This window comes from Pectobacterium artocarpous (genome assembly GCF_046159765.1).
In the GTDB taxonomy this organism is placed as follows: Bacteria; Pseudomonadota; Gammaproteobacteria; order Enterobacterales; family Enterobacteriaceae; genus Pectobacterium.
In genome coordinates this window covers 1-57,671 of sequence record NZ_JBJXVK010000022.1, presented here as the reverse complement: position 1 = coordinate 57,671, position 57,671 = coordinate 1, and the positions used below count along the sequence as shown (strand labels likewise).

The window sequence follows — 57,671 nt, the reverse complement described above, 5'->3', positions numbered from 1 at the left end:
GATTTTATGTCTTCTTCACCCAAAAAATCCGGGCCATTGTTCCATACTAAAATAGTTATATCTATTTGCTCTTTTTGGCATGCTAATAAGGAGGTTAACGTATCTGATTTTATTAGTGTAGAGTTATAAATTACGACAACAGAGGAAATTCTCATTACATTTATTCCAAAACATATCTCTATATAATATATATCAAGAAAAATTATAATTCACTAAATAGTGAATTATGTGAGTTAATTAGGCATGTTTATATCATTTTTAACTTCTTGATATGACCATAACTCGGTATACTTATTAAATGTATACTGAGCGTTGACTATAGCTAATAGTAATCCCTGTTTTCCGTCTAAAAATCCGGCTCTTAGTATTAATGTTTTAATAAAGGAGAACATTGTATGAGAAAAAATAGAAATATAGCTACAATGCTTACCCTTGGCATGGTGCTCTTTTGCCCAGTCAGACGCATAACGCAATTGTTTTTTTTGAAATTCTAAAAAATCACGACAGGTTAAATGTAGTAGGTCACCAGTTAATGATTTAACAGCAGCGTTGCCATAATTTAATGATTCATGAACTTGATTATCGTTATAATAATAATGTTGGTTAGCATAGAAACGAATAACTTTATCTGGATACCAACCGCTATGCTTCATAAAACGACCGAGGAAAAGATTTCGTCTTGCACATGCATATACAGTATCGGTAATTATATCTGGCGTTTTTAGTACTGTTTCAACAGCAGTGCGTAATTCTTTTGTCATTCTTTCATCGGCATCAATGAAAAAAATATAATCACCACTAGCATGAGTCTGAGCCCTTTGCCTTTGTTTGCCATACCCTAGCCAGTCATCGTAGTGATAAATTTTTGCTCCATATTTCTTTGCAATTTCAATTGTATTGTCGCTACTGCCAGAGTCGACGACTATTATTTCATCTGCCCATGATATAGATTCTAAACATTCTTGAATGAGTTTTTCTTCATTTTTTGTTATAATAAGGACTGATAGTTTTTTTCGCATACCTATTTTTCCATTTGGTTTCTACTAGTTTATATATCAGATTGCATTTTAAAATAATGCACCATATCTATGGTAAGAATAGGATGGGAAAAATATTTTATTGGTTATTTTTTAAATGTTTTTTTATACTGTATTTAAAGGCACACAGTATCCCAGAGAAATATTTCCCTTTTTTCAACAAATGCTTATATCTTTTCTTCATTTCTACGAATGTCTCAGCATCTTTTAAATCCTCAATTGACCAGGGAGAGACCAATAGGGCGCGTTGAAAGTATGATGTTGATGGGTAGTTTCCCCATTTGTGCCAAGGCTTGGTTACACCCGTGTAGTGTATGAGGATAGTATTTTTTTTTATGGTTTCTTTATATTTCTGATGGCTTGAATCTTTTAACTCATTTTTTATGGAGTAAATAGTATTATATTCTCTGGGGAGAAAGGTTACGTTATCATGTAATAACAAATTAATCACGTCTTGATCTGGATATTGAATTGATTCTTCACCGGCTCTTAATTTATCAAAAATCTTCTGCGTTAAATTTAATTCATTCCAGATAGTTAAATTTACAAATAAAACGCCAGAGTTAAAATATTTTCCTTCTAAAGCAGCCATCTTTAATCGACTTGCCGATTTTTTTTGCGTTTCAGGCAAATCACGAATTACTGCTGCAACATGTGGTGCTGTATTCAGTTTCTGAAGTTGCGCTAAGGAGCCCTTACACATCACATCCGCATCAAGATAGAGGAGATTTGATATTTTTTCTGAGAGGTGGGAAAAAGCTAATAATCTGAAATACATAGCGTGCGACCAAATATCGGTACAAGGCAACGTTTTTAACATTTCAGAATCTATTCTATATAAGACGATTTTAGTTTTAAATTTTTCAGAAATAATATTTAATTTTTTAATAAACTTATCATCAAAATCATCAGAAAAAACATGGAATGTAAAATCGATGTCATTATTGATAAGAATTGATACTATTGATATTCCACAACCCATGGCGTAGTTTTTATCTATGCCATAAGCAACGTTTAGCGTGTTATTATCGGCGATTGGCTGATGCCTCTTTTCGAAAACTGTAAGAACATCAATATGCGATGAAAAGACCATTGAATCACCTTAAAAGAAAAATTTGGTGTGTAGATCGTAATGTTCGTTTTTAAAATGCTTTTTTATAAAGATATTTAAGGAAGCTCAGTGTCCCATGAAAAATTTCACCGTTATGAAACTGATGCTTAGCACAGTATCGCATATTACTTGCTGTCACAGCATCTAAGAGAGGCTCATTTCTCCATGGCGAACTGTTTTTTGCTTTCAAAAAATATTTTGTACAATTGTAATTGGCGGCCCATTTATGCCAAGGTTTAGTTGGGCCTATGTAATGAATAAATATAGTCTCAGTAGATATCGGTATGGGGGCAGACTTACCACGACTATATTTTAATTCATAGTTTATACTAAACTGGGTGTTGTATTTATTATCCAGTTGGTAAAATTTTCCTGCCAAAAGTATATTTAAAACATCCTGATCAGGATGGGTAATGACTTTTTTCATCTCTGGATCGATCAAAAAACGCATGCTGTTTTCTGTTACAGATGCCCGATGCCAGTTATTGATTTCAATTAACAAAACGCCGGAGTTAAAGTAACCATCGTTGAGTTCAGGCTGCTGAAATTTTTGTGCCCGCTCTTTCCACCAGCTGCTATCACCATCTAAAACAACGGCAGCGATATGACTACTAACATCTAGTTTTATTAATTCTTGCAGTGAACCATTACATATAATGTCTGCATCAAGGTAGAGAACTTTATCAAGTATCTGATGGAAGTAGTCGGCAATAATAAAACGAAAATAAATGGCATAGCTCCAGAGTTTTGTTTCTGGTAACGTTTTTAACCATGAGCAATCAACGATATAGATGTTAATGGTTGTATTGTATTGCTCTGCCATTTCTTGAAATTTTGCTTTATCACTATCACTGAGTTTATCGGTAAATACGTGAAAAGATAAAGAATGTTCTTGATTTTTTAATAGGGTAGAGGCTATAGCGATGGCGCAGCCATAAATGAATTTTTCATCCGTGCCAAAGGCTATGTTTAACTCGGCACATTTTTCAGAATAGGAAAATGAGTATACAGTTTTTATGACTTTTTCTTTGTCAAAGTACATGCGCTTACCGTGTTGGATAAATAGCGGAAAGAATAACGTGTTGTAAGAAACAAGTCAGAATATGTCTCCATTTATCATTATGACTCGATAATCAACTGTGCCGCTTTTTCTGGCAGACTATAAATATCTTCGGTATCGGCAAAATAGCGGGCATTTTCTGCCCACTGTTTCAGCGTTTCTGGCTGACTGAGTGCGTGTGACAACGCGTGGTTCAGTGCTGCCTGGCTAAAGGGTTCTGGGATGACTTGTCCGGCCTGCGAGCGCTCAATGTAAAATGCATAACCACATGCATCGGTGACGAGTATGGGTAATCCGGCAGCGATAGCCTCAAGTAAAACGATGCCAGCGGCCTCCTGATGAGCCGGATGAAGTAACAAGTCTGCGGCTGCCATAAAGTCAGGAATGTCGTCTCGGCCAGAGAAGAAGTCTATTTGTTTACCGATACCGAGTTGTTCCGCTTGTTGTTGAAACGGTTTTGGATCGTCCTGACCGACAACCAGAAAGGTAACACGATTGCGTATTTCCTCTGGCAGGGTGGCGATCGCGGTCAGACTACGGCCAACCCCTTTGCGTTTGAAGTCGGAACCGACTTGTAACAGAACAAATTGGTTTTCATCCAGATGCTGCTGTTGACGGAAGCGGGAGCGCATATCTGGAGAGCGTGTGCTGTACTTTCTGTCCAGTGAAATACCCGGCGGTAGCATAAAAAAGCGTTCATCTTGTGTGCCGTAATGCTTCTGAAAATGGGCAATTTGCCGTGGCGTTAGCATCAGCATACGCGTGTGGCTGTTTTTATCGAACACGTCTCGTTCAAGTGCCGCGTAGCCGCGGTAGCGGGGTGTTAGTCGATAAAAGAAGCCTTTTTCCTGAACCGCCTTTTCTGCCGTACAGCCTTCTGCGGCATAGTAGAAGTCCAGCCCTGGCATTTTGCTAAATCCGACAACGCGATCGACAGGGTGCTGTTGTAAATGGCGTTGTATCCAGTCGGAAAAGTGGCGATGACGAGTATGGTTACCTAGTCCAGAGATAGGTACGAGAACAATGTCGAACCCTTCAGGTTGGTCGCCTTGCCATTCGCTTGTGTAAACACGAATATCGTGGCCTCGTTTTTGGCAATTTTGTGCGATGCTCAGAAAGTCCCGCTGTAACCCGCCGAAAGGAAAGTATTTATAGACGCAAAATGCGATTTTCATTTGCTGTGCTCTGTCTGTGCTTCTTGTAGCATGTGTTCCGACGCCTCAATGACCGCTTGTGCAGGAATACAGGACAAATATTTAACCGTCTGATCGTAATTATGTTGAGCTGGCATAGGCTGATATTCCCCTGCCCAAATTTGTTTATAGCGGTCACACCACGGGCGCCATAATTTGTAGTCTGTTGGGCCAAATAAGCTTACGAGTGGTGTGTTTAATGCGGCTGCCATGTGCATCGGCGCTGAATCTACGCCAATATATAGCACGGCGTTGTCGATTAATGCTGCCAGTTCCAGAAAGCTCGTTTTGCCTGCAAAGGTCATATCTGGTTTATGCGTGCACTGTGAGTGAATGTCGCGCACCACGTTTAAATCATCTTCTGAAGGACCGCAGGTCAAAACGACTTCGAGATCTTTTTCTTTGAGATGGTCAATAACCTGAGCGAATTTGTCGTTGTCCCAGTATTTGTAGTATTGACGTGTTGTCGGTTGGATAACGACATACTTTTTCGTTAAAAGGTCTGGTTGTTTATTAAATACATTTTGGGCATCTTCTTGACGATAATGTAGTGACAACTGAGAACGTCTATTGGATGTTGACAGTTTAAGCGGTGTTAGAAGATGGAGGTTTTGTTCAACGATATGCTCACCTATCGGTGGAACGCAATGATCAAAAAATAAACGCCAGATTTTGCCTTTCAGCGTATTACCGCGATCAAGCGCAATGCTATACCCTCCTAGCGATTTTACTAACAACGCAATCGGCCACTGGTCAGCCAGATTGACGATCAGATCGTAATTATTTTTCTTCAGTGCGTGTCTGACTTCCGTGACATTACGAATTTTCTCTGCAAGCGTCCCTGTTTTTCTCTTAAGCCCATAAAGCTGATATATCTCTGGGTTTGCTGACAGAATCGGCATCGTGTCCTGATATAGCAATACGTCGATTTTAGCCTCAGGATAATTTGCCTTCAGCGTGCTGATGAGCGGAGTGGTCAGCAGCATATCGCCATGATATCTAAGCTTCACCACAAGAATCCGGCGATAAGAGATGATGCGTTGACTCACTCGTTTTCCTTCATGTAATCAAAAGTTATGATTTTTACAGGCACGCTACCGCCTTTGGCTCAACAGCTACCAAAAGACTGATCCCATCCATGTAGCGCGACAGCATGAATAGCTAATTTTGCGCTATGGTACTAAAACCCATCCCCCTCTCACAGAGGTAAATACGACTGCCATACGCTAATTATAACAGGGCTACTTTTTTAGCCATTTCCCTGTCAGCGTTGTGCCAAGGCAAAACGCCATCAGCCACGCAATCAGCATGTCTCGTGAATAGAGAATGACATCGCTAAGTCCATACATCAGCAGGGCAAAAAGCAGTGCGGCAGAGAGGTGGCTACGTAGAACAAAAAATGAAAAATAAAATAAAGAGACATAGAGCAATATCAGCAATATTGTGCCCGGTAGCCCCTTAAGGGAGAAGGCATCAATCACTTCGTTATGCAGATGGATATCCAAATATCCTACTGCACCAGATAGCTCAGACTCTTGTTTTGCTTGTGTAATGATATGTTCTGCACGCTGTTCGGCCGATTGCCCGAGTAAGGCTTCTTCCCCTGCTTCTATACCAGATTGATACATTGCGATGCGCGCCCCCACCGATGTCATACTGTTATTCAGTCTATAGCTGTGTACATCGTTAATTAGATCGTTGACACGTTGATGAAGCGTATCTTGGAAGAGGAATAAACACAGGAGAATAGTGGCTGATGAGCCAATGAATGCTTTGATAAACAGGTGCTTATTGTGTCTGACTTCTGATAATAAAATGGTCGCGCCAACAATAGGATAAACGAATATTGCTGCCCGGGTTTCTGTTAGCAGAATAGCGATAGTCACTAACAGAAAATGTCCTAAATAGAGATAATACTTATAGGCTGAATCAAGCTTAAGCAGCGCCTGCGCGCTTAGCGCCCCAATAAAGGTAAGAAAATAGGCTGCGCTAGTGGCTGTACCAAATGCTAGCCCAATGCGGTGCATTCCACTGAAGCATGCCTGATAGAACGCGTAGCCCAGTGCTAACACACAGATTGCAATGATATAGAAGAGCGGCTGCTTTTGCTTTTTTTGCGAAATATGCAGGGTTGTCAACAGGATAAATGCGCCCAGAATACCGGCATGCGCGGATGTCCTGTAAGCGTTATAGACATAAGGGAAAAGGCTATCAGGTTGATAATAGTGGTGATACCAGATGAGATTGCTCAAGCCGATAGCCAGCAGGCAAAGTGGAATCAGTAACAGTCGTTTGGCCGTTATTACGGTTTTTAGGTGTGTCGCCACATAGAAAACGGAGAGTGAACCCGTGAGATAAAAAATCCACCCGGCAAGAATGCTGCTAAATGGCATGATGGCTAACGTGAGTAAACAGCCGGGAAAGACGGCTTTCAGTGCGAAAGCCGAACCTATACTGGGCGTTTTGCTCAGTTCATATCTTAATTCATTAAGCATGTATTTGTTCACAGTCGGGAGCGATATCACTCGCCTGATGCAGGTAATTCTATCAGCTTCTCTAATTTTTGATGGACGAGGCTAGCGGGAATTGTCTCCATTTTCTGTCTTTCAGACATTTCCACCACCTGATTCATCCCGTAACCGCCAATCAGCCCTGGATCGGTTGGTCCGTACAAGGTGATATTCGGACGATCCAGTGCCGCCGTCAGGTGGCTAAGCCCGGTATCGACGGAAACGACGGCTTTGGCACCAACTAATACCTCGGCGACCTGTTGCAGCGTAAGGCGTGGCAGAACCTCAACGTGAGGGAACCCTTCCGCCAGCCGTAATGCGCGCTGATGCTCATGTTCCGCTCCCCAAGGGAGTTTGATGCATAGTCCGCTCGGCGCCAATAGGGCAATCAGTTCACGCCAGTGCGCTTCCGGCCAGTGTTTTTCATCGCGCGTTGTGGCGTGGAGAAACACCAGATAGCGGTTGGCGTCGGCGGGCGGCTGGGAGAGGAAGCGCGAGGCAATCGCATAATCACCGCGTTCGACAGGCTTCTTATAACCCAGACTGGCGGCAAACAGTGCCCGTACGCGCTCGACGGCATGTTGTTGACGGCTTATCGGATGACGATAGTTATAAAACCAGCTTGCCAGTGGCTCACGCGCGCTCTTGCAGTCCAGCCCGTGTTTCTTTCCGTTGGCAAGCCGCGTAACCAGCAGTGCGCTTTTGATCAGCCCTTGCGCATCAATCACGGCATCATAACGGTACTGGCGTAGTTGGCGCGTAAATTCAGCCCGTTCCTGACGTATTGAGGCGCTGAACCAGCTTTTTCGCCAGCGGCGTATCGCCACCGGAATCACGCGTGAAACCGCCGGGTGCCAACTGGGGAGCTGCGCAAAACCCTCTTCAACCACCCAATCAAACTGGATATTAGGAATCGCTTGCATCGCGTCAGTTAAGGCGGGCAACGTGTGCAGCACGTCGCCCATCGACGACGTTTTTACGATCAGCACTCTCATGCGTCTGCTCCCGGCTCCTGGTTTTCTTGCGAAACGAGATACTTATCCAGTGCGCTGAGTACGCGTTCGGGCTGAATGTCGATCAAACTCTGGTGATAGCCTTGATCGGCATCGCCTTTACGCACCCGATGATAGCCGGTGATCAGCCGAATCACCTCGGCTTGATGAGAGAGTGGCGGGGTAAAGTCAGGGCTACTTGGGCCATAAAGTGCGACAAGCGGGCGATGAAGCGCCGCGGCAACATGCATGAGTCCAGAGTCGTTACTGACAACGGCGTGGCACGCGGCGATCAGCACCACCGCCTGTTCCAACGAGGTTTTCCCCGCCAGATTGGTACAATGCTGTCGTGCGTCTTCTGTTAATCCTTGAAGAATGTCGTCACAGGCTGAACGGTCATTGGCAGAACCGAACAGCGCGATCTGGTAGCCGCGTTCGGTCAACGTCTGTGCCAATGCGGCATAGTGATAATGCGGCCAGCGTTTGGCGGGGCCGAATTCGGCACCGGGGCAAAAACCGATGATGGGGCGCGCATCGCTGAGATCGAAGGCCCGCATCATGTCTGTAATTTCGGCCTGATTGACCTGCAACTGTGGCCACAATAACGGCTGCGGTAGATCGTCGGCACGACGAATACGGCGACGATCGTAGGCTAATGCGGCGTAACGCTGAACCATCAGCGGAAATGCAGCCTTATCCAGCACGCGTAAATCATTCAGCAGCCCGTAACGCATTTCGCCGCGCCAGCCTGTACGCTGCGGAATGTTGGCAAAGAACGGGACCAGTGCGGATTTAAAAGAGTTGGGCAGCACGTAAGCGCGATCGTAGCCTGTATCACGCAGCGAAACGCCAAGACGGCGACGTTCGCCTAGCTCCAGTGCGCCGTGACCGAGCGGCATGGCTAATGCCTGATTGACTTCCGGCATGCGTGCCAGTAGCGGACGGCACCAGGCCGGTGCCATCACGTCAATGACCGCTTCCGGGTGTTCAGCCTTCAACGTACGATAAAGGCTGTGCGACATCATCATATCGCCGACCCAGGAAGGGCCGATGACCAAAATTTTCATACCGCTTATGAATCCTTATCCGATTAAACGGTACGGTTCAGCCAGGCCATGTATTCTGTCACACCTTCGGCGACGGTTTTGAACGGCTTATCATAGCCCGCGGCACGCAGGTTGGTGAGGTCAGCCTGCGTATAGGCCTGATAGCGACCTTTCAATTTTTCGGGGAACTCAATGTATTCCACGCTGCCTTTTTTATGGAAAGCGAGTGTGGCGTCGGCAACGGCCTGGAAGGATTCGGCGCGCCCTGTGCCGCAGTTGAAGATGCCGGACACACCGTTTTGCCAGAACCACAGGTTGACGGCGGCGACATCACCCACGTAGATGAAGTCGCGTTTGAAGTTCTCGCTACCGGAGAACAGCTTCGGATTTTCACCCTGATTAATCTGGTTGTTCAGATGAAAGGCGACGCTCGCCATGCTGCCTTTGTGGCCTTCGCGTGGTCCGTAGACGTTGAAATAGCGGAAGCCGCAGATCTGCGATTCCGCTTCTGGGAGAATTTCACGCACGTACTGATCGAACAGGAATTTGGAATAGCCGTAGACGTTCAGCGGCTGCTCGTACTGACGTTCTTCGATGAAGTTATTGTTGCGGCCACCGTAGGTTGCGGCAGAAGAAGCATACAGGAAGGGAATGCTGCGATCGAGGCAGTAGTGCAGCACGTCTTTAGAATACTGATAGTTATTATCCATCATGTATTTGCCGTCCCACTCGGTGGTGGAAGAGCAGGCGCCTTCATGGAATACGGCATCGATATCGCCCAGATCGTCACCGGCAACGATACTGGCGATGAAGTCTTCCTTATCCATATAATCGGCGATGTCCAGATCGGCCAGATTGGCGAACTTGGTGCCGTCTTTCAGGTTATCGACAACCAGGATGTCCCGATAGCCGATGTCATTCAGAGATTTTACGATATTGCTGCCGATAAAACCGGCACCGCCAGTAACGATAATCATGGGCGCGACCTTTGTTCATCTTGCCGGTGAGGCACCGCGCCCCACACTGTTTATGACCGCTATAATAGCATTTCATTTTATCGCAAGCAGCCAGAGCTTAATTTATCCCGTGTTGCCCCCGTTTTTTTAAGATGATTCAGGCCGTGATGAAGCCAGCATTTTCAGACTGTTTACCCCGCATTTCTGCCCATATCCGCTAGCTTAAAAACCATAAAGCGATCTTTTTATGGGAGAGTCACGCCATGCCATCCTCTTTTTATCAACAACTTACGACACAAATCATGGCAGCACGCACCGAAGGCGTGTTCAAGGAGGAACGTATCATTACCTCTGCGCAGCAGGCTGAAATCGAGGTGATGGACAGCGCTCGATTGCTGAACTTCTGTGCCAACAATTATCTTGGTCTGGCAGACAGCCCTGAGCTGATTGCCGCCGCCAAAGCTGGATTGGACAGCCACGGTTTTGGTATGGCATCGGTGCGTTTCATCTGCGGAACGCAGGATATCCATAAGCAGCTAGAGCGTAAGCTGGCGGATTTTCTGGGAATGGATGACGCGATTCTCTATTCCTCCTGTTTTGATGCCAACGGCGGGCTGTTTGAAACGCTGATGGGGCCGGAGGATGCGATTATTTCCGATGCGCTCAACCATGCCTCGATCATTGACGGTATTCGGCTCTCGAAGGCGCGGCGTTACCGTTATGCCAATAACGATATGGGCCAGTTAGAAGCGCAGCTACAGTTGGCCAAAGCGGAAGGGGCAAGGCACGTCATGATCGCCACTGACGGCGTGTTTTCGATGGATGGCGTCATTGCCGATTTGCAGGGGATTTGCGATTTGGCGGATCGCTACGATGCGCTTGTTATGGTTGATGATTCCCATGCAGTGGGATTGTTGGGGGAACAGGGGCGCGGAACGCATGAACACTGCGGAGTGATGGATCGCATCGACATCATTACCGGAACGTTAGGCAAAGCGCTGGGTGGCGCATCGGGCGGTTATACGGCGGGCAAACGTGAGGTGATCGACTGGCTGCGCCAGCGCTCTCGACCCTATCTGTTTTCCAACGCGCTTGCGCCAGCGATTGTCACCGCATCGCTCAGGGTACTGGATTTGCTGGAACAGAGTGGCGAACGGCGTGAGCGCCTGTGGGCAAACGCACGCCTGTTCCGTGAAAAGATGGCTGCCGCAGGGTTTACGCTAGCGGGGGCCGATCACGCCATCATTCCCGTCATGCTGGGCGAGGCGCAGTTGGCGCAGGATTTTGCGCAGGCGCTACAGCGGGAAGGCGTGTACGTCGCAGGCTTTTTCTATCCCGTTGTTCCCCTCGGTCAGGCGCGTATTCGCACCCAAATGTCGGCTGCCCATACGCCACAGCAAATCCAATTCGCCGTCGAGGCTTTTGTTCGTGTGGGTAAACGTCTGGGTGTCATCGACTAAGGAAACCGTCATGAAAGCATTGGCAAAACTGCGGCCAGAAGAAGGTATCTGGATGGTAGACTCCCCCATGCCAGCACTCGGGCATAACGACATTATGATTAAAATCCGCAAAAGCGCGATCTGCGGAACAGATGTGCATATCTATAACTGGGACGAATGGTCGCAGAAGACTATTCCCGTTCCGATGGTCGTCGGGCATGAGTACGTTGGTGAAATTGTCGCCATTGGTCAGGAAGTTAACGGTTTTCATATTGGCGACAGGGTGTCTGGAGAAGGCCATATTACCTGCGGCTATTGCCGCAACTGTCGTGCCGGGCGGCGTCATTTATGCCGCAATGCCATTGGCGTCGGGGTCAATCGTCCCGGTTCGTTCGCGGAATATCTGGTGATTCCTGCCTACAACGCGTTTCGCATTCCCGACAATATTTCTGACGAGTTGGCGGCCATCTTCGATCCTTTCGGCAACGCGGTGCATACCGTACTTTCCTTTGATTTAGTGGGGGAAGATGTCTTGATTGCCGGCGCAGGGCCGATAGGCATGATGGCGGCGGCGGTGTGCCGTCACGTGGGCGCAAGGAATGTCGTCATTACCGATGTAAATGCGTACCGGCTGGAACTGGCCAGCAAAATGGGAGCAACGCGTGTCGTCAATGTATCGCAGGAAAATCTGGCTGACGTGATGATCGAATTAGGTATGACTGAGGGGTTTGATATTGGCCTGGAGATGTCGGGGGCGCCATCGGCCTTTCGCGCCATGCTGAAAGCGATGAATCACGGTGGGCGCATCGCCATGTTGGGTATTCCGCACGAACCGATGTCGATTGACTGGGGAGAGGTGATTTTTAAAGGGCTGTTTATCAAAGGCATTTACGGACGGGAAATGTTTGAAACCTGGTACAAAATGTCGGCGTTGATTCAGTCTGGGTTGGATTTGTCACCGATTATCACCCACCGCTTTCACATTGATGCGTTTCAGAAAGGCTTTGATGCCATGCGTTCGGGTCAGTCGGGTAAGGTTATTCTCAATTGGGATGAGACGTAACCTTACCGTGGCGAGTTAGCGCGATGCAAAAGAAAACGCGCGCCCGGCGTTACGGCTGCGCGTGCGTTTCGGTGTCGGCTGGAGCTACCCAGGTCTGCCAGCGGTGCTTGATAAACATCACTGGGGCGCTTTCCCGAATGCTGCTGCTCACCAGTCTGAAGAACACATCGTTCTTCACCGGTTCCAGTGGCTGCTTGGCTCGACATTGCGGTATACCATGGAACGGCTTACGCGGTTTTACCGGCGGTTGTGGCTGAGGATCATACTGTCGCGTCGGTTCATTTAGCAACTGGCTGGGCCGCACCAAGATAATATCGGCATCCAGCGTGGGTAACATCTGCTGTAAGACGCGGATGGTTGAAGGATGCGGGTGCCCGATAGCGATGGCGGAACCGCTGCGGCGGGCAATTTGCACCGCGCGGGTAAACTGCTTACGAATCTCGGCTTCGTTTTGCGAATCATCCAGAAAGACTTTGCGTTTGATGACTTTGACGCCCGTTCCCGCCGCAGCCTGACTTGATTGGCTGCTGCCGATGGTCATGCTATCGAGGAAATAGAGTGGGTAAGCGCTAAGCGCCTGCATGACTTTTTGCATACCGGGGAGGCTGGCGGTCATCGCGCTGCCCATATGGTTATTCAACCCCACGGCATAAGGCACGTTATTGACTGATTGGCGGATGATGCGCTGGATTTCGTCAATGCTCATGTCCGGGCGTAACGTGTCACGCTCCAGCGGCTGCTTGCTCATCGGCGCCATTGGAAGATGGATCAAGACCTCTCGCCCTTGCTGGTGGGCTTTGGTCGCCATTTCACGGGCATAGGGCGCATTGGGCAATACCGCGACGGAAATCGCCGTTGGCATTGCCAGAATCTGGTTCTCATTATGTGGACGATAGCCGAAATCATCGATGACGATGGAAAGTTTTCCGGCGAGCGCCACAGGAGACAGCGCGAGCAGGCCCAATGCCAATAACGGTGTTTTGGTGAAATATGACAAGACTATCTTCCCAGCCAAGGTTGTGGATTGACCGCCTGACCCTGACGACGGATTTCGAAGTACAGTCCGGGCTGACTCTGCCCGCCGCTGGTGCCAACCAGCGCAATAGGTTGACCGGCTTTGACCTGAGCGCCAACGGAGACCAGCGCGCTCTGGTTATAGCCGTACAGGCTCATATCGCCTTTACCATGCTGAACGACAACGACCAACCCATAGCCCTGTAGCCAGTCGGCCATCAGTACGGTACCGTCGGCGATAGCTTTCACTTCCGTTCCTTCCGGCGCGGCAATCACCAGACCTTTCCAGCGTAGTTCGCCCTGTAGCGGTTCGCCGAAACGGTGCTCGATGCGGCCGTTAACTGGCCAGATAGCCTGACCTGAAGGTCGCCCTAAACCGCCAGTTCTGGCCATAAGTGAGCGTTCACCTTCAGTGGGTTTGTAGCTGCTGCCGCTGCGTTTGGCCTGCTCTTCTTTCGCGCGAATTTTGGCGGCTTCACGCGCTTCCCGTTCGGCGCGGGCTTTCGCTTCTCGCTCGGCGCGAGCGATCTGGTTGCGCAACCGGGTTTCATTCTGGCGCAACTCCGTCAACTGTTGCCGATCTTTTTCGAGCGAACTTTCCAGCGTCGACAGCGTTTTTTTCCGAACGGACTGCGCCTGCTCCAGCGTCTGCTGTTGCTGTTGTTGGTCACTCAGCAAGGTTTTTTGCTGTGTCTGCTTTTGTTCCAACTGACGTTTTTGGTCAGCCAGTTCCACGCGGGTTTGCTGCAATTCGTGGATGGATTTCTGTCGTGCTTCATTCAGGTAGCCGAAGTAGGCGAGGATGCGCTCGTTGCGCTGGCTTTCTTCTCCGCTCAGCATTAATTGCAGCGCGCTGTGCTGGCCTTGCCGGAAGGCGGCGTCAAGCTGACGGGAGAGCAGCGTTTGCTGCTTATCCTGCTGAGATTGCAGCTTGGCGATAGAGGCGCTGAGGTTGGTTAATTCTTTATTTAGCGTGGACAGCGTATTGCGCGTTTCATGCAGTTGACGACTGAACTGGGAGATAGACTGCTCCTGCTTTTTCAACTGCTGGACTAACGCACTGCGCTGCTTTTGTTGCTCTTGAACGCTTTTTTCTTTCGCGGCGATATCTTGTTGCAGGGTCTTGAGCTGAGCCTGGTTATCTTCTGCCTGGCCGAGTGCGGGCAACAGCAAAGCGCCAACGCAGAGTGCGCTGACGCAGCGGGTGAGTAGCCTTTGTAATGCGGATAAATGGCGATCGGCGCTACATGCCACTCGACTCTGTACAAATAACGCGTTTTTACTCATAGCGGTGAATTATTCCACGATGAACAGCGGCTTACCAGTTGTCTCTTGTCTGATTTCTATTTCCAGACGTGACAAGCATGGCACAAAGACGGGCATCTATGCGTATCAATAATGGATAAATGGAAAGCTCTGCGCATAAAATGGGGGAATGGCATTATTTGGTACGCCAGTTTCTGTGGCTTGCTCTCTCTGACTGGCGCTTGTGTGGGCTGACGTCCTGGAATTTTTGGGTATCGCGCCGCAGATTCGATACGCTATGTTGGCTTACTGGCTGTAATTGCCGTATCACGCAGGTATACTCAGGAACCTTATATTTTTGTTGATTAACTGATCCGGGAGTCGTTACACCCCATGCAAGAGATTATGCCATTCATTAGCAAGCACCCTATTTTGAGCATTTCCTGGGTTGCACTGTTGGTTGCGGTTATTGTGCTTACTGTGAAGAGTAAACTGTCGAACGTGAAAGAAGTGGTTCGCGGTGAAGCGATCCGCCTGATTAATAAAGAAGATGCTGTCGTCGTTGATATCCGTAACCGTGACGACTATCGCCGTGGTCATATTGCCAGTGCATTTAACCTGTTGCCGAACGACATTAAGAACGGCAGTGTAGGTGAACTTGAAAAACATAAGTCGCAGCCGATTATCGTGGTATGCGCCAACGGCCTCTCTTCACGCGAAGCCGCCGAGAATTTGCACAAAGCCGGTTTTGAACGTGTGCAGGTACTGAAAGACGGTCTGGCTGGCTGGAGCGGTGAGAATCTGCCTTTAGTCCGCGGCAAATAAAACGGTTTGTGGTAAAACTATCCTCGTCGTGCCGTGTGTGATAAGTCATATACCCGTCATATTTCAAGCTGCTTGTGCGTTGGCTGCCCTTACTCACCCCAGTCACTTACCTGAGTAAGCTCCTGGGGACTCGCGCGGTTGCCGCCTTCATGCAACTCGAATTATTTAGGGTATAGTGTGATAAGTTATACGCAGCGAAAACGGCAACGATTTGGCAGGATAATCGACAGGCTGATTGCAGTACGACAATGACAGAACTGTGCTGACGTCCGCCTACTTATGACGACGGAAGACGTCAGGAAAATCTAACAAAAGGGTATTACTTAACATGTCTGAACAAAACAACACAGAAATGGCTTTCCAAATCCAGCGCATCTACACCAAAGATATCTCTTTTGAAGCGCCAAATGCGCCTCAGGTGTTCCAGCAGGAATGGCAGCCGGAAGTAAAACTGGATCTGGATACGGCTTCCAGCCAACTGGCTGATGATATCTATGAAGTTGTCCTGCGTGTGACCGTAACGGCTTCTCTGGGTGAAGAAACGGCGTTTCTGTGTGAAGTTCAGCAAGGTGGTATCTTTACCGTTGGCGGTATTGAAGGGACCCAACTGGCGCACTGCCTGGGCGCATACTGCCCGAACATTCTGTTCCCTTACGCACGTGAGTGCATCACCAGCCTGGTTTCTCGCGGTACCTTCCCACAATTGAACCTGGCTCCGGTTAATTTTGATGCGCTGTTCATGAATTACCTGCAACAGCAGGCCGAAGGTGAAGGCGCTGCGCAGCATCAGGATGCCTGATGAACGCGTCTGACGCTTCCATGACCGTCATTGGTGCGGGTTCGTACGGCACCGCACTGGCCATTACGCTGGCGCGTAATGGCCATCAAGTCGTGCTGTGGGGTCACAACCCTGCGCACATTCAGGCGTTACAGGACGCTCGCTGTAATCAGGCCTTCCTGCCGGATGTCCCTTTCCCCGATTCGCTACAGTTGGAAACCAATCTGGAGCAGGCACTTGCTGCCAGCAGAAACGTGCTGGTTGTGGTGCCGAGCCATGTGTTTGGTGATGTTCTGCGTCAGTTGAAACCGCATTTACGGGTCGATGCGCGTATCGTGTGGGCGACAAAAGGGCTGGAAGCCGAAACGGGACGTTTATTGCAGGATGTTGCCCGCGAAGCGTTAGGCGAAACCATTCCGCTCGCGGTGGTATCCGGTCCGACATTTGCTAAAGAATTAGCGGCTGGTATGCCAACGGCGATTGCTCTGGCATCAACGGACAGTGAATTTGCCGATGACTTACAGCGACTGCTGCACTGTGGGAAAAGTTTCCGCGTGTACAGCAATCCCGATTTTATCGGCGTACAGTTGGGCGGGGCGGTGAAAAACGTCATCGCTATCGGTGCTGGGATGTCTGACGGCATTGGGTTTGGTGCTAATGCGCGTACCGCATTGATCACTCGCGGGCTGGCAGAAATGACCCGGCTTGGCACGGCGCTGGGTGCTGATCCCACCACCTTCATGGGGATGGCGGGGCTAGGCGATCTGGTACTGACCTGTACTGATAATCAGTCCCGTAACCGACGCTTCGGCATGATGCTGGGGCAGGGAATGGATGTGCAGAGTGCGCAGGATAGCATTGGTCAGGTTGTTGAAGGTTACCGCAATACTAAAGAAGTGCTGGCTTTAGCGCAGCGCTATAGCGTTGAGATGCCGATTACCGAGCAACTCTGGCAGGTATTGTATTGTGGGAAAGACGCGCGAGAGGCGGCGCTGAGCCTATTGGGGCGCACGCGTAAAGACGAAACCGCTAGGTTATAAAACACGTCGTTCTATGCTGAGCTTCCTAATCTGGGAGGCTCATAGTATCTTCATTTTCTTGTAGACGAGCGGTGGTGCGAATAAACCTGCCGTTTAAGAACAGATATACGTTGTGGTGTGTAGTATCTCGGAGAGTAAGGCAATGTCGACAGAAGAACTGGAACTGGTCTGGACCAATATCAAGGCAGAAGCGCGCAGTCTCGCAGACTGTGAACCGATGCTGGCCAGCTTTTTTCATGCCACGTTGCTAAAGCACGAGAATCTGGGTAGCGCATTGAGCTATATGCTGGCGAACAAGCTGGCAAATGCGATCATGCCTGCGATCGCCATTCGTGAAGTGGTAGAGGAAGCCTACGACGCCGAGCCGCAGATGATCGTGTCTGCCGCGCGCGATATCCAGGCTGTCTGCCTGCGCGATCCGGCGGTGGATAAATACTCGACGCCGCTACTCTACCTGAAAGGGTTTCATGCATTACAGGCTTACCGCATTGGCCACTGGCTTTGGTCGCAGGATCGTAAAGCGCTGGCGGTCTATTTCCAGAACCAGATCTCGGTTTCTTTTGGTGTCGATATTCACCCAGCGGCGAGAATTGGCTGCGGGATCATGCTCGATCATGCAACAGGTATTGTGATCGGCGAAACCGCCGTGGTTGAAAATGATGTCTCTATTCTGCAATCCGTGACGCTGGGCGGTACGGGTAAAACCAGTGGCGATCGTCACCCTAAAATTCGTGAAGGCGTGATGATTGGCGCAGGGGCGAAAATTTTGGGGAATATTGAAGTTGGCTGTGGCGCTAAAATTGGCGCCGGTTCTGTCGTGCTGCAATCCGTTCCTCCACACACGACGGCGGCAGGGGTTCCGGCTCGTATCGTCGGTCGCCCGGAAAGTGATAAACCTGCGATGGATATGGATCAGTATTTCAACGGTATCAACCGTGGCTTTGAATACGGTGATGGTATCTAGCCCCACAGCATAGGCGATTCACCGTTTTGCTATTCCTGCTAAGAAATGTCTGAAATCGGTACTGAATTCACTATCTATTTAAGCAAAGTTACTGCTTGTCCCTTCATAATAGACTGTTTTAGTTTACCGTTTATATAGGCAGATAGCATAAGTTGAACTATATATTTTGGTAACGACCAAGGATAGTTTTGCCAGGATTACCTTTGTTTGAATGGAATCGTGACGCTGTTACAGAGAACACTATATGTATTTGAAGCGAACTTTAATCACGCTGAGTTTGATTACACTACCCGTTGTCCCTTTTTTGAGCTACGCAGCAGAAAGCATAAATAATGTAGGGATAAATAATACGAATAGCACGGCTAACCGCACCCCTACAGCGGTTGATTCTAATGATGTGGCATCGGATAAGCAGAGTGAAAGCTGGTGGCAGAGAAGTAAAAATAACCTGTCTACGACCTGGAGTTCGCCTCAGAGCCACGATATTTATATCCCGGCGATTACCTGGCATAACCGCTGGACGTACGATAAAGAAAAGACGGATAAATATAATGAAAGGCCGTGGGGCGCGGGCTACGGTGTTTCCCGTTTGGATAAGGATGGGGATTGGCACGGGCTTTATATTATGGCTTTTAAGGATTCTTTTAATAAATGGGAGCCTATCGGTGGCTATGGTTATGAAAAGCGCTGGAGACCAACCAGCGATCAGGATTTTCAACTGGGTCTGGGTTTTACGGCAGGTGTAACAATGCGTGATAACTGGAACTATATTCCGATCCCTGTATTGCTGCCTCTGGCATCAATAAGTTATAGCAAACTCTCTTTCCAGGCGACTTACATCCCCGGCACATATAATAACGGCAATGTTTTCTTTGCCTGGTTCAGATGGCAGATTTAGTGGGTTTTTCTTTTCGCCAATAATGTTTTGACCTAGAGAAATGCACATTAATATAAGCTGTTAACGATCCCATATTACAGGGATCGTTACTGCTGCGTTTGTATAATACCTATGACATAGGCCAATAGAAAACCGTATTGTTCCACAATACTTTGTTAGTTATCTATATTTTACAATACTGTTTTTATTTTAATTATATGGCTTGGTTTATGGGAAGAAAAAGTGTATTAATATAAAATGAGCGATGATGAAATAAAATATTATCGTGCGAAATAAATTTTGTGATATTTCTAGGGTTAGATTTAGAAAATGGGATGAAATTGATGTTATTTTCTGGAGGTTTGGTAAAGGAAATTCTGAAAGTAGGAGTGGCGGATATTATTTAAATGCATATAAAGATGCCTATGTTCAGTACAATAAAGAAAGAATAATAAAGTATGCTAATCAGGCTGGAATTCTTCCTGAGTTGCGTGGCGGTGTGGCTTGGATTGAGTCAGGTGGAATGCCAGAAGAATATACATTTCAGGTTGTTGAGGCCAAACGGGTTTTGAGATTAAAGGCATCCCCTGAAAATAAAACCTCTTTTGGTTCCGTTGCTATGCAAATTCAGGTTGCTGCCAGGACCTTTGGATTAAACCCTGATACTTTGACAACGCGAGATCAGCTTGAATTAGCTGCTTGCTTGATGGAGGATGATTTTAACCTCTGGATTGTTGCCCAGCACCTCAGAGATATAATCCTCTATGACTATCCGGATGTTGCAGCGCTTTACTTGAATGGCGAACAGTACATGATGGCGGGTGTTCGTCACAACCGAGGTATGCAGAGAAATTGAGTGAGTTTATTCGTTTTATTGATGCTAAACCGGAACGTGGTTCTGTTGAATTCGGCTACATTTCTTATGGAATTCGGTTACTGTAAATGAGAAGACATATAAGAAAACTTCTGGGGCTTGATATCTGAATGAAAATCAGTAAGGAAATTATCCTAGATGCTATCTCAATGGTGGGGTATTTTGCATTCGCCTATTTTTCGCTTGAGTTATTTTCTATCAACAAATATAACTGGATGATGGCGTCGGGAGATTCAGTCTGTAATATTCCTCATCAGTCTTTCAGTAACCGTATCTTACAGACGGGCTTGGCGGCTCTATTTTTAATCACACCTCTGTTTATTGCGCTGGCGCGTAATTTTTATATGAGAAATCTGTATAAAACAGCCTATTACATGGTCGGTATACTGTGTATCACTTTATACGGTAGTTGGCTTTTTTTGGGCGGTTTGCGCTATGTGAATGACAGATTTCGTCAAAACGATCTGATGTCATTGTAATTAATGACTATTAAAAAATTTTAATACCTTTATGAATATTAGGGGAATAGCAATTTACTCTCAAAGGATAATGATATGAGCGTTTGATGATTTCAATTGTCCACTATTCACCCTGATGTAAACCACATTGACTGAAATTTATTCAGTCATATCCGTTATAATGGCGAGACTTTTTCCTGAGCGGATGTTGTTGTGCCATTACTTACTATTACCACCATCTTGTGGGCATTTTCATTCAGCCTGATTGGCGAATATCTGGCAGGTCAGGTTGATAGCTGGTTTTCTGCGATGTTCCGTCTGACAGCGGCGGCTGTGGTGTTTTTGCCGTTTTTACGCTTTCGAGGCTATGCGCCACGCGTCATCTTCTTGTATCTGTTAGTTGGTGCTTGCCAACTGGGTATCATGTACCTGTTCGTGTTCCAGGCTTACCTGTACCTGACCGTACCTGAGTTTTTACTCTTTACGGTGATGACGCCGCTGTACGTCACGCTGATTTATGATTTGCTTGCCCGGCAGCGTCTGCGCTGGGGCTATGTCATGAGCGCTCTGCTGGCGGTATTCGGCGCAGCCGTGATCCACTATCACGGTGTGAGTGAGCATTTCTGGTGGGGATTCCTGCTGGTGCAGGCGGCTAACGTGTGTTTTGCCGCAGGTCAGGTTGGCTACAAGCGCCTGATGGAGCTCTATCCCGTACCGCAGCACTGTGCGTTTTCCTGGTTTTATCTGGGTGCGGCGATCGTGACGATAACCGCGTGGCTGCTCTTCGGTAATCTGGATAAATTACCAACCACAACCTTGCAGTGGGGCGTACTGCTCTGGTTGGGGGTTGGTGCTTCCGGCCTGGGCTACTTTATGTGGAATTACGGCGCAACTCAGGTGGATGCTGGAACGCTCAGCATAATGAATAACTTCCATGTGCCAACTGGGCTCTTGGTCAATTTTGCTATCTGGCATAAAACGCCAGACTGGCTGAGCTTTATCGTGGGGACGATAATTATCACGTCCTCACTGTGGGTACATCAGCGTTGGGTCGTGAAGCGTCCTTCACAAAGGGTAAGTGCTCACAAGCGTGCTGACGCGCCGAACGAATAAACGCATCAATCACCGGTTGGCGCTGCTCTCCGTCACGGACGGCGGCGTACAACCGGCTCCAAAGCCCATCACCCAGCGATTTGGTTACAATCAGTCCCTGACGCTCGAAGCTTTCCACTACCCAGTGCGGTAGCGCGGCGATGCCCATACGGGCGGCGACCATCTGAATCAACAGCAGCGTATTGTCCACGCTTTTCAGCGTAGGGCTGACGCCTGCTGGCTGCAAAAAGTGACGCCAGACATCCAGCCGTTGCCGCTGTACCGGATAGATCATCAGGGTCTGGGCGGTGAAATCCTCCGGTTCGATTTTCTCTTTTCCCGCCAGCGGATGGTCAGGAGCCAGTACCAACCTGACTTCAAAATCAAACAGAGGCGAATAGTGCAGGCCACTGCGCGGCATGATGTCGGAAGTCATGACCAGATCCAGCTCGCCTTGCTGAAGCGCTGGCTGGGGATCGAACGTCACGCCCGATTTAAAGTCCATCACTACCTGCGGCCAGTGCTGATGGAACTCGTCTAGCGCAGGCGTCAGCCACTGAATACAGCTATGACATTCAATGGCCAGACGCAGCGTGGTTTGGTGTGGCTCATGGCAGGCCTGCAACGCCTGCTGGATTTGCGGTAACACCTGCTCTGCCAACTGTAACAAAATCTCTCCCTGAGGCGTAAAGCGCAGTGGCTGGCTTTTACGCACGAATAGCCTGAACCCAAGGCGCTGCTCCAGATCGCTGAACTGGTGGGATAACGCCGATTGAGTTTGGTGAAGTGCAGCGGCAGCGGCGGCTAACGAACCGGTATTGCGCAATGCTTGCAGCGTTCGCAGGTGTTTAAATTCGATCATGAGAGTCCTTCACAGTGACAGTGAATAAATTGCGCTTGTGGTTACTACACTACCTGCGGATTATGGATGTGTAAACATCTGGACGGCTAAATGAGGAATTAACGATGGCGATTGTGAATCACACACTGGGTTTTCCGCGCGTTGGATTACGCCGTGAACTGAAAAAAGCGCAGGAAAGCTACTGGGCAGGTAACGCGACACAGGAAGAGTTGCTGACTGTTGGACGTGAGCTGCGTGCGCGTCATTGGCAACAACAGAAGGATGCTGGCGTTGATCTGCTGCCAGTGGGTGATTTCGCCTGGTACGACCATGTACTGACCACCAGTCTGCTGCTGGGTAACGTACCTGCACGTCATCAGAATGCAGACGGCTCAGTCGATCTGGATACGCTGTTCCGTATTGGCCGTGGACGTGCACCAACCGGTCAGCCTGCCGCTGCGGCTGAAATGACCAAGTGGTTTAACACTAACTATCACTACATGGTACCGGAGTTCACCAAAGGCCAGCAGTTCAAGCTGACCTGGACGCAACTGCTGGATGAAGTTGATGAAGCACTGGCGCTGGGACATAACGTGAAGCCTGTTCTGTTAGGCCCGGTTACCTATCTGTGGCTGGGTAAAGTGAAAGGTGAGCAGTTTGACCGTCTGTCGCTGCTGCAAGATATTCTGCCGGTTTATCAGCAGGTGCTGGCTGAACTGGCGAAACGCGGTATTGAGTGGGTGCAGATCGATGAACCTGCGCTGGCGCTGGAACTGCCGCAAGCGTGGCTGACCGCGTTTAAGCCGGCTTACGATGCGTTGCAGGGTCAGGTGAAACTGCTGCTGACGACCTATTTTGATAGCGTTAGCCAGAATCTGGAAACGATCAAAGCGCTGCCAGTTCAGGGGCTGCATATCGATCTGGTTCATGGTAAAGATGATGCCGGGACGCTGGGCGCCCAACTGCCCGCTAACTGGGTACTGTCTCTGGGGGTGATTAACGGTCGTAATGTATGGCGCGCCGATCTGAGCAGCTGGTTCGAGCGTCTGCAACCCTTGGTGGGGACGCGCGATCTGTGGTTGGGCAGTTCATGTTCGTTGCTGCATAGCCCGATTGATCTGAGCGTGGAAGCGCGTCTGGATGAGGAAGTGAAGAGCTGGTTTGCCTTTGCGATTCAGAAATGTGCGGAGCTGTCACTGCTGTCTCTGGCACTGAACAGCGGCAACGGTCAGGCATTGGAAGCCTACAGTGCGCCAATTCGTGCTCGTCGTACCTCAACGCGAGTGAATAACGCCGCCGTTGCGCAGCGTCTGGCGGCGATTACCGCACAGGACAGCCAACGTCAGAATGTGTATTCGGTTCGTGCGGACGCTCAGCGTGCGCGCTTTAATCTGCCAGCATGGCCGACGACCACGATCGGCTCTTTCCCGCAGACCACGGAAATTCGCAGCCTGCGTCTGGATTTCAAACAGGGTCGTCTGGATGGCAATAACTACCGCACCGGCATTGCCGAGCACATTAAGCAAGCCGTGGTTGAGCAGGAGCACTTGGGTCTGGATGTGCTGGTGCACGGTGAAGCCGAACGTAACGATATGGTGGAATACTTCGGTGAGCATCTGGACGGGTTTATCTTTACTCAGAACGGCTGGGTGCAAAGCTACGGTTCTCGCTGTGTAAAGCCGCCTGTCATCATTGGTGATGTGAGCCGTCCAGAAGCGATCACCGTTGAGTGGGCGAAGTACGCACAGTCTCTGACCGATAAGCCGATGAAAGGCATGCTGACCGGTCCGGTGACTATCCTGTGCTGGTCGTTCCCGCGTGAAGACGTCACGCGTGAAACCATCGCTAAGCAGATTGCACTGGCGCTGCGTGATGAAGTGGCCGATTTGGAAGCCGCAGGTATTGGCATCATCCAGATTGACGAACCGGCGCTGCGTGAAGGTCTGCCGCTTCACCGCTCTGACTGGGACGCGTATCTGACCTGGGCAGTGGATGCTTTCCGTCTGAATGCCGCGGTGGCGAAAGATGATACGCAGATCCATACCCACATGTGTTATTGCGAGTTCAACGACATCATGGATTCTATCGCCGCGCTGGATGCCGATGTGATTACGATTGAAACCTCTCGCTCCGATATGGAATTGCTGGAGTCGTTTGAAGAGTTCGAATACCCGAATGAAATCGGTCCAGGTGTTTATGATATTCACTCCCCGAACGTACCGAGTGTGGCATGGATGGAAGCGCTACTGAAGAAAGCGGCGCAGCGTATTCCTGCTGAACGCCTGTGGGTGAACCCGGATTGCGGTCTGAAAACTCGCGGCTGGCCGGAAACGCGTCAGGCTTTGGCGAATATGGTTCAGGCGGCACAGCGTCTGCGTGAAACCCAGTAAGGTTTCATTGCTGAAAAAATCAGGGAGGCAATGCCTCCCTGATTTTTTCATGCGCGATGCAGAGCAAGTACGGTTTTTTCTCTTCTTATGTAGCTTGTTATTCTTTACTAAGAAATATTTTCATCTCTTTGTTTTTAATATCAAATATGTCTGATCATCCTTTTATGTAATTGAGGTGTTATTTATATTAATTATAGATTGATTAACCTGTGGTTTTTCCGATCGAAACTTAATTTTTGATAGTTAATATCTATTTATTATGTGTTTTTGAATGATTTAAACGATCAATTTGTAAAGTTCAGAAACATATTGCCGATAAAAATGAATAACACAGGAGCGGCTATGGCTGCATGAGTTTGGAGAGGGAAGACCATGATTATCACCCCAGTTTCGTTTTTGCCCCCTTATCCATTGTATTTGTAGCATTATTAGATTTATTTCCACTTTTGCATCTCAACACCCGAGGGAAACTATTTGATTTTTGATAGCGTCTCTCATGCTGAGAGCGTGCGTAAAAATGCTTGTCTTAAGGTGTCTCTGGCGCATCAGAAGGTTTTTCCCCTTTGAATCGTCAATCATTCTCCGCCCTGTGGTTCCATCAAGCTGCGACATATGCGCAATTGAGATTGCTATGCATTACCTAAAAGGAGTGAGACATGAATTTAGCGAATTGGCGTATTGGCTATCGACTGGGAGCAGGATTTGCCATCCTGATCTTGATGTTGTTTGCGGTCAGTATTTTTTCCTTGTCTAAGCTATCCAGTTTTCAGGGGAGTGCCAGGGATATTGTGAAGGAGATTTACCCACAAACGGTGGAAGCCAATAATCTCATTGATAACGTTAATGCCCTTCTGGTGGCGTATCAACGGCTGATGCTGGTTTCAGGCGAGGATCAAATCCAGGCAAATGTTACTCGTGCGAATGAGTTCCGCCAGGAGATCGGCCGCCTGTTGGATAAGCTGGAAAGCCAGACTGTTGAAGAACGTTCGGTCGCTCAGTTACGTGTTATCCGCGGAATCCGCACCGAATTTTTGACATCTGGCGACAAGATTATCAGCGAAGTGGTGGCGGGTAATCGGGATGCGGCGATTGAGGAGTTCAACAACAACCTGAACGTCGTCCAGCGTCAGTACCGTGATGCGGTGAAGCAACTGGTGAATTATCAGGATGATGTGATGGACACCTCTGTCGAAGCGATGGCTGAGGTATACAACGAGACCCGTATTATTCTGCTGCTTATTTTGGCGCTGGGTGCCGTATTTGGGGCATTGATTGCCTGGTCAATTACGCGCAGCGTAACCCGACCAATACAGCAGGCTTTGCAAGTGGCAGACAGCGTGGCACAGGGCGACCTGACCTCGCGCATCACTGTTACCCGCAAAGATGAAACCGGATTGCTGCTGCAATCGTTGGATCACATGAACGCCAGCCTGAGCACGATTGTCGGGCAGGTGCGTGACGGAGCAGAAACCATCTCGACGGCAGCCTCGCAAATCGCGGCAGGTAATCAGGATCTGTCAGCCCGTACTGAAGAACAGGCCAGCTCGCTGGAAGAAACCGCAGCATCGATGGAACAGTTGGCGTCTACCATTAAAAACACGGCGGAGAACACCCAGCAAGCGACGGAGATTGCCAATAACGCTTCTGGTGCGGCGAAGCAAAGCGGCGACGTGATGGTTTCTGTGACGCAGAAAATGCGCGGTATTCGCGACTCGTCCCAGCGTATGGCAGAGATCATTGGTGTGATTGACGGCATTGCCTTTCAGACCAATATTCTGGCGCTGAACGCGGCGGTTGAAGCCGCGCGTGCGGGCGAGCAAGGTCGCGGCTTTGCGGTGGTGGCAGGGGAAGTGCGTTCTCTGGCACAGCGCAGTGCGACCGCTGCGCGGGAGATCAAGGATTTGATCGACGACTCCGTGAGCAAAATTCAGGAAGGCATGTCGTTGGTCGATACCGCCGAAGAAACCATGGACGGGTTAACGGGCTATGTGCGGGATGTGAATGATATTATCAGCGAAATCTCGCAGGCCAGCCGTGAACAGAGCGATGGAATTAACCAGATGAATCTGGCCGTTGGACAGATCGATACCACGACCCAGCAGAACGCGGCTCTGGTTGAAGAATCTGCCTCTGCGGCGATGTCTCTGCAAGCACAAGCCTCCGTTCTGGCAGAAGCAGTGAGCGCGTTTAAGCTTCTGTCTTATGGCAGTGGCAAAACCGCCTCGAATACCTCCGCGCCAGTGCGTACCCCAACGCTGTCTTTAGCACCTGCTGCGGCGAAAGATCAGGGTAAAAACAGCGACTGGACGTCGTTCTAACGCGGCCTCTGTAACAAGATAACGGAGAATGCCGATCGCTTTAGTATGGATGTAGGGAGAAACACGGAGATGAGGTACCCGTAGGGATGCCTTACTTCAGGGTAGACCCCGGTCTCTCAATGGCTAACGTCGGCATTAATCGATCGCCGATGGTTTTTTAGGAATCGTGTGGCGGTGCTACGCCACACCGTTTTTCTGGAACCACGCCAGCATACGCAGCCAGCCGTCTTGTGCGGATTCTTCATGGTAGCTGGGGCGGTAATCGGCGTGGAAAGCATGACCGGCATCGGGGTAGACGATGATATCGGCCGCTGCATTGGCTGCACGTAGCGCCTGCCGCATCGTATCAACCTGTGCTAACGGAATCCCTTCGTCCTTCGCGCCATATAACCCCAGCACAGGGGCTTCCAATTCCGTTGCAATATCGACCGGATGTTTGGGGCTATTCAACGTTTTCTCACCCGTAAACTTACCGTACCAGGCCACAGCTGCCTTGAGCTGCGGGTTGTGCGCAGCATAGAGCCAGGTGATGCGTCCACCCCAACAGAAACCCGTGATCGCCAGCTTGCTGGCATCGCCGCCCTGCTTAATCGCCCAGTTGGCGGTGTGATCGAGATCGGATAGCACCTGTGTATCGGGCACCTTACAAACCAACTCGGTCAGGATTTTCTGAATATCGTTATAGTGGCTGGGGTCGCCCTGACGGAAATACAGCTCTGGCGCAATGGCCATATAACCCTGTTTGGCTAGCCTGCGGCAAACATCCTAAATGTGTTGATGAACGCCGAAAATCTCCTGCACCACCAGCACGATAGGGAGTGGCTTGTCATGGTTCGCCGGCCTGGCGATATAGGCGGGGAGTTGCTCACCCTGAGAAGAAATGGTGGTTTCACTGGCAATGATGCCGACAGAATCCGTGGTAATGATCGAGGAGCTCTGCGGTTCCACTGCCGGGGATAGCCCCTGAGGAAGATGTTTGAAAGTTGTCTGTTCATCAGTCTTCATTACGCGCTCTCCTGTTATCGGCCAGTTCTCATGTGAAAGAGGGATTTCAGAACATCGATGATAAATACTATCAATGATTAAAGAATCTACACTAGAGGACAATTAATCGGCAAAAATGAATTCCTTACCTGATAAATAGTGATGTAAATCACATATTTTATGTATGTTTATGTTTGTTTCTTTTTTATTGGTGACTCTAGTCACTTAAAAAAACGTAATGATGCGCTAGAGTCTTTTCTTGGACGTACGCTTACAGACTGCGACAAGCAGCGTTTATGGGGCGTCCGGCATGATTTCTCTGAATACCCAATTGATTGCCCGGGAGGCAGTTATGTCTACATCTGATGTGTTCCATCTTGGTCTGGTCAAGAACGATTTACAGGGCGCGACGCTGGCTATCGTACCCGGTGATCCTGAGCGTGTAGAAAAAATTGCTCGCCTGATGGACAACCCGGTTCACCTGGCATCGCACCGTGAGTTTACGTCCTGGCGTGCGGAACTGGACGGAAAATCGGTCATTGTCTGTTCTACAGGTATTGGCGGCCCGTCAACGTCTATTGCGGTAGAAGAATTGGCGCAGCTTGGCATCCGTACTTTTCTGCGCGTAGGTACAACCGGGGCGATTCAGCCTGGGATTAACGTCGGTGATGTTTTAGTCACTACCGCTGCCGTCCGTCTTGACGGTGCGAGCCTGCACTTCGCGCCGATGGAATTCCCGGCCGTCGCAGATTTCGGCTGTACCACCATGCTGGTGGAAGCGGCAAAAGCCTCGGGAGCGGTGCTGCACGTGGGCATCACGGCGTCTTCCGATACGTTCTATCCCGGTCAGGAACGCTATGACACGTTCTCTGGGCGCGTTGTTCGTCGCTTCTGCGGTTCGATGGAGGAATGGCAAAGTATGGGCGTGCTGAACTATGAAATGGAATCCGCCACGCTGCTAACCATGTGCGCCAGTCAGGGCTTAAAAGCGGGGATGATCGCGGGCGTGATCGTGAACCGTACCCAGCAGGAAATCCCTGATGCGGCGACCATGAAGCTGGCCGAAACCACCGTGATTAAGGTGTTGCTGGATGCGACTCGCCGGTTGTTAGCCGCTGAATAAGCGTAATATTGATTAATGGTATTTTGGGCTGGTCATCAGCGATGCCAGCCCGTATCCTGATATACCCGTTATTCTTCAAGCTGCATGTGCGTTGGCTGCGTTCACTCACCCGAATCACTTACTTGTGTAAGCTCATCGGGATGAAATGAGAGACATCCTGTCTCTCACCGGAGGCCAGCCTTTGGCTGGTCAAATTCGTTCCCGACGAATTTGTCCTTCTCTTGCCGCGTTACGAGGCGTATAAATGAGCCTCGCCCTACGGGCCAACGCTTTGCGTTGTTCAAAACGCTAACGTTTTGTCCTGCAACTCGAATTATTTAGGGTATACGCTAAATAGTTCAATTTGCCTTGCTCGCCTTTCAACCTCGCAAGGAGATGTATGACCGAACCAACGTTGCTTCATCCCTCTTTATTACCACTGGACGGCGGAATCAACTTCCGTGATTTGGGCGGTAATCGGGCTGCTGACGGGCGGCTTATCCGACACGGTAAACTTTTTCGCTCCGGTTCTTTGGATCTGCTGAGTCAGGCTGACTGTGAACATCTTGCGGGTGTGCCTATTTCTCATGTGGTGGATTATCGGGATGCTGAGGAAATTGCACAGAAGCCCGATATATTGTGGGCTGGTGCTACCTATCACGCATATCCGGCCAACCCATTGCGCCATGAAGTGACGGCCAATCTGGATTCGCTGGGGTCTGATGTGCTGGCGGCGTTTGATTCCCGGGCGTTTATGCTGGAGCTATATCGTCGTTTGCCTTTCAATAATGCGGCCTATAAACAGCTGGTGTCGCTGCTATTACAGCCGGGTGAAGGCGGGTTGGTACAGCACTGCGCGGTGGGTAAAGATCGCACGGGTATCGGCTCGGCGCTGGTGATGTTTGCGTTGGGGGCGGATGAACAGACGGTGATGGAAGATTACCTGCTCACGGACACGACGTTGACACCATTCCGTCAGCAATTACTGGCGCATTTATCAGAAACGCTGAATGAGAAAGCGCTCGGACAGTTCTCTTATGTGCTGTCAGTGCAGGAAGAGTTCATCGTGACGGCGTTGCAGGCTATCTACGAACGACATGGCTCGATTGATGGCTGGCTTGAGGTGGAATACGGTCTGGATAATCGTGCACGGAACTATTTGCAGGATAAATATCTGGCGTAAGGTTTTCTTCATCTTATTGGCGAATCTCTTCGCAGAACAGAAACGGTGATAATGGAATAGAAGAGTAAAGCGTTTGCGGCGTGGACAAAAACGTCAGGAACGTTTTTGAACGTCGCTTGCGACAGCCCTGAAAGGCTGAATCTCAGGGATGAGATTCATATCTGCACAAGCCGAGCGTACAAGGACGTATTCACAGCGTCTTTACGATCTATCCATTATCACCGTGAGACTGATTTTTTCAGCCAAAAAGGCCGGTTAGATGACCGGCCTATGCTTTTGCTGTCTGGTGTAATTAGCCCGTATTACGCATACCCGCGGCGACACCGGCGATGGTGACCATTAGCGCCAGTTCCAGATCGGCATCCGGCTGTTCCTGCTGACGTGAACGATGCAGCAACTCGGCCTGCAACACGTTCAGGGGATCGGTATAGACGTTACGCAGGGCGATCGACTCGGCGATCCACGGTAGATCCGCCATCAGGTGATCGTCGTTGGAGATCGCCAGCACGATGTTGATGTCGGCAGCCAACTGATCGCGCAGCTGTTTCCCTAACGGCCACAGTTTCTCTTCGACCAGACGCTGATCGTAATACTCTGCCAGCCACAGATCGGCTTTGGCGAACACCATCTCCAGCATACCGATACGCGTCGAGAAGAATGGCCAGTCACGGCACATCTCTTCCAATTTTCCCTGTTTGCCGTCATCTACCACTTTCTGCAAACCGGCACCCGCACCGAGCCACGCTGGCAGCATCAAACGGTTCTGTGTCCAGGCGAAAATCCACGGAATAGCACGCAGGCTTTCCACGCCGCCGTTTGGACGACGTTTGGCCGGGCGTGATCCCAGCGGTAGCTTACCCAGTTCCAGTTCCGGCGTAGCGGCGCGGAAGTAAGGGACGAAATCCGGATTCTCACGCACGTATCCACGGTACATATCGCAGGACACGCGGGACAGCTCATTCATCACCTCATGCCATTCCTGTTTTGGCTCCGGCGGCGGTAGCAGGTTTGCTTCCAGAATTGCACCGGTATACAGCGCCAGACTGCTGATAGTGACTTCCGGTAGCCCATATTTAAAGCGGATCATCTCGCCCTGTTCCGTCACGCGCAGGCCACCTTTCAGGCTGCCCGGCGGCTGTGACAGCAGCGCGGCATGAGCTGGTGCGCCACCGCGACCGATGGAACCGCCACGTCCGTGGAACAGCGTCAGTGCGATACCGGCTTTCTCACAGGTTTTGATCAGTGCATCCTGTGCACGGTACTGCGCCCAGGATGCTGCCATTACACCCGCGTCTTTCGCGGAGTCGGAATAGCCGATCATGACCATCTGCTTACCCTGAATAAAGCCGCGATACCAGTCGATGCTCAGCAACTGTGTCATAACGTCATCGGCATTGTTCAGGTCGTCCAGCGTTTCAAACAGTGGCGCGACAGGCAAGGCAAACGGACAACCTGCTTCTTTGAGCAGCAGATGAACGGCCAGCACATCGGAAGGTGTGCGTGCCATCGAAATGACATAGGTCGCGACGGAACCGGTAGGGGCTTTAGCAATGACCCGACAGGTATCCAGCACTTCTTTGGTCTCTGCACTCGGTTCCCAATAGCGTGGCAGAAGCGGGCGTTTGGAACTAAGTTCGCGGACCAGGAAGGCTTGTTTATCGGACTCAGACCAGCTTTCGTAGTCACCCAGCCCCAGATAGCGGGTAATTTCAGCTAGCGCTTCAGTGTGACGGGTACTTTCCTGACGAACATCGATGCGTACCAAAGGCACACCGAAACAGCGCACTCGGCGCAGCGTATCCAGTAGGCTACCGTCGGCGATGATGCCCATGCCGCAGGCCTTCAGAGACTGGTAACAGGCGTGGAGCGGTTCCCAGAGTTGTTCGTTGGTAATCAGCAGATCTTTAGGAGGCAATCGCTCTTCACCTTTCAGGCGCGCTTCCAGATAGCTCAGCGTGCTGCCCAACTGTGAGCGCAATGACTTCATGATGGCACGGTACGGCTCTTGTACCTCGCTGCCACCCGCTAGCTCCAGCAGTTCCGGCGTACATTCTGACATCGACAGTTCTGATACCAGCACCTGAATATCGCGCAGGAAAAGATCGGCGGCTTTCCAGCGGCTGAGTAGCAGCACATGGCGAGTGACTTCTGCCGTCACGTTCGGATTACCGTCACGGTCGCCACCCATCCAGGAGGTAAAGCGTACCGGTACGGCATCAACGGGCAGACGGTAGCCGAAAGCCTGTTCCAGTTGTTCATCCAGCTCACGTAAAAATGCGGGAACGCCTTCCCACAGGCTGTTTTCCACCACGGCAAAGCCCCATTTGGCTTCATCTACCGGAGTAGGGCGAATTTTCCGGATCTCATCGGTATGCCAGGACTGCGCGATCAACTGGCGCAGACGGCGCATGATCTGATTACGTTCATAGTCAGCCAGGTCGTTATGGTCGAGCTGCTTGAGACAGGTATTCACTTCCACCAGCTTGTGGATCAGCGTTCGGCGGGTAATTTCGGTCGGGTGGGCGGTCAGCACCAGTTCGATCGACAGTGATTCCACGGCATCGCGGATATCGCGTTCGGTCAGATCTTTGCTTGCTTTCAGGCGCTCAAAGGCGTTGGAAAGCTGTGCCGGATTACTCGCCGCCTCACCATGCGGTGAGATTGTGTGATATTGCTCGGCGGTGTTCGTCAGGTTAAGGAACTGGCTGAATGCGCGAGCAACGGGCAACAGCTCATCGTTAGACAGGTTTTGCAGCGTGGTCAGCAACTCCTGACGATGTTTTTCATTACCTGCGCGGGAAGATTTTGACAACTTGCGGATTGTTTCGACTTTATCAAGGATGTTTTCACCCAGTGCTTCCTTGATGGTATCGCCGAGCAGTTTGCCGAGCATACTGACGTTACTGCGCATTGCGGAATATTGTTCGTTCATAGTTACCCTGACCCATCCCTACCATTTTTGTAAGTTTATTTCACTTGACATATTTTTACGCACTGTATCCATCTAGCCACGATAAGGCGAGTTCGTCAATTGACGATTCTTTCTTCTCCTTATTCTTTGTACTTGCATTAAGGCGGGCTTGGCAATTTGTGAAATTTAATTACAAGGGCGCGGATATTAGGGCAACTTATATACTCGTCATACTTCAAGTTGCATGTGCGTTGGCTACGTTATTCGGCACACTTATTGTGTACCTCGTCTTGGCGGAGCTGAACTTTTCAAAGAAAGCAGAGTTGGGGGAGTCACACTGAAGACCGCATAGCTGAAATGCGGGGACATGGCAGCTTTTCCGGCAGTGGATCGGTGTGCTGATAGATTTTTCTCAGTAAATCCTGGGCGATGAAATCTTTCTTTTCATGGACTGTCTCAAAATAGCCCTGCCAGCGTCGCTGACAAGGCCGCTTTCATCGGATCAGTGGTGGCAGAAGTGATGAATCACCTGCGAAATCAGCTCCCGCGTCGGTTTGATAAATTTGGTGTCAATATATTCATCCGGCTGGTGCGCCTGTTCGATCGATCCCGGCCCCAGAACCAGCGTCGGGCACAGCGCCTGAATAAACGGCGCTTCGGTGCAGTAGTTCACGATTTCCGTTTTCGTTCCCAGCAGATTTTCCACCACCGATACCAGACGGTGATCGGGCGGGCACTCATAGCCGGGAATCGGCGGATGCAGTTCGCTGATGGTCAACCGACCCGGCCAACGCTGGCTGACGGGTTCCAGCGCTTCTGACAGCAGCCCGTTCAGATCGTTAAGCGTAATGCCCGGCAGCGGACGAATATCCATATGCAGTTCACAGCAGCCGCAGATACGGTTCGCAGCATCGCCACCGTGAATGTGGCCAAGGTTCATGGTGGGGTGAGGAATGTGGAAAATTGGATTGTGGTAGCGTTCCTGTAGGGTGTTGCGCAGCACCAGCAGGTGGGAAATCGCTTCGTGCATCAGCTCAATCGCGTTCACGCCGCGTGAAGGATCGCTGGAGTGACCGGACTGCCCCTGAATACGGATGGCGTTGGACATATGGCCTTTGTGGGCACGAACCGGTTGCAGCGAGGTCGGCTCGCCGATGATGGCGCAGTCTGGACGAATTTGCGTGGATTCGGAGAAATACTTGGCACCGGCCATCGTCGTTTCTTCATCTGCCGTCGCTAAAATATAGAGTGGCTTTGTCAGCCTGGTTGGATCGATATCGCGCAAGGCATCAAGAATAAAGGCAAAGAACCCTTTCATATCCGCGGTACCCAGACCGTACAGCTTATTGCCGTGTTCGGTCAGCGTGAAAGGATCGCGCGTCCAGCGGCCGTCGTCGAACGGCACGGTGTCGGTATGCCCTGCCAACAATAAACCGCCTTTTCCTTCACCTATTCGCGCTAGCATATTAAATTTATTGAGGGTGCCGGGAACCGGCTGGACTTCAACATGGAAGCCGAGATCGCCGAACCAGCCTGCCAGCAGGTTGATTAACGCTTGATTACTTTGATCGAGCGCGCTGTCGGTGGCACTGATGGACGGTGTAGCGATTAGTGCCCGATATAGCTCAATAAAAGGGGGTAAATTCATCTTCACTGTTGACAGCCTCTGGTTAGGATAGTATCAATATTCATGCATTTATTGTGAATAAAAATACAATAATGCGCGGTGAAAGGAAACCCAAAGGTAAGGCGATGGCGATTCGTCACTTTCACTGAGCTTCGCGGGTGAACTGCGTACCGACGCTGGTGAGCCCTGTTACCTGTTTCATAGATAAGTAAGAAGGTATACGGATCCCATGCTGAATACGCTGATTGTTGGTGCAAGTGGTTATACCGGCGCGGAGCTTGCGCTCTACCTGAACCGTCACCCACAGATGAACATAACCGCTTTGATGGTTTCTGCGCAAAGTGTCGATGCAGGAAAATTGATTTCTGATTTACATCCGCAGCTCAAAGGTATCATTGATGTACCGGTAAAACCGCTGACCGATGCTGAAGAAGCAGCGAAAGGCGTGGATGTCGTTTTTCTGGCGACCGACCACAAAGTCAGCCACGATCTGGCCCCTGTTTTTCTGGCGGCAGGCTGTACGGTTTTTGATTTGTCCGGCGCGTTCCGCGTACAGGATGCTGAATTTTATCGTCGCTATTATGGTTTTGAACATCAGCACCCTGACTGGCTGGCAAAAGCGGTTTACGGGCTGGCCGAATGGCGTGCGGAAAGCGTAAAACACGCACAGCTGGTTGCCGTGCCGGGCTGTTATCCCACGGCTGCGCAGTTGGCGCTGAAGCCGCTGCTGGATGCACAACTGCTGAATCCGGCACAGTGGCCAGTGATTAATGCCGTCAGCGGCGTGAGCGGGGCGGGGCGTAAAGCGTCGATGACTAGCAGCTTCTGTGAAGTCAGCCTGCAACCCTATGGCATTTTCAACCACCGCCATGAACCTGAAATTTCAATGCACCTCGGTACGCCAGTGATCTTTACACCGCATTTGGGCAACTTTGCTCGCGGCATTCTGGAAACCATCACCTGTCGCCTGCAACCGGGTGTAACCCCGCAGGATGTCGCCGAAGCCTATCACACTGCTTATCACGATAAGCCGCTGGTTCGCCTGTACGATAAGGGCGTTCCGGCGCTGAAATCCGTTGTCGGCCTGCCGTTCTGCGATATCGGTTTCTCCGTTGACGGTGAGCACCTGATCGTGGTGGCAACCGAAGATAATCTGCTGAAAGGCGCGGCAGCACAGGCTGTGCAATGCATGAACATTCGTTTTGGTTTCCCTGAAACCCAATCGTTAATTTAATGACTACTGGTCCCGACATTTCGAGGCGTGAAGCATAATGAATCCGTTAATTATCAAATTAGGTGGCGTTTTACTGGATAGCGAAGAAGCGCTGGAACGTCTGTTCACCGCGCTGGTGGCTTACCGCCGGGAACATCAGCGTCCGCTGGTGATTGTGCACGGTGGCGGCTGTCTGGTGGATGACCTGATGAAGAAACTGGCGTTGCCCGTCGTGAAGAAAAACGGCCTGCGTGTCACGCCTGCCGATCAGATCGACATCATCACCGGCGCGCTGGCGGGTTCCGCGAATAAGACGCTGCTGTCATGGGCGAAGAAACATGACATCAACGCGGTCGGCTTGTGTCTGGGCGATGGCGGCAGCACGACGGTCACACAGCTAGATGAAGCGCTGGGCTTTGTGGGTAAAGCGGAAGCGGGATCGCCTGCGCTGCTGAACACGCTGCTGTCTGCGGGCTATCTGCCAGTTGTCAGCTCCATCGGTATTACGGCGCAGGGTGACCTGATGAACGTCAACGCCGATCAGGCAGCGACGGCGCTGGCGCAAACGCTGGGTGCGGATTTAATCCTGCTGTCTGACGTGAGCGGCATTCTGGACGGTAAAGGTCAGCGCATTGCTGAAATGACGGCAGAGAAAGCCGAACACTTGATTGCTCAGGGCATCATTACCGACGGCATGATTGTTAAGGTCAACGCCGCGCTGGATGCCGCTCGTGCGCTGGGCCGTCCGGTTGATATCGCCAGTTGGCGTCATGCCGAGCAACTCCCTGCGCTGTTCAACGGCGTAGCGATTGGTACGCGTATTCTGGCGTAAGTCGTTTCTGGGTATGGCATGATGCGATACCAACGTGAATGATATTTTTAGGAGTAAGAGTTATGGCTTTGTGGGGCGGTCGGTTTAGTCAGGCAGCAGATCAGCGTTTTAAACAATTTAATGACTCACTGCGGTTTGATTACCGTCTGGCGGAGCAGGACATCGTGGGTTCGATCGGCTGGTCGAAAGCGCTGGTGACGGTTAACGTGCTCAACGAACAGGAACAGCAGCAACTGGAACAGGCGCTGAACGCGCTGCTGGTTGAGGTACAAGCCGAGCCTGAGATGATCCTGCAAAGCGATGCAGAAGATATTCACAGCTGGGTAGAGCAGCGCCTGATTGAGAAAGTCGGTGATTTAGGTAAAAAACTGCATACCGGTCGTAGCCGTAACGATCAGGTCGCTACCGATCTGAAGCTATGGTGCAAGGCGCAGATTGCCGAGCTGCTGCTGTCTGTACGCCAACTGCGTCAGGCGCTGGTCACGACGGCGGAAGCGAATCAGGATGCGGTGATGCCGGGCTACACCCACTTGCAGCGTGCACAGCCGGTGACGTTTGCCCACTGGTGTCTGGCCTACCATGAGATGCTGGCGCGTGATGAAAGCCGTCTGGAAGATACGCTGAAGCGTCTGGATGTCAGCCCTCTGGGCTGTGGTGCGCTGGCGGGAACGGCTTATCCGATTGACCGTGAGCAACTGGCAGGTTGGTTAGGATTTGCCTCGGCTACGCGTAATAGTCTGGACACGGTTTCCGATCGCGATCATGTACTGGAACTGCTATCCGATGCCTCGATCGGCATGATCCACCTGTCGCGTTTTGCCGAAGATCTGATCTTCTTCAACAGCGGTGAAGCGGCGTTTGTTGAACTGTCTGACCGTGTGACATCCGGTTCTTCCCTGATGCCACAGAAGAAAAATCCGGATGCGCTGGAGCTGATTCGTGGTAAATGCGGTCGCGTACAGGGGGCGTTGACCGGCATGATGATGACGCTTAAAGGCCTGCCGCTGGCGTATAACAAAGACATGCAGGAAGACAAGGAAGGGCTGTTTGACGCGCTGGATACCTGGCACGACTGCCTGATGATGGCAGGTCTGGTGCTGGAAGGCATTCAGATTAAGCGTCCGCGCTGTAAAGAAGCAGCCGAGCAAGGCTACGCAAACTCCACCGAACTGGCGGATTATCTGGTTGCGAAAGGCGTCCCGTTCCGTGAAGCGCATCATATCGTGGGTGAGGCGGTGGTAGAAGCCATTCGTCAGGGTAAAGCCCTGGAAGCGTTGCCGCTGGCCGATCTGCAAAAATTCAGTGCGGTGATTGGTGAGGATGTATACCCGATTCTGGCGTTGCAATCCTGTCTGGATAAGCGTGCTGCACAAGGTGGCGTGTCACCGCAGCAGGTCGCGAAAGCGATCAGTGATGCGAAACAGCGCTTAGCTTAAGTCGCCCCGTCTGTTTCAGTTCTCCCAACGTTGCTGTTCCGCGTTGGGGGAATGTCAACGTTACCCCTCTGATTCTCCTGCAAATTATCATCTATCCTTGTTTATATGGAATGCGGCTCGCATTTTTCTGCTCAGCGTACCCCCCACTGGAATTGTTTCTGGACATCCATACAGTATCATTTTACCTTACCGACAGCGTGAAAGGCCTGCGGAGGCAAAGTGGATATCAGCATATTTTATGGTCTGGGCGGCGGTGCGGTAGGGCTACTGATCGGGTGGCTGATTGTCAGCCTAATTCATCAGCGGAAGCTGTCTCAGCATGACACCGAACAGCGGCTGCTGGCGCAGACGTTACAACAGACCCAACAGTCGCTCAGCGAGCAGCAGCAGGCAAAACAGCAGGATGAACAGCGGTTGCGGCAAAACGAGCTGGAACTGCGTACAGTTCACGCGCAACTCTCTGCCAGCCATGAAAAGCTGCAACAGTTGAGTGAGCTTCGTGCAGAGTGCGTGCAGCTCAATCAGGAACTGCGAACGCTGCGTGAAATAAACCGCGCACAGGAAGCGGAACTGCGGGAAGTCACCATTCGGCTGGAAGAAACCCGTATGGCGGCGGAAGAAAAGCAGAGGCTGTTGGCCAATAGCGAACAGCGGTTGACGACGCAGTTTGAGAATCTGGCGAACCGTATTTTTGAACACAGTGGCCGCAAGGTGGATGAGCAAAATAAACAGAGCCTGGATAAGTTGTTGATGCCGCTGCGCGAGCAGCTTGATGGTTTTCGTCGTCAGGTTCAGGACAGCTTTGGTGCGGAAGCACGCGAACGTCACACGCTGGCGCATGAAATCCGCAATTTGCAACAGTTGAACGCGCAGATGGCACATGAAGCCATCAACCTGACAAAAGCGCTGAAGGGCGATAATAAAACGCAGGGTAACTGGGGCGAGGTGGTGTTAAGCCGCGTGCTGGAAGCCTCCGGTCTGCGTGAAGGCTATGAGTATCAGACGCAGGTCAGTGTGCAGACGGGGACGAATAGCCGCCTGCAACCGGATGTCATTGTGCGTTTACCGCAGGGTAAAGATGTCGTGATTGATGCCAAGATGTCGCTGGTGGCTTATGAGCGCTATTTCAATAGTGACGATGATGTCGAGCGTAATACGGCGCTGAACGAACATTTGCTCTCGGTGCGTAGCCACATTCGGCAACTGAGCAGCAAAGATTATCAGCAGCTTCCGGGGCTGCGTTCGCTAGACTACGTGCTGATGTTTATTCCGGTCGAACCCGCTTTTCTGGTTGCTATCGATCGCCAGCCCGAATTGATCAACGAGGCGCTAAAGCACAATATTATGCTGGTCAGCCCGACCACTCTGCTGGTGGCGTTACGTACCATTAATAACCTATGGCGCTATGAACAGCAGAGCCGCAATGCACAGCACATCGCTGAAAAAGCGTCACGGCTGTACGATAAACTGCGGTTGTTCGTCGATGACATGGAAGCGATGGGACAGAGTCTGGATAAAGCGCAGGGCACTTATCGTCAGGCGATGAATAAACTTTCCTCTGGGCGTGGTAACCTTATTGGCCAGGCTGAGGGGTTCCGTGCGCTGGGGGTCGAAATTAAACGCACGATCAGCCCGTCATTGGCCGAAAAAGCAACGGCCAATGAGCACGCTGAACGCGATGAATTACCGGGTTCTGTCGCGCCCGACGCTGTCTCTCCTGCCGTAAAAACGGAAGGTGAAGCAGGAGAAACGCTCTTCTCTACCCGTGTTCACCCGTACTAAATGGGTATGGATTTCGTGGGTTTGGCATGCGGCTATGCGAAAGAAATTAGTGCAGTGGGGTTTTTATCCGGGTCTGGTACACTCTCACCATAAATGGGTAGACCCGAAATTTGACTGAAATAGTAGGCGGATAAGATGGCAAGTGAGCAGGAGAATACGGCCGACTTTGGTTTTCGGACTGTCGCCAGGGATGAAAAAGAAGTCATGGTGGCTGAAGTTTTTCATTCCGTAGCAGCAAAGTATGACTTGATGAATGACCTGATGTCCTTTGGCATCCACCGAATCTGGAAACGTTTCACCATCGAATGCAGTGGGGTAAGGCGTAACCAGCGTGTTCTGGATCTGGCCGGAGGAACAGGGGATTTAACCGCCAAATTCTCCCGTATGGTTGGCGAAGGCGGGGAAGTCATTCTGGCGGACATCAATGCATCAATGCTGAAAGTGGGCCGTGAGAAACTGCGTAACAAAGGCATTATCGACAACATCAGCTATGTGCAGGCCAATGCAGAGGCGCTGCCGTTCCCTGATGACTTCTTTGACTGCATTACTATCTCCTTTGGTCTGCGCAACGTGACGGACAAAAACAAAGCGCTGCGCTCAATGTTCCGTGTCCTGAAACCGGGTGGTCGGTTGCTGGTGCTGGAATTTTCCAAGCCAATAATTAAACAGCTGAGCACCGTTTACGATGCCTATTCCTTTCATATCCTGCCGAGAATTGGCGAAGCCGTGGCGAGTGATGCCGGGAGCTACCGCTATCTGGCGGAATCCATCCGTATGCATCCCGATCAGGAAACGCTGAAAGGGATGATGAGCGACGCCGGTTTTGACAGCGTAAACTATTTCAACCTCACCGGTGGTATTGTCGCACTGCACCGTGGGTTTAAATTCTGATTGGAAACGCCAATGCTGATAACGTCTTTTCTGACTGCTACGCTGGAAACTGCGCTGAATCAGCTGCTTTTTCACGATACGATTTCTTGTGATCGAAACATGAAGTCTGCCCGCCAGCGCTTACAGGGGAAAACACTTCAGATCGAGTTGGCTGAACTGGATGTGCCCTTGGTGCTGGTGTTTAACGAACAGCGTCTGGACGTTGTCAGCCAGTGGGGCGAGTTGACGGATTGCCGCCTGAAAACACGCGTCCCGGTTCTGATGAAATTACGCGATCGTCAGCAGCTATCGTCGCTGATGAGAAGCGGCGAACTGGTGATTGAAGGTGATATTCAAGTCGTTCAACAGTTCATCGTGCTGGTTGATCTGGCAGAGTTCGATCCCGCGGAATGGCTGTCTCCCTACCTGGGCGATATTGTTGCCCAAGGCCTTAGCCAGACAGCACAGAAAACCCTGAGCTTCCTGAGACGGTTATTACATCAGCAGCAACATTTCCTGTCCGAGACGTTAACGGAAGAGTGGCGACTGGCTCCGGGAAAACTGGAAAGCGCCTGGTTTCATGAGGAAATCGTTGCATTGGATAAATCAGCCGATAGGTTGTCCGAACGACTGGCGAAACTGGAGGCTTTACGATGACGCCCAGTGAATTACGTCGCCTTTACAGCATTGTGCGTGTGCTGTTGAGCTATGGTCTGGACGAACTCATTCCTAAAATGCGTCTGACGCTTCCGTTGCGTGCGGGCCGTCATCTGCTGTTCTGGTTACCCAATCTCCACCGCAACATGCCTTTGGGAGAACGTCTGCGTTTGGCGCTTCAGGAACTGGGGCCGGTGTGGATTAAGTTCGGACAAATGATGTCTACGCGCCGCGATCTCTTCCCACCTGCTATCGCCGATCAACTGGCGATGTTGCAGGATAAGGTTGAGCCGTTTGATGGCAAACTGGCGCGCGAGCAAATTGAGCTGTCGATGGGAGGGATTCCTCTTGAAGAGTGGTTTGATGATTTTGACATTAAACCGCTGGCTTCTGCCTCCATTGCACAGGTACATACCGCCTGTCTGAAAAGCACGGGAAAAGAGATCGTTATCAAGGTTATCCGCCCGGATATCTTGCCGGTCATCAAAGCGGATATGCGCCTGATGAAACGACTGGCTGGCTGGCTGCCTCGCCTGTTGCCGGATGGTCGCCGCCTGCGACCGCGCGAAGTGGTGCTGGAATACGAAAAAACGTTGCTTGATGAGCTGAACTTGCTGCGAGAAGCGGCCAATGCCATCCAACTGCGACGGAATTTTGAGAACAGCCCGATGCTGTATGTGCCGGAAATCTATTCGGATTATTGCAGCGAAGGCATGTTGGTGATGGAGCGAATCTACGGTATTCCCGTTTCTGATGTCGATGCGCTGAAAGCGAATGGAACGGATATGAAACTGCTGGCAGAACGGGGTGTTCAGGTTTTCTTCACTCAGGTATTCCGCGACAGTTTCTTCCATGCAGATATGCATCCCGGCAATATCTTTATCAGCCACGAGCACCCGGAAGACCCGCAATACATCGGTATTGATTGCGGTATCGTCGGTTCGTTGAATAAAGAAGACAAGCGCTACCTGGCCGAGAATTTCATCGCCTTCTTCAACCGTGATTATCGTAAAGTCGCCGAGCTGCATGTGGATTCTGGCTGGGTGCCAGCGGCAACTAATGTTGCCGATTTTGAATTTGCGATTCGTACGGTCTGTGAGCCGATCTTCGAGAAGCCGTTGGCGGAAATTTCGTTCGGCCATGTATTATTGAATTTGTTTAATACGGCGCGTCGCTTCAACATGGAAGTGCAGCCCCAGTTGGTGTTGCTGCAAAAAACGCTGCTGTATATTGAAGGTGTTGGTCGGCAGCTTTACCCGCAGCTCGACCTGTGGAAAACCGCCAAGCCGTTTCTGGAAACCTGGCTGAAGCAGCAGGTCGGTTTGCCTGCGGTTTTTCGTGCGCTAAAAGAAAAGGCGCCGTTCTGGGCGGAAAAACTGCCGGAAGTGCCTGAATTGTTTTATGACGGGCTGCGTCAGCATAAGATGTTAAAACACAGCGTCGATCAACTGGCCTATGAGCTGAAAACGCAGCAGGCGCGTCAAGGGCAATCACGATATCTTTTGGGTATTGGCGCAACGCTACTAATCAGTGGTACGTTGTTACTGATCAGCCGTGTTGAAGCCGACATGGTTCCCGCAGGGCTGATGGCCGCAGGAATTGTTGCCTGGATTATCGGCTGGCGTCGAACTCGTTGAAGCAGATCATGATGCACGCCAGAATTACCCGATATAATTACGGGAATTCTGTCGTTCCCCTTTTTGAAAAGAGGTAAATGTTATGGGTGGTATTAGTATCTGGAACCTGTTGATTATCGCAGTCATCGTCGTACTGCTGTTCGGAACCAACAAGCTGAGAACGCTGGGTTCGGATCTGGGCGCGTCAATAAAAGGTTTTAAGAAAGCGATGGGTGACGATCAGCCTTCCACTAGCGAAGACAAAACGCAGCCAGATGCAGATTTCTCTACAAAATCTATCACTGACCACCAATCAGACGTCAAGCCGAGCGACACGAAGAGCCAGCATAAAGAGCAGGTGTAATCTGTGTTCGATATCGGTTTTGGTGAGTTGCTATTGGTGATGGTTCTCGGCCTGGTTGTTCTTGGGCCGGAGCGTTTGCCTGTGGCGGTCAAGACAGTTGCTAGCTGGATCAGGACGCTGCGTGCGTTGGCGTCTACCGTTCAGAATGAGCTGTCGCAGGAACTGAAACTTCAGGAGTTTCAGGAAAGCCTGAAAAAAGTCGAAAAAGCCAGTTTGCAGAATCTGTCGCCTGAGTTGAAAGCCTCAATGGATGAACTCAAAGAGGCGGCAGAAGCGATGAAACGTGGCTATACCGAGCCATCGTCACCGCAAAATTCAGATGATCACCAAAAGTCTGATGATCATAGTGCGACGGCGGAATCGCAACGCAACACCCCGTTAAACGACCCTGAAGCGGCCTACGATGGGGTCATTGAAGCGGAAACCGCAGTACGTCCGTCAGCCAGCCAGCCTAAACCTGAAAAGGGTGCTGTTGCTGAACATCACCATGATAGCGGCAGTACGACACGTGCTGAAGGTGTCGGCAACGATCATGTCAAACCTGAGCAGTCCCAGTTTTCTGCTGTTTCTGCCCGTCAACCGAGCGATAGTCGTTAGTTTATGGCCGATGATACTCAACCGCTAATTAGCCACCTGATTGAGCTACGCAAGCGTCTACTCAATAGCATTATCTGTGTGCTGGCGGTATTTATTGCACTGGTGTTTTTTGCCAACGACATCTATCAACTGGTGTCTGCTCCACTCATCGAGAAATTACCGGCAGGTGCCAGTATGATCGCGACCGATGTCGCCTCGCCTTTCTTTACGCCGATAAAGCTGACGATGATTGTCTCCGTGTTTGTTGCCGCACCGCTGGTGCTGTATCAGGTATGGGCGTTTGTGGCTCCTGCGCTGTATAAACACGAGCGTCGTTTAATGATGCCGCTGTTGGTCTCCAGCAGTCTGCTGTTTTATGCGGGTATGGCGTTCGCGTACTTTGTGGTGTTCCCTCTGGCGTTTGGCTTTTTCGCAAAAACCGCGCCCGTTGGCGTATTGATTGCGACCGATATTAATAACTACCTCGATTTTGTTATGGCACTGTTCATGGCGTTCGGGGTATCGTTTGAAGTGCCAGTTGCCATTGTGCTGCTTTGCTGGAGCGGAGTGGTGACGCCGGAAGATCTGAAAAGAAAGCGACCTTATATTCTGGTCGGCGCATTTGTTGTCGGTATGTTGCTAACGCCGCCGGATGTTTTCTCACAGACGCTGCTGGCAATTCCCATGTATCTGCTGTTTGAAATCGGCGTCTTCTTCTCGCGGTTTTACGTTGGCAAAGGCCGACGAACTGAAACCGAAGAGCCATCGCAGTAACATACGGTTTCCTGCGGTAGGACGGTAAAATGACCTCTCTTTGAGAGGTCTTATTTTTTGTTCGCCAGAACGAAATTGGTGAACGGTTACAAGCAGGTGAGAGTCATGTTTGATATCGGCGTTAACTTAACCAGTTCTCAGTTTGAAAAAGACAGGGAGCAGGTCCTCATGCGGTCGAAGCAAGCGGGCGTCAGTGGCATCTTGATCACCGGAACTAATGCTCAGGAAAGCCAGCAGGCAATGTTACTGGCGCAAGCCTATCCCGATTACTGCTGGTCAACGGCGGGTGTTCATCCACATGATGCCAGCCAATGGAATGACGCCATCGCCGAACAGATTCACCATCTGGCAAGCGCCGACTGCGTGGTTGCCATCGGCGAATGCGGGCTGGATTTCAACCGTAATTTTTCGACGCCAGAAGAACAAGAGCAGGCATTCAGCGCACAGCTAGCGATGGCGGCTGAGCTGTCTATGCCGGTTTTCCTTCACTGCCGTGACGCGCATCCCCGCTTTATCTCTCTGCTGAAGCCCTGGCTGAGTCAGTTACCTGCCGCTGTGGTTCACTGCTTCACCGGCAATCGTCATGAATTAGATGAATGCCTGGCGGCGGGACTGATGGTTGGTATTACCGGCTGGGTTTGTGATGAGCGTCGCGGGCTTGAACTACGCGCGTTACTGCCGCATATCCCTGCCGATCGGCTGTTGATGGAAACCGACGCACCTTATCTGTTACCTCGGGATTTACGCCCTAAACCGGCATCCCGCCGTAACGAACCCTGTTATCTGCCTCATATTATTCGCCAGATTGCGGCGTGGCGTGGAGAAGATGCCACTTGGTTGGGACAGACAACAGATGGAAATGCCCGTCGGATTTTCCGACTGGCCTGATTCAGGAGAATAATGACATGAGCAATGCTTTTCCCGGCACGTTCCCCGGCCGACGTATGCGCCGTATTCGCCGCCATGATTTCAGCCGTCGCCTTGTTGCTGAAAATCAGCTGACGGTGAATGATTTGATTTATCCCGTTTTCGTGATGGAAGGGACAAATCATCGTCAGGAAGTTCCCTCAATGCCGGGGGTATATCGGATGACTATCGATGTGCTTCTGAAAGAAGCAGAATCGATTGCTAAGCTTGGCGTTCCGGTACTGTCGCTGTTCCCCGTTGTTGAAGCAGATAAGAAATCCTTATATGCCGAAGAAGCCTACAATCCGGATGGCCTGGTTCCCCGCACGATCCGCGCGCTGAAAGATGCCGTTCCTGAGTTGGGTTTGCTGACGGATGTGGCGCTCGATCCCTACACGACGCACGGGCAGGACGGGATTATTGATGAAGACGGGTATGTGATTAACGACGTCACCAAGAAAATTTTGGTGCGTCAGGCGCAGTCCCACGCTGAAGCCGGAGCAGAGATTATTGCTCCCAGCGATATGATGGATGGCCGTATCGGCGCTATCCGCGACATGCTTGAAGGACAGAATCTGATCAATACCCAGATCATGGCGTACTCGGCTAAGTATGCATCGTGCTACTACGGGCCCTTCCGCGATGCCGTGGGGTCAGCCAGCAATCTGAAAGGCGGTAACAAAAAAACCTACCAGATGGATCCAGCCAACGGCGATGAAGCCTTGCAGGAAATCGCACAGGATCTACAGGAAGGTGCGGATATGGTGATGGTGAAACCGGGGATGCCTTATCTGGACGTGGTTCGTCGCGTTAAGGATACGTTCGGCGTGCCAACGTTTGCCTATCAGGTATCTGGCGAATATGCGATGCACATGGCGGCGATTCAGAACGGTTGGTTGCAGGAGCAACCGGTGGTGATGGAGTCTCTGCTGTGCTTTAAACGCGCGGGCGCGGATGGGGTACTGACCTATTTTGCCAAACGTGTCGCACAGTGGCTGCACGATCAGCACATGCAGCGCTAAGTCTGCCTTATCCGGCGCGGGATAAACGCGCCGGGAGCAAAGGTGACGTCAGGCTAGGTTTTGCGAAACTCCCGGTTATCGATGCTCTGCCGAACCTGCTTGTTTAACATATTCAGTAACAGCATCGAACGGGCTTCGCCGTCAGGTTCGGTGTAAATCGCCTGAAGGCCAGAGAAAATCCCGTCGGTAATGACCACGCTATCGCCGGGCTGTGGCGTCAGTGGGTCAATGATTCCCTGAATAGGGCGAAGCGATAACTCATCGATAACCTGCTGCGGAATGGTCGCTGGCAGTGTGCCAAATCGCACAAAATTACTCACCCCACGCGTTGCACTGATGGTGGTGGTGTGGATGCGCTCGGGGTCGAATTCCACAAACAGGTAGTTCGGGAACAGCGGTTCACACACTTCTGTTCGTTTACCACGGACGATTTTATCCAGCGTGATCATCGGGCTCACGCAGGTCACATCCTGACGTTCCAGATGCTCTTTTGCACGCAGCAGTTGACCGCGTTTACAATACAATAAGTACCAAGCTTCCATAATTTCGCAGACTGATGATTCCGACGAGCAAGCATAACAAAAGCGAGCACGGATAAAAAATTTTCGGCAGATATTTTTGTTACCACATTAATGGCGAGTGGATTCTTGATGGTAATTGGATTCTTACCATAAATAGGCGCTGCGGGAAGCGACAGGTGGGTGAAGAGACTTTATAATAGCCAGAACGATAGACTGCCCCCGATGAATAGCATGAAATACCGTGACTTACGCGAATTCCTCTCGCTGCTGGAAGAGAGAGGGGAGTTGAAACGCATTACCCAACCCATCGATCCTTACCTTGAAATGACGGAAATTGCTGACCGAACGCTGCGTGCGGAAGGGCCGGCTCTCCTGTTTGAGAACCCCAAAGGCTATGACATGCCGGTGCTGTGCAATTTATTCGGCACACCGAAACGTGTTGCATTGGGAATGGGGCAAGAGGATGTCAGCGCATTGCACGACGTGGGTAAACTGCTGGCGTTTCTGAAAGAGCCTGAAGCACCCAAAGGGTTTCGCGATCTGGTGGATAAAATGCCGAAGTTTCGTCAGGTACTGAATATGCCGACAAAACGGCTCTCTTCGGCACCGTGTCAGGAACAGGTTTGGCAAGGAGATGACGTTGATCTGCGCCGGATTCCGGTTATGCAGTGTTGGCCGGAAGATGCCGCGCCGCTGATTACCTGGGGACTTACCGTGACACGCGGCCCGCATAAAGAACGGCAGAATCTGGGGATCTATCGCCAGCAGGTGCTGGGTAGAAACAAACTGATCATGCGTTGGTTATCTCATCGCGGTGGTGCGCTGGACTTTCAGGAGTGGTGTCAGGAAAATCCGGGGCAGCGTTTTCCGGTGTCTGTTGCCTTGGGGGCTGACCCTGCGATGATTCTCGGTGCGGTGACGCCAGTACCCGATACGCTATCAGAATATGCGTTTGCAGGTTTGCTACGTGGGCATAAGACCGAGGTGGTGAAGTGTCTGTCGAACGATTTGGAAGTGCCCGCCAGTGCGGAAATTGTTCTGGAAGGCTATATTGAACCCGGAGAAATGGCGGCAGAAGGGCCTTATGGCGATCATACCGGCTATTACAATGAGGTTGACCATTTTCCGGTCTTTACCGTCACGCATATCACGCAGCGTCAGAATGCCATTTATCACTCGACTTACACGGGGCGGCCACCGGATGAGCCTGCGGTGCTGGGTGTGGCGTTGAACGAAGTTTTCGTGCCGATCCTGCAAAAGCAGTTTCCTGAGATTGTCGATTTTTATTTGCCACCGGAGGGTTGCTCTTATCGTCTGGCGGTCGTTACCATGAAGAAACAGTACGCAGGTCATGCCAAACGCGTCATGATGGGCGTATGGTCTTTTTTACGTCAGTTCATGTATACGAAATTTGTCATTGTCTGCGATGATGACGTTAACGCCCGTGACTGGAACGACGTGATATGGGCGATCACGACGCGTATGGATCCGGCACGCGATACGGTATTGGTGGAAAATACGCCGATCGACTATCTTGATTTCGCCTCGCCAGTTTCTGGTCTGGGTTCCAAAATGGGTCTGGATGCCACTAATAAATGGCCCGGCGAGACACAGCGCGAGTGGGGACACCCCATCAAGAAAGATCCACAGGTTTGTGCCCGCATTGATGAAATATGGGACGAGTTGGCCATTTTTAGTGACAGAGAGCCCCGCCGTTAACGGCTGCCCTGTTCTCGGTTTTGCTTTTATGACCCTATAGAGGGAATGCATGACAACATTGAGCTGTAAAGTGACTTCGGTCGAAGCCATAACCGATACGGTCTATCGCGTTCGTTTATTACCTGAAGCGCCGTTTTCCTTTCGGGCTGGCCAGTATTTGATGGTGGTGATGGGCGATCGGGATAAACGTCCTTTCTCACTGGCATCGACCCCGATGGATAAAAATTTTATCGAATTGCACATTGGGGCGTCCGAACTGAATCTTTACGCGATGGCAGTGATGGAACGTATTCACAAGGAAAAATCCCTGACGGTCGATATTCCACATGGCGAAGCCTGGCTGCGGGAAGAGAGTACGCGTCCGCTGGTGCTGATTGCGGGCGGAACCGGGTTTTCATATGTGCGTTCTATCCTGCTGACCGCGCTGGCACAGCAGCCCGAGCGCGATATCTCCGTTTACTGGGGTGGACGTGAATCCCAGCATCTGTACGATTTAGCAGAGCTTGAAGGCTTTGCAGCCAAGCACCCCAACCTGCGGGTGGTGCCGGTAGTCGAACAGCCGGAGGCTGGATGGAATGGCAGAACGGGAACCGTTCTGAGCGCGGTATTGCAAGATTACGGTTCGTTGGCAGAGCAAGATATCTACATTGCTGGTCGTTTTGAAATGGCGAAAATTGCACGTGAGCGTTTTTGTAACGAGCGCGGTGCGCTGACGGCGCATATGTTCAGCGATGCGTTTTCGTTTATTTAAAACGGTCAATGGCCGTCACAGTTAAAAACTAAAAATCCCACGGCCGTGGGATTTTTAGTTTTTGGTGTTGCTCTGGCAACGCGTGTCTATATTCAGACGCGTTCAAACACCGTGGCAATGCCTTGGCCCAGCCCAATACACATGGTTGCCACGCCAAATTGAACGTCGCGGCTTTCCATCAGATTAATCAATGTGGTAGAGATGCGCGCCCCCGAGCAACCGAGCGGGTGACCCAGTGCAATCGCGCCACCATTAAGATTGACCTTTTCATCAAGCTGTTCCAGCAATCCCAAATCTTTAATGCAGGGTAGCGTTTGGGCAGCGAATGCCTCATTGAGCTCAAAGAGACCGATATCGGTGAGGCTCAATCCTGCTCGCTTCAGTGCCAGCTTGGTGGCTGGAACAGGGCCGTAGCCCATAATTGAAGGGTCGCAACCCACCACGGCCATTGCCCGAATGCGAGCCCGTGCGGGTAAGCCTAACGATGCTGCACGGGATTCGCTCATGATCAACATGGCTGCTGCGCCATCGGACAACGCCGAGGATGATCCAGCGGTTACCGTGCCGTTAACCGGATCAAACGCCGGTTTGAGTGCGGCAAGGCTATCGATGGTGGTGTCCGGGCGAATGACCTCATCATAATCGAAGCGTTGCAGCGCGCCGTCGGCATCATGCCCTGCCGTGGGAATGATTTCATGGCGGAACGCCCCTGACTGGGTAGCGTGATGTGCCCGCTGGTGCGAACGAGCGGCGAACTGATCCTGCATCTCACGACCGATATTGTGCATACGCGCTAGCATTTCCGCCGTCAATCCCATCATACCCGCGGCTTTAGCTACAGTGCGGCTTAGCCCTGGATGAAAATCGACACCATGATTCATCGGTACATGCCCCATATGCTCAACGCCGCCGATTAAGCAGACATTTGCGTCGCCAACCATAATGGCACGGGCGGCATCGTGCAGCGCCTGCATAGAGGAGCCGCATAGCCGGTTAACCGTGGTCGCGGGGACATTCATCGGAATTTCTGCCAGCAAAGCGGCATTGCGGGAAACGTTGAAGCCTTGCTCCAGCGTCTGTTGCACACATCCCCAATAGATATCGTCGATCTCACGGGCATCCAGCGCTGCATTACGGCTCAACAGGCTACGCATCAGGTGTGCGGACAGGTCTTCGGCTCTCACTTGACGGAAGGCTCCGCCTTTGGAGCGCCCCATCGGCGTGCGTACGGCATCAACAATCACTACCTTTTCCATATTTCCCGTCCTCATGCCGGTTGACCGTAAGAAACGTCCGCGTGTGGCGCGACTGATGGGTAATAGCCTTCATTACTTCTGGCTTTTTGCTGCAAGCTGTCTGGCACCTGATAGATTGCGCCGAGGTACGCCAACTGCTGCGCCATCTCGACATAACGCTGGCTGCCCAAGGTATCCAGATAGCGGCAGGCGCCGCCGTGGAAGGGAGGGAAGCCTAGTCCGTATACCAGCGCCATGTCCGCTTCGGCCGGGCTGGCGACGATGCCTTCCTCCAGACAACGTGCGACTTCGTTAATCATCGGGATCATCATTCGAGCGATAATCTCTTCTGCACTGAATGCTTTTTTCGGTTGGCTGATGTCTTTAAGGAGTGTATCTACGGTTTCATCCTGCTCTTTACGCGGCTTGCCTTTGCTATCGGTTTGATAGCGGTAGAAGCCCAGACCGTTTTTTTGCCCAAATCGCTGATGCTCAAATAACACGTCAATTGCGTCACGGTAGTCTTTCGCCATGCGCTGTGGAAATCCTGCGGCCATGACGGCCTGAGCATGGTGAGCGGTGTCGATGCCGACAACATCCAGCAGATAGGCCGGCCCCATCGGCCAACCGAATCTTTTCTCCATGACGTTATCGATCTCGCGGAAATCGGCACCGTCTCTGAGCAGTAGGCTGAACGCAGCAAAGTAGGGAAACAGTACGCGATTCACGAAGAATCCGGGGCAGTCGTTCACGACAATCGGCGTTTTACCCATCTTGCTGGCGTAAGCGACCACGCTAGCGATGGTGCTGTCGCTGGTTTTAGGGCCGCGAATAATTTCGACCAGCGGCATGCGGTGTACCGGGTTGAAGAAGTGCATCCCGCAGAAGTTTTGTGGCCGTTTTAGCGATGCAGCCAGTGAAGCAATCGGGATAGTTGAGGTATTCGAAGCCAGAATCGTATTCTCGCTAACGTGCGACTCAGTTTCGGCAAGTACGCTGGCTTTGATTTTCGGGTTCTCAACCACAGCCTCAACCACGATGTCGGTGCGCTCGTAGCCGGCGTAATCCAGCGTTGGCTGAATGCTGGCCAGAATCGTCGCCATTTTCATTCCGTCCAGCTTGCCGCGTTCCATCTGTTTATTCAGGAGCTTGGCTGCTTCACTCATCCCCAGCGCAAGCGGCTTCTCACTGATATCTTTCATCTGAATCGGCACACCTTTGAATGCGGATTGATAAGCAATTCCGCCGCCCATAATGCCTGCACCCAGCACGGCGGCCTGTTGCGGTACGGATGTCTCGCCAATCAGCTTCTTCGCTTTGCCTTTAACATACTGATCGTTGAGGAAAATGCCGACGAGTGCACGCGCTTCATTTGAGCGCGCCAGTTGGACGAAGTGCTGCGTTTCGAGCTGCAATGCGTCATCACGCGTCATGGTCGCAGCGGCTTCGATGGTTTTTACCGCTAACATCGGTGCGGGATAGTGCTTGCCAGCGGTTTGCAGCACCATCGCTTTGGCGGTGGTAAAGCTCATCATGGCTTCAATCTTATTGAGCTTCAGCGGGTCAAGTTTCGGACGTCGATAAGCCTGCCAGTCCAGTGAACCGTCAATCGCCTGTTTCAACATCTTGGTGGCGGCGGGAATCAGCTTTTCATTGGTGACAACGGCCTGCACCAGTCCCACTTTTAAGGCATCGGCTGCGCTGATATCTTTACCTGCGCCGATGATCTCCAGCGCGCTGTCCGCGCCCAGCAGGCGTGGTAGCCTAACGGTGCCGCCAAAGCCCGGCATGATCCCCAGTTTGGTCTCAGGCAGACCGATGCGTGCATCCGTCGTTGCTAAACGAAAATCGGTTGCCAGTACGCATTCGCAGCCGCCACCCAGCGCATAGCTATTGATCGCGGATAGTGTGGGAACGGGCAAATCCTCAAGGCGGTTGAAAATGCGGTTGGCGAAGACAAGCCACTCATGCAGCTTTTCTGCTGGCGCGGCAAAAAGAGAAAGGAATTCCGTGATGTCGGCACCGACAATAAATGCAGGTTTGTCAGAACGTAGCAATAATCCCTTCAGATTCGACTGTTCCGCCAGAACGTCCAACGCTTTACCCAGGCTGGCCACTGTGCGGGTATCTAGCTTGTTTACGGAGCCAGGGGCAGAAAATACCAGCTCGGCAATGCCGTCCTCAAGCCAGTTAAGGTAGAGGGATTCACCTTGATAAAGCATGTTTATCTCCGCTGTTTTGTGTGAGTTATCTGGTATGACCAGATAATCAAATTGTGGTTTTAATGTTAATTTTTTGCAAACGAGAGATTAATTTTTTGCCGAATCGATCACAAAGCACCGGACGCTGCCCTTGAGGGATGCCTGTGTTAAAATGGAGAGATCGTGTCGTGACGTACAAGGATACTCATGGAAAAGCTGGCTTCTTTATATCATCACCATCTGGCTACGCTGCAAGCGCGTGCTCAGGCGGTTTTAGCGCGCCATCAGCTTGACGCATTACTGATTCATTCTGGTGAGCTGTTGACCGTTTTTCTGGACGATCACGACTACCCTTTTAAAGTTAACCCGCAATTTAAAGCCTGGGTGCCCGTCACGCAGGTGCCGAACTGCTGGCTATGGGTTGACGGTGTTAACCCGCCGAAGCTGTGGTTCTACTCACCTGTTGATTACTGGCATAACGTGGCACCGATTCCTGAAAGTTTCTGGACGGAAGAGATCGATATTACCGTACTACGCAATGCTGATGATATTGGGCAATGCCTGCCGTCGCAGCGCGAGCGTGTTGCCTATATCGGTTATGCACCGCAACGTGCACAGGATTTGGGGATTCGTGCGGACAATATTAATCCTCAGGGCGTGCTGGATTATCTGCACTATCACCGGGCGTACAAAACCGATTACGAACTGGCCTGCATGCGTGAAGCACAGAAGACGGCCGTTATCGGTCATCGGGCGGCGCATGAAGCGTTTCTGTCCGGGATGAGTGAATTTGATATTAATTTGGCCTACCTGACGGCTACCGGTCATCGGGATATTGATGTCCCTTACGGCAATATCATTGCGCTCAATGAGCACGCTGCGGTGCTGCACTATACCCAGTTAGATCATCAGGTGCCTTCCGATGCCCGTAGCTTCCTAATTGATGCAGGTGCCGAATATAACGGGTATGCCGCCGATCTGACGCGAACCTATTCTGCGCAGAGCGATGGCGCGTTTGCCCTGCTGATTAAAGATCTCAATCAGGAAATGCTTGCATTGATTGATACCGTTCAGGCGGGCGTGCGTTATACCGATTACCATATTCAGATGCATCAGCGGATTGCGAAGCTGCTGAAATCACATCAGTTGGTGCGGGACATCAGCGAAGAGGCGATGGTGGAGCAGGGACTCACGTCGCCTTTCCTGCCGCACGGGCTTGGTCACCCTCTGGGCTTGCAGGTGCATGATGTCGCTGGGTTTATGCAAGACGATCGCGGCACGCATCTGGCGGCGCCGTCGCAGCATCCTTACCTGCGTTGTACCCGCGTGCTGGAACCTGGCATGGTCATGACGATCGAACCGGGCATCTATTTCATCGAATCCTTGCTCGCTCCGTGGCGCGAGGGTGAATTGCGTCAGCATGTTGACTGGCAAAAAATCGATGCGTTGAAACCGTTTGGCGGTATCCGTATTGAGGATAATATTGTCATTCATGACGGGCGCGTGGAGAACATGACACGCGACCTGAATCTGGCCTGATGCAAGCGTATCCAATCCCTGCTGCGCCAGTGAGCTTCAGCGAGGAAATTAAAAAAAGCCGATTTACGACGATTCTGGCGGCAACGCCGGGAATCGACGCGGCAAAGGCGTTTATCCAGCACGTTAGGGAAGAACATGCCTCGGCGGGGCATCACTGCTGGGCGTTTGTTGCGGGTGCGCCTGACGATTCCCAGCAGCTTGGTTTTTCTGACGATGGCGAGCCATCCGGCACGGCGGGAAAACCGATGCTGTCGCAACTGATGGGAAGCGGTGTCGGTGAGATTACGGCCGTGGTCGTGCGTTACTATGGTGGAATCCCGCTGGGCACTGGCGGGCTGGTAAAGGCTTATGGCGGTGGGGTCCAGCAAGCGCTGAAGCTGTTATCGCTGCAAGAGAAAGTCTTGCAACAAGAGTATGGCTTACACTGTGACTATGCACTGCTGCCTCAGGTGGAATCACTGATCTTCCAGCTTGGCGGGAAAGTGCTGCATAGTGAGTATGGCGTGGAAGTTGTATTACGGTTCTCTATCCCCGTTAGGGGAACCGAGGAAGCGGCAACAAAATTGCGTGATTTAAGCCGCGGCGCGTTGCATTTATTGCCGATTCCATAATAATCCCAGCGCTTTTTTATGAATCATTAAGGAATTCCCTGCGATGCACTTGCGCGCCATAACCCGTATTGTTGGCCAGTTGGTTATCCTGTTTTCCGGGACGATGGTTATTCCCGGACTGGTGGCGTTAATTTACCGCGATGGCGCAGGCCGGGCGTTTACGCAGACCTTTATTGTCGCGCTGGCGATTGGCATCATGCTGTGGCTACCAAACCGCAAACAGAAGCATGAACTGAAATCGCGTGAAGGATTCCTGATCGTTGTCCTCTTCTGGACGGTGCTGGGAAGCGTCGGTGCGCTGCCTTTCTTGTTTGCTGAACATCCTAATCTGGGTGTGACGGATGCGTTTTTCGAATCGTTCTCTGGGTTAACGACGACGGGGGCAACCACGTTGGTCGGACTGGATTCACTGCCTAAAGCTATCCTGTTTTATCGACAAATGCTGCAATGGTTTGGGGGGATGGGGATCATCGTACTCGCGGTTGCTATCCTGCCGATTCTTGGTGTCGGTGGGATGCAGCTCTATCGTGCGGAGATGCCAGGACCGCTGAAGGAAAATAAAATGCGCCCGCGTATTGCCGATACGGCAAAAACGCTGTGGCTGATTTACCTCTTACTCACCATTGCCTGCGCCGTCGCGCTCTGGCTGGCTGGAATGCCAGTGTTTGATGCGATTGGGCACAGTTTCTCTACGGTATCTGTCGGTGGCTTTTCTACTCACGATGCAAGCATCGGTTACTTTAATAGCCCAACGATTAACACCATCATCGCCATATTCTTGCTGATTTCCGGCTGTAACTTTGGCTTGCACTTTGCCCTGCTGAGTGGTCGCAGCCTGAAGGTATACTGGCGTGACCCAGAATTCCGCATGTTCATTTTTGTGCAACTGTCGCTGGTGGCCGTGTGTACGATTGTCCTGTGGTTCCACCACGTTTATGACAGCGGGATGCAGACTCTCAATCAGGCATTTTTCCAGGTTGTTTCCATGGCGACAACGGCAGGATTTACGACGGATAGCATTGCATCGTGGCCGCTTTTCTTGCCCGTTTTGCTGCTGTGTTCCGCGTTTATTGGCGGGTGTGCGGGCTCAACCGGGGGCGGCCTGAAAGTGATTCGTATCCTGCTGCTTTTCTTACAAGGTTCGCGTGAGCTTAAGCGTTTAGTGCATCCGAATGCGGTTTACACCATTAAGCTGGGCCATCGGGCGCTACCTGAACGTATCCTTGAAGCCGTGTGGGGATTCTTTTCCGCGTATGCGCTGGTTTTTATTGTCAGCATGCTAGCCGTCATTGCGACAGGCGTTGATGATTTCTCCGCGTTTGCCGCGGTCGCCGCCACATTGAATAACCTGGGGCCGGGGCTAGGCGTCGTTGCCGAGAATTTTACGTCGATGAATGATACGGCGAAATGGATTCTGATAATGACAATGTTGTTTGGTCGTTTGGAAGTGTTCACGCTTTTAGTACTGTTTACGCCAACCTTCTGGCGAGAATAGTCCTCCTAAGGATAAAGAACAATGAAAGCTTTGATCGTGTTTTCGAGTCGGGATGGGCAAACAAGAGCTATTGCCTCCTATATTGCGAATACGCTGAAAGGAACTCTGGAGTGTGATGTTGTTAACGTACTGAATGCGAATGATATCGATCTGGGGCAATACGATCGGGTTGTGATTGGAGCATCAATTCGATACGGGCGCTTTCAACCTGCGGTAAATCAATTTATCCGTAAGCATCTGGCTTCTCTGCAACAACGGCCCAGCGCCTTCTTCTCCGTGAATCTCACTGCACGTAAGCCAGAAAAACGCACGGTACAAACCAATGCCTACACGCGTAAGTTTTTACTGAATTCTCCTTGGCAACCGGATCTGTGTTGTGTGTTCGCGGGTGCGCTGCGTTATCCGCGCTATCGTTGGTTCGATCGGGTAATGATTCAATTGATTATGCGTATAACGGGGGGCGAAACGGATAGCACAAAAGAGATTGAATATACGGACTGGCAGCAGGTTGCCCGTTTCGCTCAGGATTTTGCCCAATTAGCGGCGAAAAATCCGGCATAACGCCATCTTTTACTGCGCTTTGCTGAAAAAATCCCCACTCGGAAATTATTTTGCATTTAG

49 protein-coding genes and 3 pseudogenes (1 of these 52 running past the window's edge) are annotated in these 57,671 nt (G+C 51.0%); 32 read left to right on the top strand and 20 right to left on the bottom strand.

All coding sequences use genetic code 11. The features are described from left to right. The 10 genes from ACKQAD_RS14895 to rfaD form a co-directional block, all read right to left on the bottom strand. A protein-coding gene (locus ACKQAD_RS14895; RefSeq protein ID WP_409160873.1) for a glycosyltransferase family protein crosses the window boundary here: on the bottom strand, window positions 1–155 show its start. The gene continues 766 nt to the left of window position 1, outside the view; the window shows 155 of its 921 coding nt (coding positions 1–155); its start codon is at window positions 153–155; the stop codon falls past the left edge of the window. 78 nt (window positions 156–233) lie between these two features. Beyond that, complete coding sequence (locus ACKQAD_RS14890) at window positions 234–1,025, bottom strand: glycosyltransferase family 2 protein (RefSeq protein ID WP_409160897.1); 792 nt, start codon at window positions 1,023–1,025, stop codon at window positions 234–236. A 91-nt stretch (window positions 1,026–1,116) separates the two neighbouring features. Further along, on the bottom strand, window positions 1,117–2,130 hold the full coding sequence (locus ACKQAD_RS14885; RefSeq protein WP_409160872.1) for a glycosyltransferase family 8 protein: 1,014 nt from the start codon (window positions 2,128–2,130) through the stop codon (window positions 1,117–1,119). Window positions 2,131–2,179: 49 nt separating this feature from the next. Beyond that, complete coding sequence (gene waaO, locus ACKQAD_RS14880) at window positions 2,180–3,190, bottom strand: lipopolysaccharide 3-alpha-galactosyltransferase (RefSeq protein WP_409160871.1); 1,011 nt, start codon at window positions 3,188–3,190, stop codon at window positions 2,180–2,182. Between the two features lie 77 nt (window positions 3,191–3,267). After that, complete coding sequence (locus tag ACKQAD_RS14875; protein WP_409160870.1) at window positions 3,268–4,383, bottom strand: glycosyltransferase family 4 protein; 1,116 nt, start codon at window positions 4,381–4,383, stop codon at window positions 3,268–3,270. After that, entirely contained in the window at window positions 4,380–5,450 is a 1,071-nt protein-coding gene (gene rfaQ, locus ACKQAD_RS14870; protein ID WP_409160869.1) for a lipopolysaccharide core heptosyltransferase RfaQ, read from the bottom strand. Before rfaQ ends, ACKQAD_RS14875 begins: the two co-directional genes overlap by 4 nt. A gap of 192 nt (window positions 5,451–5,642) precedes the next feature. After that, window positions 5,643–6,896: an O-antigen ligase family protein gene (locus ACKQAD_RS14865; protein WP_409160868.1), complete on the bottom strand. Its 1,254-nt coding sequence runs from the start codon at window positions 6,894–6,896 to the stop codon at window positions 5,643–5,645. Window positions 6,897–6,922: 26 nt separating this feature from the next. Further along, the gene (rfaC, locus tag ACKQAD_RS14860) at window positions 6,923–7,906 is read right to left on the bottom strand and encodes a lipopolysaccharide heptosyltransferase RfaC (RefSeq protein WP_409160867.1); all 984 of its coding nucleotides are present in this window, start codon (window positions 7,904–7,906) and stop codon (window positions 6,923–6,925) included. Further along, window positions 7,903–8,970, bottom strand: coding sequence for an ADP-heptose--LPS heptosyltransferase RfaF (gene rfaF, locus ACKQAD_RS14855; protein ID WP_409160866.1), 1,068 nt, complete (start codon window positions 8,968–8,970; stop codon window positions 7,903–7,905). Before rfaF ends, rfaC begins: the two co-directional genes overlap by 4 nt. A 23-nt stretch (window positions 8,971–8,993) precedes the next feature. Continuing rightward, window positions 8,994–9,926: an ADP-glyceromanno-heptose 6-epimerase gene (gene rfaD, locus ACKQAD_RS14850; protein ID WP_409160865.1), complete on the bottom strand. Its 933-nt coding sequence runs from the start codon at window positions 9,924–9,926 to the stop codon at window positions 8,994–8,996. A gap of 242 nt (window positions 9,927–10,168) precedes the next feature. On the opposite strand from rfaD, the gene ACKQAD_RS14845 reads away from it, so the two are divergent. Together ACKQAD_RS14845 and tdh are read left to right on the top strand one after the other, a co-directional pair. Beyond that, window positions 10,169–11,365 (top strand): glycine C-acetyltransferase, encoded by a 1,197-nt coding sequence (locus ACKQAD_RS14845; protein ID WP_409160864.1) that lies wholly within the window; start codon window positions 10,169–10,171, stop codon window positions 11,363–11,365. A gap of 10 nt (window positions 11,366–11,375) precedes the next feature. Next, window positions 11,376–12,407 carry an L-threonine 3-dehydrogenase gene (tdh, locus tag ACKQAD_RS14840; RefSeq protein ID WP_409160863.1) on the top strand — a complete coding sequence of 344 codons (1,032 nt, stop codon included), beginning with the start codon at window positions 11,376–11,378 and terminating at the stop codon, window positions 12,405–12,407. A 49-nt stretch (window positions 12,408–12,456) separates the two neighbouring features. Here tdh and ACKQAD_RS14835 read toward each other — a convergent pair whose 3' ends face one another. Together ACKQAD_RS14835 and envC are read right to left on the bottom strand one after the other, a co-directional pair. After that, the gene (locus ACKQAD_RS14835) at window positions 12,457–13,404 is read right to left on the bottom strand and encodes a divergent polysaccharide deacetylase family protein (protein ID WP_409160862.1); all 948 of its coding nucleotides are present in this window, start codon (window positions 13,402–13,404) and stop codon (window positions 12,457–12,459) included. Between the two features lie 2 nt (window positions 13,405–13,406). Next, window positions 13,407–14,708: a murein hydrolase activator EnvC gene (envC, locus tag ACKQAD_RS14830; protein ID WP_409160861.1), complete on the bottom strand. Its 1,302-nt coding sequence runs from the start codon at window positions 14,706–14,708 to the stop codon at window positions 13,407–13,409. Window positions 14,709–15,059: 351 nt separating this feature from the next. On the opposite strand from envC, the gene ACKQAD_RS14825 reads away from it, so the two are divergent. The 8 genes and pseudogenes from ACKQAD_RS14825 (at window position 15,060) to ACKQAD_RS14790 (ending at window position 21,595) form a co-directional block, all read left to right on the top strand. Next, window positions 15,060–15,491: a rhodanese-like domain-containing protein gene (locus ACKQAD_RS14825; RefSeq protein ID WP_010300789.1), complete on the top strand. Its 432-nt coding sequence runs from the start codon at window positions 15,060–15,062 to the stop codon at window positions 15,489–15,491. Between the two features lie 328 nt (window positions 15,492–15,819). Then, the gene (secB, locus tag ACKQAD_RS14820; RefSeq protein ID WP_263058295.1) at window positions 15,820–16,290 is read left to right on the top strand and encodes a protein-export chaperone SecB; all 471 of its coding nucleotides are present in this window, start codon (window positions 15,820–15,822) and stop codon (window positions 16,288–16,290) included. Then, on the top strand, window positions 16,290–17,309 hold the full coding sequence (gpsA, locus tag ACKQAD_RS14815; protein WP_409160860.1) for an NAD(P)H-dependent glycerol-3-phosphate dehydrogenase: 1,020 nt from the start codon (window positions 16,290–16,292) through the stop codon (window positions 17,307–17,309). Before secB ends, gpsA begins: the two co-directional genes overlap by 1 nt. 142 nt (window positions 17,310–17,451) lie before the next feature. Next, entirely contained in the window at window positions 17,452–18,273 is an 822-nt protein-coding gene (cysE, locus tag ACKQAD_RS14810; protein ID WP_409160859.1) for a serine O-acetyltransferase, read from the top strand. Between the two features lie 244 nt (window positions 18,274–18,517). Then, on the top strand, window positions 18,518–19,171 hold the full coding sequence (gene pagP, locus ACKQAD_RS14805; protein WP_409160858.1) for a lipid IV(A) palmitoyltransferase PagP: 654 nt from the start codon (window positions 18,518–18,520) through the stop codon (window positions 19,169–19,171). Window positions 19,172–19,430: 259 nt separating this feature from the next. Next, window positions 19,431–20,092: pseudogene (locus ACKQAD_RS14800) on the top strand (hypothetical protein). 42 nt (window positions 20,093–20,134) lie between these two features. Then, window positions 20,135–20,503 carry a DUF2645 family protein gene (locus tag ACKQAD_RS14795; protein WP_409160857.1) on the top strand — a complete coding sequence of 123 codons (369 nt, stop codon included), beginning with the start codon at window positions 20,135–20,137 and terminating at the stop codon, window positions 20,501–20,503. Window positions 20,504–20,695: 192 nt separating this feature from the next. Continuing rightward, entirely contained in the window at window positions 20,696–21,595 is a 900-nt protein-coding gene (locus ACKQAD_RS14790) for a carboxylate/amino acid/amine transporter (RefSeq protein ID WP_409160856.1), read from the top strand. Here ACKQAD_RS14790 and metR read toward each other — a convergent pair. Beyond that, the gene (gene metR / locus ACKQAD_RS14785) at window positions 21,501–22,436 is read right to left on the bottom strand and encodes an HTH-type transcriptional regulator MetR (protein ID WP_409160855.1); all 936 of its coding nucleotides are present in this window, start codon (window positions 22,434–22,436) and stop codon (window positions 21,501–21,503) included. The two genes, ACKQAD_RS14790 and metR, sit on opposite strands and share 95 nt — an antisense overlap. 104 nt (window positions 22,437–22,540) lie before the next feature. Between metR and metE the strand changes: the two genes are divergently transcribed. Together metE and ACKQAD_RS14775 are read left to right on the top strand one after the other, a co-directional pair. Continuing rightward, window positions 22,541–24,805, top strand: a complete 2,265-nt coding sequence (gene metE, locus ACKQAD_RS14780) for a 5-methyltetrahydropteroyltriglutamate--homocysteine S-methyltransferase (protein ID WP_409160854.1) — start codon at window positions 22,541–22,543, stop codon at window positions 24,803–24,805. Window positions 24,806–25,461: 656 nt separating this feature from the next. Further along, on the top strand, window positions 25,462–27,123 hold the full coding sequence (locus ACKQAD_RS14775; RefSeq protein ID WP_409160853.1) for a methyl-accepting chemotaxis protein: 1,662 nt from the start codon (window positions 25,462–25,464) through the stop codon (window positions 27,121–27,123). Between the two features lie 177 nt (window positions 27,124–27,300). Here ACKQAD_RS14775 and ACKQAD_RS14770 read toward each other — a convergent pair. Further along, window positions 27,301–28,128, bottom strand: a pseudogene (locus tag ACKQAD_RS14770) (dienelactone hydrolase family protein). 331 nt (window positions 28,129–28,459) lie between these two features. Here ACKQAD_RS14770 and udp point away from each other — a divergent pair. After that, window positions 28,460–29,230 carry a uridine phosphorylase gene (gene udp, locus ACKQAD_RS14765; protein WP_409160852.1) on the top strand — a complete coding sequence of 257 codons (771 nt, stop codon included), beginning with the start codon at window positions 28,460–28,462 and terminating at the stop codon, window positions 29,228–29,230. A 379-nt stretch (window positions 29,231–29,609) separates the two neighbouring features. After that, window positions 29,610–30,392: a tyrosine-protein phosphatase gene (locus tag ACKQAD_RS14760; RefSeq protein WP_409160851.1), complete on the top strand. Its 783-nt coding sequence runs from the start codon at window positions 29,610–29,612 to the stop codon at window positions 30,390–30,392. A 292-nt stretch (window positions 30,393–30,684) separates the two neighbouring features. Here the strand turns inward: ACKQAD_RS14760 and ppc are convergent, their stop codons facing one another. The 3 genes and pseudogenes from ppc to argE all read right to left on the bottom strand — a co-directional run bounded on the left by ppc (window position 30,685) and on the right by argE (window position 34,957). After that, a complete protein-coding gene (ppc, locus tag ACKQAD_RS14755) occupies window positions 30,685–33,324 on the bottom strand; it encodes a phosphoenolpyruvate carboxylase (RefSeq protein WP_409160850.1) in 2,640 nt (879 codons plus the stop codon). 338 nt (window positions 33,325–33,662) lie between these two features. After that, window positions 33,663–33,734, bottom strand: a pseudogene (locus ACKQAD_RS14750) (GntR family transcriptional regulator); the annotation flags it as partial. Window positions 33,735–33,805: 71 nt separating this feature from the next. Then, the gene (gene argE / locus ACKQAD_RS14745) at window positions 33,806–34,957 is read right to left on the bottom strand and encodes an acetylornithine deacetylase (RefSeq protein WP_409160849.1); all 1,152 of its coding nucleotides are present in this window, start codon (window positions 34,955–34,957) and stop codon (window positions 33,806–33,808) included. A gap of 202 nt (window positions 34,958–35,159) precedes the next feature. On the opposite strand from argE, the gene argC reads away from it, so the two are divergent. From argC to hemB, 12 genes are all read left to right on the top strand, one after another. Beyond that, a complete protein-coding gene (gene argC / locus ACKQAD_RS14740; protein WP_409160848.1) occupies window positions 35,160–36,164 on the top strand; it encodes an N-acetyl-gamma-glutamyl-phosphate reductase in 1,005 nt (334 codons plus the stop codon). A gap of 37 nt (window positions 36,165–36,201) precedes the next feature. Then, complete coding sequence (gene argB / locus ACKQAD_RS14735; RefSeq protein ID WP_409160847.1) at window positions 36,202–36,975, top strand: acetylglutamate kinase; 774 nt, start codon at window positions 36,202–36,204, stop codon at window positions 36,973–36,975. Between the two features lie 62 nt (window positions 36,976–37,037). Further along, a complete protein-coding gene (gene argH, locus ACKQAD_RS14730; protein ID WP_409160846.1) occupies window positions 37,038–38,411 on the top strand; it encodes an argininosuccinate lyase in 1,374 nt (457 codons plus the stop codon). Window positions 38,412–38,630: 219 nt separating this feature from the next. After that, the gene (rmuC, locus tag ACKQAD_RS14725) at window positions 38,631–40,193 is read left to right on the top strand and encodes a DNA recombination protein RmuC (protein WP_409160845.1); all 1,563 of its coding nucleotides are present in this window, start codon (window positions 38,631–38,633) and stop codon (window positions 40,191–40,193) included. Between the two features lie 135 nt (window positions 40,194–40,328). Further along, complete coding sequence (ubiE, locus tag ACKQAD_RS14720; protein WP_409160844.1) at window positions 40,329–41,084, top strand: bifunctional demethylmenaquinone methyltransferase/2-methoxy-6-polyprenyl-1,4-benzoquinol methylase UbiE; 756 nt, start codon at window positions 40,329–40,331, stop codon at window positions 41,082–41,084. 12 nt (window positions 41,085–41,096) lie between these two features. Continuing rightward, window positions 41,097–41,720 (top strand): ubiquinone biosynthesis protein UbiJ, encoded by a 624-nt coding sequence (ubiJ, locus tag ACKQAD_RS14715; protein ID WP_409160843.1) that lies wholly within the window; start codon window positions 41,097–41,099, stop codon window positions 41,718–41,720. Further along, window positions 41,717–43,357 (top strand): ubiquinone biosynthesis regulatory protein kinase UbiB, encoded by a 1,641-nt coding sequence (gene ubiB, locus ACKQAD_RS14710; protein WP_409160842.1) that lies wholly within the window; start codon window positions 41,717–41,719, stop codon window positions 43,355–43,357. The genes ubiJ and ubiB overlap by 4 nt, the downstream gene beginning before the upstream one ends. A gap of 82 nt (window positions 43,358–43,439) precedes the next feature. Further along, window positions 43,440–43,700 (top strand): Sec-independent protein translocase subunit TatA, encoded by a 261-nt coding sequence (gene tatA, locus ACKQAD_RS14705; RefSeq protein WP_409160841.1) that lies wholly within the window; start codon window positions 43,440–43,442, stop codon window positions 43,698–43,700. 3 nt (window positions 43,701–43,703) lie between these two features. Further along, entirely contained in the window at window positions 43,704–44,297 is a 594-nt protein-coding gene (gene tatB, locus ACKQAD_RS14700) for a Sec-independent protein translocase protein TatB (RefSeq protein WP_409160840.1), read from the top strand. Between the two features lie 3 nt (window positions 44,298–44,300). Then, window positions 44,301–45,050 (top strand): Sec-independent protein translocase subunit TatC, encoded by a 750-nt coding sequence (gene tatC, locus ACKQAD_RS14695; RefSeq protein WP_409160839.1) that lies wholly within the window; start codon window positions 44,301–44,303, stop codon window positions 45,048–45,050. Window positions 45,051–45,155: 105 nt separating this feature from the next. Beyond that, entirely contained in the window at window positions 45,156–45,938 is a 783-nt protein-coding gene (tatD, locus tag ACKQAD_RS14690) for a 3'-5' ssDNA/RNA exonuclease TatD (RefSeq protein ID WP_409160838.1), read from the top strand. 17 nt (window positions 45,939–45,955) lie between these two features. Then, window positions 45,956–46,978: a porphobilinogen synthase gene (gene hemB, locus ACKQAD_RS14685; RefSeq protein WP_409160837.1), complete on the top strand. Its 1,023-nt coding sequence runs from the start codon at window positions 45,956–45,958 to the stop codon at window positions 46,976–46,978. Between the two features lie 53 nt (window positions 46,979–47,031). Here the strand turns inward: hemB and rfaH are convergent, their stop codons facing one another. After that, entirely contained in the window at window positions 47,032–47,520 is a 489-nt protein-coding gene (rfaH, locus tag ACKQAD_RS14680) for a transcription/translation regulatory transformer protein RfaH (RefSeq protein WP_409160836.1), read from the bottom strand. Window positions 47,521–47,721: 201 nt separating this feature from the next. Here rfaH and ubiD point away from each other — a divergent pair, with 201 nt between their 5' ends. Both ubiD and fre read left to right on the top strand, forming a co-directional pair. Beyond that, window positions 47,722–49,218, top strand: a complete 1,497-nt coding sequence (gene ubiD / locus ACKQAD_RS14675) for a 4-hydroxy-3-polyprenylbenzoate decarboxylase (protein ID WP_409160835.1) — start codon at window positions 47,722–47,724, stop codon at window positions 49,216–49,218. Window positions 49,219–49,267: 49 nt separating this feature from the next. After that, entirely contained in the window at window positions 49,268–49,969 is a 702-nt protein-coding gene (gene fre, locus ACKQAD_RS14670; RefSeq protein ID WP_409160834.1) for an NAD(P)H-flavin reductase, read from the top strand. A 92-nt stretch (window positions 49,970–50,061) separates the two neighbouring features. Here the strand turns inward: fre and fadA are convergent, their stop codons facing one another. Then, window positions 50,062–51,225: an acetyl-CoA C-acyltransferase FadA gene (gene fadA, locus ACKQAD_RS14665; protein WP_409160833.1), complete on the bottom strand. Its 1,164-nt coding sequence runs from the start codon at window positions 51,223–51,225 to the stop codon at window positions 50,062–50,064. An 11-nt stretch (window positions 51,226–51,236) separates the two neighbouring features. Continuing rightward, entirely contained in the window at window positions 51,237–53,426 is a 2,190-nt protein-coding gene (gene fadB / locus ACKQAD_RS14660; RefSeq protein ID WP_409160832.1) for a fatty acid oxidation complex subunit alpha FadB, read from the bottom strand. A 186-nt stretch (window positions 53,427–53,612) separates the two neighbouring features. On the opposite strand from fadB, the gene pepQ reads away from it, so the two are divergent. The 4 genes from pepQ to hemG are packed head-to-tail and all read left to right on the top strand — an operon-like array spanning window position 53,613 to window position 57,611. After that, window positions 53,613–54,944, top strand: coding sequence for a Xaa-Pro dipeptidase (gene pepQ, locus ACKQAD_RS14655; protein ID WP_409160831.1), 1,332 nt, complete (start codon window positions 53,613–53,615; stop codon window positions 54,942–54,944). Further along, the gene (locus ACKQAD_RS14650; protein ID WP_409160830.1) at window positions 54,944–55,555 is read left to right on the top strand and encodes an IMPACT family protein; all 612 of its coding nucleotides are present in this window, start codon (window positions 54,944–54,946) and stop codon (window positions 55,553–55,555) included. Before pepQ ends, ACKQAD_RS14650 begins: the two co-directional genes overlap by 1 nt. Before the next feature lie 43 nt (window positions 55,556–55,598). Beyond that, window positions 55,599–57,050 (top strand): Trk system potassium transporter TrkH, encoded by a 1,452-nt coding sequence (gene trkH, locus ACKQAD_RS14645; protein WP_409160829.1) that lies wholly within the window; start codon window positions 55,599–55,601, stop codon window positions 57,048–57,050. Window positions 57,051–57,071: 21 nt separating this feature from the next. Then, the gene (gene hemG / locus ACKQAD_RS14640) at window positions 57,072–57,611 is read left to right on the top strand and encodes a menaquinone-dependent protoporphyrinogen IX dehydrogenase (RefSeq protein ID WP_409160828.1); all 540 of its coding nucleotides are present in this window, start codon (window positions 57,072–57,074) and stop codon (window positions 57,609–57,611) included. Window positions 57,612–57,671 lie beyond the last annotated feature (60 nt).

What these genes read in the sequence shown, in the direction of transcription:
- ACKQAD_RS14885 (WP_409160872.1), bottom strand. Translation starts at nt 2,130, where the DNA reads ATGGTCTTTTCATCGCATATTGATGTTCTTACAGTTTTCGAAAAGAGG.
- waaO (WP_409160871.1), bottom strand. Translation starts at nt 3,190, where the DNA reads ATGTACTTTGACAAAGAAAAAGTCATAAAAACTGTATACTCATTTTCC.
- ACKQAD_RS14875 (WP_409160870.1), bottom strand. Translation starts at nt 4,383, where the DNA reads ATGAAAATCGCATTTTGCGTCTATAAATACTTTCCTTTCGGCGGGTTA.
- ACKQAD_RS14865 (WP_409160868.1), bottom strand. Translation starts at nt 6,896, where the DNA reads ATGCTTAATGAATTAAGATATGAACTGAGCAAAACGCCCAGTATAGGT.
- rfaC (WP_409160867.1), bottom strand. Translation starts at nt 7,906, where the DNA reads ATGAGAGTGCTGATCGTAAAAACGTCGTCGATGGGCGACGTGCTGCAC.
- rfaF (WP_409160866.1), bottom strand. Translation starts at nt 8,970, where the DNA reads ATGAAAATTTTGGTCATCGGCCCTTCCTGGGTCGGCGATATGATGATG.
- rfaD (WP_409160865.1), bottom strand. Translation starts at nt 9,926, where the DNA reads ATGATTATCGTTACTGGCGGTGCCGGTTTTATCGGCAGCAATATCGTA.
- ACKQAD_RS14845 (WP_409160864.1), top strand. Translation starts at nt 10,169, where the DNA reads ATGCCATCCTCTTTTTATCAACAACTTACGACACAAATCATGGCAGCA.
- tdh (WP_409160863.1), top strand. Translation starts at nt 11,376, where the DNA reads ATGAAAGCATTGGCAAAACTGCGGCCAGAAGAAGGTATCTGGATGGTA.
- envC (WP_409160861.1), bottom strand. Translation starts at nt 14,708, where the DNA reads ATGAGTAAAAACGCGTTATTTGTACAGAGTCGAGTGGCATGTAGCGCC.
- ACKQAD_RS14825 (WP_010300789.1), top strand. Translation starts at nt 15,060, where the DNA reads ATGCAAGAGATTATGCCATTCATTAGCAAGCACCCTATTTTGAGCATT.
- secB (WP_263058295.1), top strand. Translation starts at nt 15,820, where the DNA reads ATGTCTGAACAAAACAACACAGAAATGGCTTTCCAAATCCAGCGCATC.
- gpsA (WP_409160860.1), top strand. Translation starts at nt 16,290, where the DNA reads ATGAACGCGTCTGACGCTTCCATGACCGTCATTGGTGCGGGTTCGTAC.
- cysE (WP_409160859.1), top strand. Translation starts at nt 17,452, where the DNA reads ATGTCGACAGAAGAACTGGAACTGGTCTGGACCAATATCAAGGCAGAA.
- pagP (WP_409160858.1), top strand. Translation starts at nt 18,518, where the DNA reads ATGTATTTGAAGCGAACTTTAATCACGCTGAGTTTGATTACACTACCC.
- ACKQAD_RS14795 (WP_409160857.1), top strand. Translation starts at nt 20,135, where the DNA reads ATGAAAATCAGTAAGGAAATTATCCTAGATGCTATCTCAATGGTGGGG.
- metR (WP_409160855.1), bottom strand. Translation starts at nt 22,436, where the DNA reads ATGATCGAATTTAAACACCTGCGAACGCTGCAAGCATTGCGCAATACC.
- metE (WP_409160854.1), top strand. Translation starts at nt 22,541, where the DNA reads ATGGCGATTGTGAATCACACACTGGGTTTTCCGCGCGTTGGATTACGC.
- ACKQAD_RS14775 (WP_409160853.1), top strand. Translation starts at nt 25,462, where the DNA reads ATGAATTTAGCGAATTGGCGTATTGGCTATCGACTGGGAGCAGGATTT.
- udp (WP_409160852.1), top strand. Translation starts at nt 28,460, where the DNA reads ATGTCTACATCTGATGTGTTCCATCTTGGTCTGGTCAAGAACGATTTA.
- ACKQAD_RS14760 (WP_409160851.1), top strand. Translation starts at nt 29,610, where the DNA reads ATGACCGAACCAACGTTGCTTCATCCCTCTTTATTACCACTGGACGGC.
- ppc (WP_409160850.1), bottom strand. Translation starts at nt 33,324, where the DNA reads ATGAACGAACAATATTCCGCAATGCGCAGTAACGTCAGTATGCTCGGC.
- argC (WP_409160848.1), top strand. Translation starts at nt 35,160, where the DNA reads ATGCTGAATACGCTGATTGTTGGTGCAAGTGGTTATACCGGCGCGGAG.
- argB (WP_409160847.1), top strand. Translation starts at nt 36,202, where the DNA reads ATGAATCCGTTAATTATCAAATTAGGTGGCGTTTTACTGGATAGCGAA.
- argH (WP_409160846.1), top strand. Translation starts at nt 37,038, where the DNA reads ATGGCTTTGTGGGGCGGTCGGTTTAGTCAGGCAGCAGATCAGCGTTTT.
- ubiE (WP_409160844.1), top strand. Translation starts at nt 40,329, where the DNA reads ATGGCAAGTGAGCAGGAGAATACGGCCGACTTTGGTTTTCGGACTGTC.
- ubiJ (WP_409160843.1), top strand. Translation starts at nt 41,097, where the DNA reads ATGCTGATAACGTCTTTTCTGACTGCTACGCTGGAAACTGCGCTGAAT.
- ubiB (WP_409160842.1), top strand. Translation starts at nt 41,717, where the DNA reads ATGACGCCCAGTGAATTACGTCGCCTTTACAGCATTGTGCGTGTGCTG.
- tatA (WP_409160841.1), top strand. Translation starts at nt 43,440, where the DNA reads ATGGGTGGTATTAGTATCTGGAACCTGTTGATTATCGCAGTCATCGTC.
- tatC (WP_409160839.1), top strand. Translation starts at nt 44,301, where the DNA reads ATGGCCGATGATACTCAACCGCTAATTAGCCACCTGATTGAGCTACGC.
- tatD (WP_409160838.1), top strand. Translation starts at nt 45,156, where the DNA reads ATGTTTGATATCGGCGTTAACTTAACCAGTTCTCAGTTTGAAAAAGAC.
- hemB (WP_409160837.1), top strand. Translation starts at nt 45,956, where the DNA reads ATGAGCAATGCTTTTCCCGGCACGTTCCCCGGCCGACGTATGCGCCGT.
- rfaH (WP_409160836.1), bottom strand. Translation starts at nt 47,520, where the DNA reads ATGGAAGCTTGGTACTTATTGTATTGTAAACGCGGTCAACTGCTGCGT.
- ubiD (WP_409160835.1), top strand. Translation starts at nt 47,722, where the DNA reads ATGAATAGCATGAAATACCGTGACTTACGCGAATTCCTCTCGCTGCTG.
- fre (WP_409160834.1), top strand. Translation starts at nt 49,268, where the DNA reads ATGACAACATTGAGCTGTAAAGTGACTTCGGTCGAAGCCATAACCGAT.
- fadA (WP_409160833.1), bottom strand. Translation starts at nt 51,225, where the DNA reads ATGGAAAAGGTAGTGATTGTTGATGCCGTACGCACGCCGATGGGGCGC.
- fadB (WP_409160832.1), bottom strand. Translation starts at nt 53,426, where the DNA reads ATGCTTTATCAAGGTGAATCCCTCTACCTTAACTGGCTTGAGGACGGC.
- pepQ (WP_409160831.1), top strand. Translation starts at nt 53,613, where the DNA reads ATGGAAAAGCTGGCTTCTTTATATCATCACCATCTGGCTACGCTGCAA.
- ACKQAD_RS14650 (WP_409160830.1), top strand. Translation starts at nt 54,944, where the DNA reads ATGCAAGCGTATCCAATCCCTGCTGCGCCAGTGAGCTTCAGCGAGGAA.
- trkH (WP_409160829.1), top strand. Translation starts at nt 55,599, where the DNA reads ATGCACTTGCGCGCCATAACCCGTATTGTTGGCCAGTTGGTTATCCTG.
- hemG (WP_409160828.1), top strand. Translation starts at nt 57,072, where the DNA reads ATGAAAGCTTTGATCGTGTTTTCGAGTCGGGATGGGCAAACAAGAGCT.